The 57243-nt window shown below is 63.9% G+C and carries 51 protein-coding genes and 2 tRNA genes (1 of these 53 cut by a window edge); 18 read left to right on the top strand and 35 right to left on the bottom strand.

All coding sequences use genetic code 11. The features are described 5' to 3' along the window. Positions 1-805, top strand: the end of a protein-coding gene (locus ACVIIV_RS23700; RefSeq protein ID WP_456746298.1) for an AAA family ATPase. Its footprint begins 1979 nt before the window's first position; only the last 805 of its 2784 coding nucleotides appear in the window; its start codon lies beyond the left edge, outside the window; its stop codon occupies positions 803-805. Positions 806-1061: 256 nt separating this feature from the next. Here ACVIIV_RS23700 and ACVIIV_RS23695 read toward each other — a convergent pair whose 3' ends face one another. From ACVIIV_RS23695 to ACVIIV_RS23670, 6 genes are all read right to left on the bottom strand, one after another. Beyond that, positions 1062-1964 carry an ABC transporter substrate-binding protein gene (locus ACVIIV_RS23695; RefSeq protein WP_456746297.1) on the bottom strand — a complete coding sequence of 301 codons (903 nt, stop codon included), beginning with the start codon at positions 1962-1964 and terminating at the stop codon, positions 1062-1064. 309 nt (positions 1965-2273) lie between these two features. Further along, positions 2274-3317, bottom strand: a complete 1044-nt coding sequence (locus tag ACVIIV_RS23690) for an ABC transporter ATP-binding protein (protein ID WP_456746296.1) — start codon at positions 3315-3317, stop codon at positions 2274-2276. Continuing rightward, a complete protein-coding gene (locus tag ACVIIV_RS23685; protein WP_456746295.1) occupies positions 3310-4290 on the bottom strand; it encodes an ABC transporter ATP-binding protein in 981 nt (326 codons plus the stop codon). Before ACVIIV_RS23685 ends, ACVIIV_RS23690 begins: the two co-directional genes overlap by 8 nt. Further along, positions 4287-5108: an ABC transporter permease gene (locus tag ACVIIV_RS23680; RefSeq protein ID WP_456746294.1), complete on the bottom strand. Its 822-nt coding sequence runs from the start codon at positions 5106-5108 to the stop codon at positions 4287-4289. Before ACVIIV_RS23680 ends, ACVIIV_RS23685 begins: the two co-directional genes overlap by 4 nt. Further along, a complete protein-coding gene (locus ACVIIV_RS23675; RefSeq protein ID WP_456746293.1) occupies positions 5105-6028 on the bottom strand; it encodes an ABC transporter permease in 924 nt (307 codons plus the stop codon). The genes ACVIIV_RS23680 and ACVIIV_RS23675 overlap by 4 nt, the downstream gene beginning before the upstream one ends. Before the next feature lie 54 nt (positions 6029-6082). After that, positions 6083-7672 carry an ABC transporter substrate-binding protein gene (locus ACVIIV_RS23670; RefSeq protein ID WP_456746292.1) on the bottom strand — a complete coding sequence of 530 codons (1590 nt, stop codon included), beginning with the start codon at positions 7670-7672 and terminating at the stop codon, positions 6083-6085. A 260-nt stretch (positions 7673-7932) separates the two neighbouring features. Here ACVIIV_RS23670 and ACVIIV_RS23665 point away from each other — a divergent pair, with 260 nt between their 5' ends. Further along, positions 7933-8817 carry a hypothetical protein gene (locus tag ACVIIV_RS23665; protein WP_456746291.1) on the top strand — a complete coding sequence of 295 codons (885 nt, stop codon included), beginning with the start codon at positions 7933-7935 and terminating at the stop codon, positions 8815-8817. A gap of 133 nt (positions 8818-8950) precedes the next feature. On the opposite strand, the gene mtnK is transcribed toward ACVIIV_RS23665, so the two are convergent. The 23 genes from mtnK to ACVIIV_RS23550 all read right to left on the bottom strand — a co-directional run bounded on the left by mtnK (position 8951) and on the right by ACVIIV_RS23550 (position 32548). Further along, positions 8951-10240, bottom strand: a complete 1290-nt coding sequence (mtnK, locus tag ACVIIV_RS23660) for an S-methyl-5-thioribose kinase (protein WP_456746290.1) — start codon at positions 10238-10240, stop codon at positions 8951-8953. A 33-nt stretch (positions 10241-10273) separates the two neighbouring features. Next, a complete protein-coding gene (locus ACVIIV_RS23655) occupies positions 10274-10621 on the bottom strand; it encodes a hypothetical protein (protein WP_456746289.1) in 348 nt (115 codons plus the stop codon). A gap of 154 nt (positions 10622-10775) precedes the next feature. Next, positions 10776-11051 carry a DUF1467 family protein gene (locus tag ACVIIV_RS23650; RefSeq protein WP_456746288.1) on the bottom strand — a complete coding sequence of 92 codons (276 nt, stop codon included), beginning with the start codon at positions 11049-11051 and terminating at the stop codon, positions 10776-10778. A gap of 9 nt (positions 11052-11060) precedes the next feature. Then, positions 11061-11465 carry a methylmalonyl-CoA epimerase gene (mce, locus tag ACVIIV_RS23645; protein WP_211402129.1) on the bottom strand — a complete coding sequence of 135 codons (405 nt, stop codon included), beginning with the start codon at positions 11463-11465 and terminating at the stop codon, positions 11061-11063. Positions 11466-11477: 12 nt separating this feature from the next. After that, on the bottom strand, positions 11478-13148 hold the full coding sequence (locus ACVIIV_RS23640; protein WP_456746287.1) for a ribonuclease J: 1671 nt from the start codon (positions 13146-13148) through the stop codon (positions 11478-11480). Beyond that, positions 13148-13954 carry a biotin--[acetyl-CoA-carboxylase] ligase gene (locus tag ACVIIV_RS23635; RefSeq protein ID WP_456746286.1) on the bottom strand — a complete coding sequence of 269 codons (807 nt, stop codon included), beginning with the start codon at positions 13952-13954 and terminating at the stop codon, positions 13148-13150. The genes ACVIIV_RS23640 and ACVIIV_RS23635 overlap by 1 nt, the downstream gene beginning before the upstream one ends. Before the next feature lies 1 nt (position 13955). Further along, positions 13956-15392 carry an NADH-quinone oxidoreductase subunit NuoN gene (gene nuoN, locus ACVIIV_RS23630; protein WP_456746285.1) on the bottom strand — a complete coding sequence of 479 codons (1437 nt, stop codon included), beginning with the start codon at positions 15390-15392 and terminating at the stop codon, positions 13956-13958. Between the two features lie 22 nt (positions 15393-15414). After that, positions 15415-16920 (bottom strand): NADH-quinone oxidoreductase subunit M, encoded by a 1506-nt coding sequence (locus ACVIIV_RS23625; RefSeq protein WP_456746284.1) that lies wholly within the window; start codon positions 16918-16920, stop codon positions 15415-15417. Further along, on the bottom strand, positions 16921-19017 hold the full coding sequence (gene nuoL, locus ACVIIV_RS23620; RefSeq protein ID WP_456746283.1) for an NADH-quinone oxidoreductase subunit L: 2097 nt from the start codon (positions 19015-19017) through the stop codon (positions 16921-16923). A gap of 8 nt (positions 19018-19025) precedes the next feature. Then, a complete protein-coding gene (gene nuoK, locus ACVIIV_RS23615) occupies positions 19026-19334 on the bottom strand; it encodes an NADH-quinone oxidoreductase subunit NuoK (protein ID WP_008547737.1) in 309 nt (102 codons plus the stop codon). Beyond that, positions 19331-19969 carry an NADH-quinone oxidoreductase subunit J gene (locus ACVIIV_RS23610; protein WP_456746282.1) on the bottom strand — a complete coding sequence of 213 codons (639 nt, stop codon included), beginning with the start codon at positions 19967-19969 and terminating at the stop codon, positions 19331-19333. Before ACVIIV_RS23610 ends, nuoK begins: the two co-directional genes overlap by 4 nt. A gap of 9 nt (positions 19970-19978) precedes the next feature. Then, positions 19979-20473 carry an NADH-quinone oxidoreductase subunit NuoI gene (gene nuoI / locus ACVIIV_RS23605; protein ID WP_157283556.1) on the bottom strand — a complete coding sequence of 165 codons (495 nt, stop codon included), beginning with the start codon at positions 20471-20473 and terminating at the stop codon, positions 19979-19981. An 8-nt stretch (positions 20474-20481) separates the two neighbouring features. Next, a complete protein-coding gene (nuoH, locus tag ACVIIV_RS23600) occupies positions 20482-21549 on the bottom strand; it encodes an NADH-quinone oxidoreductase subunit NuoH (RefSeq protein WP_172783531.1) in 1068 nt (355 codons plus the stop codon). 10 nt (positions 21550-21559) lie between these two features. Beyond that, a complete protein-coding gene (gene nuoG / locus ACVIIV_RS23595; RefSeq protein ID WP_456746281.1) occupies positions 21560-23635 on the bottom strand; it encodes an NADH-quinone oxidoreductase subunit NuoG in 2076 nt (691 codons plus the stop codon). Between the two features lie 5 nt (positions 23636-23640). After that, positions 23641-24966 carry an NADH-quinone oxidoreductase subunit NuoF gene (nuoF, locus tag ACVIIV_RS23590; RefSeq protein WP_456746280.1) on the bottom strand — a complete coding sequence of 442 codons (1326 nt, stop codon included), beginning with the start codon at positions 24964-24966 and terminating at the stop codon, positions 23641-23643. 15 nt (positions 24967-24981) lie between these two features. Further along, positions 24982-25188: a hypothetical protein gene (locus tag ACVIIV_RS23585; protein ID WP_456746279.1), complete on the bottom strand. Its 207-nt coding sequence runs from the start codon at positions 25186-25188 to the stop codon at positions 24982-24984. Further along, the gene (gene nuoE, locus ACVIIV_RS23580) at positions 25188-25799 is read right to left on the bottom strand and encodes an NADH-quinone oxidoreductase subunit NuoE (protein WP_061877839.1); all 612 of its coding nucleotides are present in this window, start codon (positions 25797-25799) and stop codon (positions 25188-25190) included. The genes ACVIIV_RS23585 and nuoE overlap by 1 nt, the downstream gene beginning before the upstream one ends. Before the next feature lie 12 nt (positions 25800-25811). Beyond that, a complete protein-coding gene (locus ACVIIV_RS23575; RefSeq protein WP_456746278.1) occupies positions 25812-26789 on the bottom strand; it encodes an FkbM family methyltransferase in 978 nt (325 codons plus the stop codon). Next, positions 26789-27985 carry an NADH-quinone oxidoreductase subunit D gene (locus tag ACVIIV_RS23570; protein WP_456746277.1) on the bottom strand — a complete coding sequence of 399 codons (1197 nt, stop codon included), beginning with the start codon at positions 27983-27985 and terminating at the stop codon, positions 26789-26791. The genes ACVIIV_RS23575 and ACVIIV_RS23570 overlap by 1 nt, the downstream gene beginning before the upstream one ends. A 2-nt stretch (positions 27986-27987) precedes the next feature. Further along, positions 27988-28599, bottom strand: coding sequence for an NADH-quinone oxidoreductase subunit C (locus ACVIIV_RS23565; RefSeq protein WP_456746276.1), 612 nt, complete (start codon positions 28597-28599; stop codon positions 27988-27990). Between the two features lie 11 nt (positions 28600-28610). After that, positions 28611-29198: a NuoB/complex I 20 kDa subunit family protein gene (locus ACVIIV_RS23560; protein WP_407119092.1), complete on the bottom strand. Its 588-nt coding sequence runs from the start codon at positions 29196-29198 to the stop codon at positions 28611-28613. After that, positions 29189-29554, bottom strand: a complete 366-nt coding sequence (locus ACVIIV_RS23555) for an NADH-quinone oxidoreductase subunit A (RefSeq protein WP_008136158.1) — start codon at positions 29552-29554, stop codon at positions 29189-29191. Before ACVIIV_RS23555 ends, ACVIIV_RS23560 begins: the two co-directional genes overlap by 10 nt. 744 nt (positions 29555-30298) lie before the next feature. Further along, the gene (locus tag ACVIIV_RS23550) at positions 30299-32548 is read right to left on the bottom strand and encodes a TonB-dependent siderophore receptor (RefSeq protein WP_456748803.1); all 2250 of its coding nucleotides are present in this window, start codon (positions 32546-32548) and stop codon (positions 30299-30301) included. Between the two features lie 376 nt (positions 32549-32924). On the opposite strand from ACVIIV_RS23550, the gene ACVIIV_RS23545 reads away from it, so the two are divergent. The 4 genes from ACVIIV_RS23545 to pepT all read left to right on the top strand — a co-directional run bounded on the left by ACVIIV_RS23545 (position 32925) and on the right by pepT (position 35264). Further along, positions 32925-33128: a hypothetical protein gene (locus ACVIIV_RS23545; protein WP_027575321.1), complete on the top strand. Its 204-nt coding sequence runs from the start codon at positions 32925-32927 to the stop codon at positions 33126-33128. A 159-nt stretch (positions 33129-33287) separates the two neighbouring features. Beyond that, positions 33288-33364: transfer RNA gene (locus ACVIIV_RS23540), tRNA-Asp, on the top strand. A gap of 203 nt (positions 33365-33567) precedes the next feature. Beyond that, complete coding sequence (locus ACVIIV_RS23535; protein WP_456746275.1) at positions 33568-33897, top strand: HU family DNA-binding protein; 330 nt, start codon at positions 33568-33570, stop codon at positions 33895-33897. A 119-nt stretch (positions 33898-34016) separates the two neighbouring features. Continuing rightward, a complete protein-coding gene (gene pepT / locus ACVIIV_RS23530) occupies positions 34017-35264 on the top strand; it encodes a peptidase T (protein WP_456746274.1) in 1248 nt (415 codons plus the stop codon). A 50-nt stretch (positions 35265-35314) separates the two neighbouring features. Here the strand turns inward: pepT and ACVIIV_RS23525 are convergent, their stop codons facing one another. Next, entirely contained in the window at positions 35315-36202 is an 888-nt protein-coding gene (locus tag ACVIIV_RS23525) for a hypothetical protein (RefSeq protein WP_456746273.1), read from the bottom strand. A gap of 357 nt (positions 36203-36559) precedes the next feature. On the opposite strand from ACVIIV_RS23525, the gene ACVIIV_RS23520 reads away from it, so the two are divergent. The 6 genes from ACVIIV_RS23520 to ACVIIV_RS23495 all read left to right on the top strand — a co-directional run bounded on the left by ACVIIV_RS23520 (position 36560) and on the right by ACVIIV_RS23495 (position 43765). Further along, entirely contained in the window at positions 36560-36799 is a 240-nt protein-coding gene (locus tag ACVIIV_RS23520) for a hypothetical protein (protein WP_456746272.1), read from the top strand. A gap of 120 nt (positions 36800-36919) precedes the next feature. Next, complete coding sequence (locus ACVIIV_RS23515) at positions 36920-37282, top strand: hypothetical protein (RefSeq protein ID WP_456746271.1); 363 nt, start codon at positions 36920-36922, stop codon at positions 37280-37282. A 55-nt stretch (positions 37283-37337) separates the two neighbouring features. Then, positions 37338-38612 (top strand): divalent metal ion exporter subunit IhpA, encoded by a 1275-nt coding sequence (gene ihpA / locus ACVIIV_RS23510; RefSeq protein WP_456746270.1) that lies wholly within the window; start codon positions 37338-37340, stop codon positions 38610-38612. Next, on the top strand, positions 38609-39586 hold the full coding sequence (gene ihpB, locus ACVIIV_RS23505; protein WP_456746269.1) for a divalent metal ion exporter adaptor subunit IhpB: 978 nt from the start codon (positions 38609-38611) through the stop codon (positions 39584-39586). Before ihpA ends, ihpB begins: the two co-directional genes overlap by 4 nt. Then, entirely contained in the window at positions 39579-42797 is a 3219-nt protein-coding gene (locus tag ACVIIV_RS23500) for an efflux RND transporter permease subunit (protein WP_456746268.1), read from the top strand. The genes ihpB and ACVIIV_RS23500 overlap by 8 nt, the downstream gene beginning before the upstream one ends. 2 nt (positions 42798-42799) lie before the next feature. Then, complete coding sequence (locus tag ACVIIV_RS23495; RefSeq protein ID WP_456746267.1) at positions 42800-43765, top strand: cation diffusion facilitator family transporter; 966 nt, start codon at positions 42800-42802, stop codon at positions 43763-43765. 54 nt (positions 43766-43819) lie between these two features. On the opposite strand, the gene ACVIIV_RS23490 is transcribed toward ACVIIV_RS23495, so the two are convergent. Further along, on the bottom strand, positions 43820-44089 hold the full coding sequence (locus ACVIIV_RS23490) for a hypothetical protein (protein ID WP_456746266.1): 270 nt from the start codon (positions 44087-44089) through the stop codon (positions 43820-43822). Between the two features lie 30 nt (positions 44090-44119). Beyond that, positions 44120-44980 (bottom strand): class I SAM-dependent methyltransferase, encoded by an 861-nt coding sequence (locus tag ACVIIV_RS23485; RefSeq protein WP_456746265.1) that lies wholly within the window; start codon positions 44978-44980, stop codon positions 44120-44122. Between the two features lie 491 nt (positions 44981-45471). On the opposite strand from ACVIIV_RS23485, the gene ACVIIV_RS23480 reads away from it, so the two are divergent. From ACVIIV_RS23480 to ACVIIV_RS23455, 6 genes are all read left to right on the top strand, one after another. Further along, positions 45472-46986: an outer membrane protein gene (locus tag ACVIIV_RS23480; RefSeq protein ID WP_456746264.1), complete on the top strand. Its 1515-nt coding sequence runs from the start codon at positions 45472-45474 to the stop codon at positions 46984-46986. A gap of 195 nt (positions 46987-47181) precedes the next feature. Beyond that, positions 47182-48441 carry an IS4 family transposase gene (locus tag ACVIIV_RS23475; protein WP_456746263.1) on the top strand — a complete coding sequence of 420 codons (1260 nt, stop codon included), beginning with the start codon at positions 47182-47184 and terminating at the stop codon, positions 48439-48441. 342 nt (positions 48442-48783) lie between these two features. Beyond that, the gene (locus ACVIIV_RS23470; protein ID WP_456746262.1) at positions 48784-49398 is read left to right on the top strand and encodes a hypothetical protein; all 615 of its coding nucleotides are present in this window, start codon (positions 48784-48786) and stop codon (positions 49396-49398) included. 180 nt (positions 49399-49578) lie between these two features. Continuing rightward, the gene (locus ACVIIV_RS23465) at positions 49579-51435 is read left to right on the top strand and encodes a caspase family protein (RefSeq protein WP_456746261.1); all 1857 of its coding nucleotides are present in this window, start codon (positions 49579-49581) and stop codon (positions 51433-51435) included. 142 nt (positions 51436-51577) lie between these two features. After that, the gene (locus ACVIIV_RS23460; protein WP_456746260.1) at positions 51578-51940 is read left to right on the top strand and encodes a hypothetical protein; all 363 of its coding nucleotides are present in this window, start codon (positions 51578-51580) and stop codon (positions 51938-51940) included. 234 nt (positions 51941-52174) lie between these two features. Beyond that, a tRNA-Val gene (locus tag ACVIIV_RS23455) sits at positions 52175-52251 on the top strand. A gap of 113 nt (positions 52252-52364) precedes the next feature. Here ACVIIV_RS23455 and ACVIIV_RS23450 read toward each other — a convergent pair. From ACVIIV_RS23450 to clpX, 3 genes are all read right to left on the bottom strand, one after another. Next, on the bottom strand, positions 52365-52769 hold the full coding sequence (locus tag ACVIIV_RS23450) for a GFA family protein (RefSeq protein ID WP_456746259.1): 405 nt from the start codon (positions 52767-52769) through the stop codon (positions 52365-52367). 59 nt (positions 52770-52828) lie between these two features. Next, positions 52829-55252 carry an endopeptidase La gene (lon, locus tag ACVIIV_RS23445; RefSeq protein WP_456746258.1) on the bottom strand — a complete coding sequence of 808 codons (2424 nt, stop codon included), beginning with the start codon at positions 55250-55252 and terminating at the stop codon, positions 52829-52831. Between the two features lie 320 nt (positions 55253-55572). After that, positions 55573-56844 carry an ATP-dependent Clp protease ATP-binding subunit ClpX gene (gene clpX / locus ACVIIV_RS23440; protein ID WP_008547851.1) on the bottom strand — a complete coding sequence of 424 codons (1272 nt, stop codon included), beginning with the start codon at positions 56842-56844 and terminating at the stop codon, positions 55573-55575. Positions 56845-57243: the final 399 nt, after the last annotated feature.

Here is a 57243-nt window from a genome sequence, read left to right as displayed (position 1 = left end):
TCCGCGCGTGGCGGCCCTGGCGGCGCTCTCATGGACGTTGTTTGCGCTAGGCTATCCGGAGCAGGCACGCGCACAAAGCCACGAGGCGCTCGGTGCTGCCCGCGAGCTCGCTCACCTCAATACACTTGCATATGCCCTGTTATTCGCGTGTTTCTTCGAACAATATGGCGGAGCGTGGCGCGAGGCAAAGGACCGAGCGGAGGCATTGGTCGAACTTTCGACGGAGCAGGGCTTCCCCCATTTTCTCGCCCCAGCGATAGTGATCCGGGGCTGGGCTCTGACTCAGTCAGGAGAGGTCCAGACCGGGCTCACGCAGATTCGGCAGGGCATTCCCGCCTGGCGTGCTACCGGGGCCGCGCTCTACGAGCCGTATTTCCTTGGCCTGCAAGCCGAGGTGCTCGGCCGTTCTGGCGCTGCGGAGGAAGGCTTGGATCTGGTCGAAAAGGCGCTGGAGCGCGCGGAAGAAAGCGGCGAGCGGTGGTTCGAGGCCGAACTTCATCGGATCATGGGTGAGCTGATGCTGCGGCTACCGACGGCCGATGCGAGCGCCGCGGAAGCGCGGTTCAGGCATGCGGCTGCAATCGCGCGCCAGCAAGGTGCCAAGCTGTGGGAGTTGCGCGCAGCGACAAGCCTTGCACGATTGTGGAGAGAACAGGATCGGTATGCCGAGGCACGAGACTTGCTCGGACCACTTTATAGCCAGTTCACCGAGGGTTTTGCGACACCGGACCTAGAGGCTGCCAGGACAATACTTCGAGAGATCACCGCCCGCTCCGAGCCGACGACGGATTCCAAATACCAGTAGCGATGCAAGCGCTTGGCCGATTTGACGTCGACCTGAATCTCGTCCGTTTGGATTGGCGCGCCGCCGTTGAAATCGTCACTCACTGTTGCGCGTCCGTAAGGAAGGCGGTCGAATGTCCGCTTCGGGGTCAAAATGCGAAGAGACTCCGGTTGAGCAAATCTCGTCCGCTCTGCCGCGAGGAGCGGACCTCCGCCAGAGCTGGCGCAACTTCGCTGATGGGCCACAAGCGGCGGTGATGACCGGGATCGGAATGGACCTACTCGATTACTTCGCTGGCGCGAAGAACCAGAGAGGGGGGAATTTGAATGCCCAAAGACCGTGCCGTGGTTGAATTGATAACCAGTTCAAATTCCGTAGGCCGCTCTATAGGCAGATCACTCGGGTGAGCGCCTTTCAAGATGAGCGCGGCGAATCTACCAGCTTTTCGTAAAGCTCCGGTTAGGCTCGGACCGTAGCTCATCAGCCCGCCAACCGCACAAAACTCGCGAAATTCATAGGTCGCCGGAAGCGAATAACGCTTTGCCAATGCGACGATTTGCACACGCTGGCCGAAAAAGCCCGCGTCATTGCCAACGAGTACTGCGCCGACTTTCGCCCTGACAAGCTGAGCAAATGCCGGTTCGAGGTCGTTCGGGTTGCGCGCCTTGGCGACTTCCAGAGACTGCCCCGTGGAACGTGCAATTTCTTCGATTTCCAGCAACAAGTCGTTATTATCCGGGTTTACCAAGAGGCCTATGGTTGCGTGTGGAGGGAGGAGTTCTCGGATTAGTTCAAGCCGCTTGAGTGTGAGGGTTGCGGTCAGCATGGATACGCCGGTGGCATTGCCCCCGGGATGAGCGAGGCTATTCGCGAGCCCGATCTTCACGGGGTCGGACGCAATGACGAAAACTATGGGAATGGTTGAGGTAGCGCGTCTTGCGGCCACGGCAACCACATTGCCTGCCGCCACGAGCAAGGCCGGGTTTAGACCCACGAGTTCTTTTGCAAGCTCGGCAAGCTTGTCGTGATTTCCTCGTGCATACCGGGCTTTCTTCGTGACGTTCTTGCGGAACACATAACCCCACTCCGCAAGGCCTTTCTCAAACGCTGCGTCAAATTCCGAGACGGGCGAGCCCTCCGAGACGGGCGAGCCCACGGACAACGAGCCGATAACAGGCATTGACGTCTGCTGAGCGCGCGCTGTGAGCGGCCACGTTGCCGCTGCGCCGAGAAGCGCTGTGAACGGACGCCGTTGCATTGAGCCCCTCAGGAAACCTTTCATCGTCGTACGGAGCCTAGCACTTTAAAGCGGGGCGACCAGAAACAGCGGGCTCAAAACACTGCGACCCAATGTCCGAATTGGGTCACGTGCGGTAATGATCTGATTGAACACAAGATTTCCGCGTGCCCCTCAGGAGCTGACATATTCGCCTTTTATGAGTACACGCCCTAGCTAGCGGAATAGACGCGCCTTCCCCCCTTCGGCGCATTAGCCCCCGGTCGAGACTAACGCCGTCCGCTCCGCAATCTCCTCACTCCGCCAGCACCTCACAGCATGTCCGTCGGCCCGCGTTTCCAGCGCTGGCCCCGGCTCGCTCCGGCACACCGCCTCCGCATATCGACACCGCGGGCTGAATGCGCAGCCGTTCGGCGGGTTGAGCGGATTGGGCAGGTCGCCGCCTGTCGTCGCCAGCGGCGCCTGGCGCAAGGGATCGGGGATGGCGGCAATCAGGGCTTGCGTATAGGGGTGCGCCGGCCGCTCAAAAATCTCGCGCCAGTGGCCGTCCTCGACGATGCGGCCGAGATACATCACGGCGACGCGGTCGCTCATGTGCTCGACGACGCCGAGGTCGTGGCTGATCATGATGTAGGAGAGGCCGAGCGTGTCCTTCAACTCCAAGAGCAGATTGATGATCTGGGCGCGGATCGAGACGTCGAGCGCCGAGACCGGCTCGTCGCAGATGACGATCCTGGGGTTGAGGATCAGGGCGCGGGCGATGCCGATGCGCTGGCGCTGGCCGCCTGAGAACTCATGCGGGTAGCGGTCGGCCTGCTCGGGGCGCAAGCCCACATGCCGCAGCATGGTCGCAACGCGGTCCTCGATCTCGCTTTTTGCGGTCACGCGGTGCACGCGCAGGGGATCTTCGAGCGTGCGGCGAACGGTCTGGCGCGGATTGAGCGAGGCATAGGGATCCTGGAACACCATCTGCACGATGCGGGCCAGCGCCTTTCGATCGCCGGATTGCCTGTTGGTCACGACCTGCCCGTCCAGCACGACGCGCCCGCGCGTCGGCGTCAGCAGACCGAGGATCGACAATGCGACCGTCGACTTGCCGGACCCGGACTCGCCGACGAGACCGAGGCATTCGCCGCGCTTCAATTTGAGATCGACACCGTCAACCGCACGCAGCAACCGCCGGCCGCGGCCCAGCAGGCCGCCTCCCAGCGGGAAATGAACCGCGAGATCCTCGATGGCAAGAATGAGATCGTCGTCCCGCCTGGCTTCAGCTGGCATGTCTTGCGGTTCAAGCATGGTGGTGACACCTCACCAAGCCGCCCGCCTCCAGCAAATCCGTCTCGGGCGCGGTGGAGCGGCAAATATCGCTCGCCTGCGCGCAACGCGGATTGAACCGGCAGCCATCCGGGAAATTCGTGATCGCCGGGACGACGCCCGCGATCTCCTTGAGCCTGCTACGGCCGAGCGCAGCGCGGCTGCCCAGCCGCGGCAGGGAGTCGACGAGGCCCTGCGTATAGGGATGAGAGGGCGCGCGGAAGATATCGGCCGAGCTGCGCTCCTCGACGATGCGGCCGGCATACATGACGGCGACGCGGCGGCAGACATTGGCGACGAGGCCGAGATCGTGGCTGATCATCAAAATGGCCGTCCCCCGCTCGGCGCACAGGTTTCGCATCAACTCGATGATCTCAGCCTGCACCGTCACGTCGAGCGCGGTGGTCGGCTCGTCGGCAATCAGCAGATCCGGACCGCAGGCGAGCGCAATGGCGATCATCACGCGCTGGCGCATGCCGCCGGACAGCTGGTGCGGGTAATCTTTCACGCGCCGCTCTGGCGCGGGAACGCGCACGCTCGCGAGGGCCTCCACGGCCAGCTGGTTGGCTTCCCGCCAGCTCTTGCCCTTGTGCAGCACGAACATCTCGGCGATCTGCCGTCCCACCGGCGAGACCGGGTTCAGCGCCGTCATCGGCTCCTGGAAGATCATGGCGATGCGGTTGCCGCGCAGCTCCCGTTGCCTGGCCGCAGACAGGTGCTGGATCTCCCGTCCCTCAAACCGGATGACGCCGCCGCCGACCGACAACGGCGGCCGCAACAGGCCGATCAAAGCGAGCGCGGTAATGCTCTTGCCGCAACCGGACTCCCCGACAAGGCCGAACGTCTCGCCACGATCGATGCGGAACGAAATGCCTTCGGCTGCCGGAACACGCCTCGATCCGTCATCGAGATCGATGCGCAGATCCTCGACCTCGAGCAGCGGCGCGCCGGTCATGTGCGCCGGCTCCGCGATTGTGGATCGAGAATGTCGCGCAGCCCGTCACCGAGTAAGTTCAGGCCCAGCACGGTCAGAAAGATGGCAAGGCCCGGAAACACCGAGAGCCACGGCGCCGTCGTGATCTGCTCACGAGCCTCCGACAACATGCTGCCCCAGCTCGGAAAAGGCGGGCGGACGCCGAGGCCGAGGAACGACAACGCGGCTTCGGAGAGGACCGCGCTGCCCATGCCCAGCGTGCCGATGACGACGATCGGTCCCAGCATGTTCGGCAACAGCTGCGTGATCATGATGCGCAGATCGCCATAGCCGAGCACGGTTGCGGCCTGTACATAGCCTTGGCTCCTCAGCGACAGCGCCGATGCGCGCGCGAGCCGGCACGTGAAGGACCAGTTGGTCAGCCCGAGCGCGATCAGCAGGCTCGTCAGGCCTGGCCCAAGCACTGCCATGATGGCGAGCGCGAAGATCAGCGAGGGGATCGCGAGCATCAGATTGGTCAGGGCGTTGACGACATCGTCCCACCAGCCGCCAAAATAGCCGGCGCTCAGGCCCAGCGCCACGCCAATGACGCTGTTGATGAGCTGCGAGACGATGCCGACCGTCAGCGACACGCGCGCGCCGTACAGGACACGGGAATAGATGTCGCGGCCCTGCCCGTCGGTGCCGAACCACCAGGTCCAGCTCGGTGGCTCCTCCGCGTTCATCAGATTGGCGTCCATGACGGGATCGGTGTGCGCCAGCCAGGGCGCGAGCAGGCCGACGATGATCGCCAGCGCGAACAACGACCCGCCAATGACGAGATTGGCGCGGAGCTTCATGCGTATCTGATCCTGGGATCGATCACGCCGTAGAGCACGTCGATCAAGAGATTGATCGCGAGAAAGAACAGCACCACGACGAGAATGGAGCCCTGAACGGCGGGAATGTCGCGCTGCAAGACGCTGTCGACCAGCAGCGAGCCGATGCCCGGCCAGGAGAACAGTTTCTCGACCACGACCGCCTGCCCCATCAACGCGCCGAATTGCAGGCCCATGGTCGTGAGAATGAGGACGAGCGCATTGCGCATCACGTGCCATTTCACGACCCTGGTCTCGCTCATGCCCTTCGAACGTGCGGTGCGGACGAAGTCGGCCGTCATGATCTCGAGCACCGCGGCGCGCGTCGTCCGGGCCAGCAGCGCCATCGGCGAGACGCCGAGCGTCACGGCCGGCAGGACCAGATATTTGAGGCCGCCATCGCCATAGCCGAAACTCGGCAACCAGCCGAGTTTGAGCGCGAACAAGTACATCAACAGCAGTCCCAGCCAGAACTTGGCCATTGAGAGACCCGACACCGCCAGGACCATCGAGACGGTGTCGACGAGGCTGCCCGGCCGCAAGGCGGCGACGAAGCCGAGCGGCACGCCGAGCAGAACCGCAAACGCCATGGATGCGAAGATCAGTTGCAGGGTCGGCCATGCCCGCTTGGCGATCATGGTCGTCACCGGCTCGCGCGTCCGGAACGAGGCTCCCAGATCACCGGTCGCAAGCCTCGCAACATAGGCGCCGAAACGCACATAGACGGGCTGGTCGAGGCCGAGCTGCTTCTTCATGCGCAGCTCGACCTGCGGATCGCTGTCGTCGCTCATGGTCGAGACGATGCTGCCGGGAACGACACTGAACAGCACGAAGACCAGCAGCACGACGGCGAGCACGGTCGGAACGGTCTGCAGGAGGCGACGGATCAGGAACGAGAGCATCTCAACTTTTCCCCGCTCCCTCCCTCGCCTTTGGCGCCGGAGGGAGCGCGCGTGTCACTTCGCGGGCGAGGTCTCGTCGACCCAGAGATCCTCGACGTTCTGGTGGGTCAGCTCCGTTGCGTTCAATTGCACGCCCTTGAGCCAGGGCTGCACCGCCATGACCGCCTTGTTGTAGTTGAAGAACCAGACCGGCGCCTCCTCGAAGAGCAGCGCGTTGGCCTTCTGCAGCAGCTGGCCGCGCTTTGCGGGGTCGTCGGCCTGCCCGGCTTCGTCGACCAGCTTGTCGAAATCGGCGTTCTTGAAGTTCATGTAGTTGCAGGCCGGCTGCGGCGTCGACGAGTGGAAGCATTTGAGCGCGGACTGCGGATCCGGTCCGCTCGCCTGGGAATAGATGAAGGCCTGGTAGTCGCCGCTGCGAACCACCTCCGCCAGCACCGCGGTTTCGACCTGCTTGACCCTAGCCTTGATGCCGACCTTGTCCAGCATCGGTATGATGGCCGTGACGATCGGCAGGCCCCAGCTTTCATTCTGGCTGGTGGTCCATTCGAACTCGAAGCCGTTAGGATAGCCTGCTTCGGTCAGCAGCTGCTTGGCCTTGGCGGGATCGTAGGCGTAGGGCTTCATGGTCTTGTCGTAGAGCGGCGAGGTCAGCGGCAGCCAGCTGGTGGCGCGATAGGCCTTGCCCTTGACCAGCTTGTTGATGATCAGGTCGGTATCGATGGCGTAGTTGATCGCCTGCCGGACACGCTTGTCGGCGAATGGCTTGAACGAGGTGTTCATCCCCATGTAGCGCGTGAAGACCTCGGCGACCTCGACGATGGTGCCCTTGAGGGCGGCGTCGGACTGATAGGCGACGTACTGCGCGGGGCCGAGCACGGAGGTGTCGATCTCCTTGTTGCGGAAGGCGACATCGCGTGCCGCGGCCTCGGCCATGATCGACACGATGATCTTGTCGGCATAGGGTTTGCCGGGCTTATAGAACCGGTCCCACCGCTCCAGGACGATGCGCGATCCCGGCACGTGCTCGACGAATTTGAACGGCCCGAGACCGATCGGCTTCTGGATGAAGCTGTCCTTGACAGCCTCGTCGGCGGGATAGATCGAGGTCAGCGCGGTGAAGAAGTAGAACCCCGGGTCGACCTTCTCGGTCAGCTTCATCTCGATGGTGAAATCGTCGATCTTCTTCAGGCCGGAGATCTCCTTGGCCTGGCCCTTCTCCACTGCGGCCGCGCCCTCGATCACACGGACATAACGCGCGCCGGGATAGGCTTTGCTGCCGTCCATGATGCGGTTGTAGGACCAGATGACGTCGTCGGCGGTCATCTTGCGGCCGTTGTGGAAATAAGCGTCGTCGCGCAGCTTGAAGGTGTGAACCAGTCCGCCGCCTGAGACGACATCCTCTTTGGCTAGTTCAAGGACCGGCTTGCCTGCAGCAGAGTCCCATATATAGAGCGACCGGTGCAGCGCCTTGGCATAGATCTCGTCCTGGGCCCGCTGCGTGGTGTGAATGTCCAGGCTGGTGAAGCTCGAGCCATAGGGCGCGGTCATGCGGATGGTTCCGCCCTTGCGTGGTGTCTGAGCCTCCGCGGTAGCCGCAAGTGCCAATCCCAAGCCAGCAACGATCGCAATCATCCTGAACATCATGTGTACCCCGACAACGCAGGTATTCCGATCAGAGATTTGATCATTCGCAACCCATCGAGCGCAAGCTTCGTTTTTGATGAAGACCCAAGTCAGCTCCGGAAGACCGCCCTTTGACGAGATCAGGGGGCCGGTTGCATCTCCCCGGTGATACAAGCCGAATTGACGCGGTGCGTCATCGAGCACCGGGAACAGTGAACAATTTTCGTGATCAACGCGACCAAGCTCAGGATCGTTATCTGAGCCCAAGGATCGCGCAAAAAATGAATCGTCGAACGCTAGGTGCCTTGCTCATCGGCAGTCTGCTCGCCGCGACGGCTGCGATGGCGATCCCTGTCACGCCGGACCCTGCCCGCGACAGCTCGCCCGACAGCATCCACTTCACTTGGCACCAGACCTGGCGGTCAGATCATTATATCGATGAAACCTGGTCGGCGGTCAGGGACCGCTGCGCCCCGGACTATCTCGGCGAGCGCCTGCTCTGCGACGCCGTCGCGGTCCTGGCTGCGGCCGCCAGCCGGACGTTCGAGGCGAAAATGTCCGAAGAGGCCAGTCTGCCGCTGCCAGCACGCTGGGACCTGATGACCGCCAAGAACTCGCCTGTCATCAGGTCGGCTCACGTCGAGACGCCACTCGACCTCGCGGCCGTGCTCGGCTTCTATCGCGCCGCACTCGGAAAGCGAGGCTGGACCGAGAATGCCGGTGCGGAGGTGGAGCCGGACCGCGCCGCAATCACCTTCACGACGGCTGATGGACCGGTGTTGCTCCGGCTGACCCGTCAGCACAACACGACCATCGCCGACCTTTCGCTGCGCAAGCCGGCGGTCGCTACGGCCGCCATTCTGCCGAAGCCGGGGCAAGTGAGGCTGATGCTCGGCAACAAGGCGGATGAGGCCGCAGATATCACCGTCAACGGGCGAACCGTCAAGCTGGCGGCGCATGCCGGAGAGGAACTGGCCCACTCCGACAGCGACGCAGGCAAATTGCCCGACAGCCAAAAGATCGATCTGTCGCCTGGCAAGTACAAGGTCACGCTCAGGCTCGAGGGTGGCGCGGCGCAGAACCGCGAGTTTGAGGTCGCGGCCAACGAGACCTGGGGTCTGTTGGTCAGCCGGGAGGGCGCGCCGCTTCCCATACGGCTCTATTGACGCCCAGCGTCTCTCACCTCGTCGATTGCGAGAGCAGCAAAGCAATCCAGAATCTTTCCCAGCGGCAGTCTGGATTTGCTTCGCTGCGCTCGCAATGACGGAGTGCGAAGGCGCATTCCTCACCATGAGGCTCTCAGCCGGATAGCTCCGGCTGCCAATCGCGCAGTTTCCGCGCGGCCCCGGTGACGTCGACAATGGCTGGAAATGCCGCCGTCTCCACCATCATGATCCGCGCCAGCCGCACGGCGCGAGCTTCGCTGATGGCACGTGTCCGCGGGTCCTCGATCAGCTCGAAATCGATGTTGTGCGCAAGGCCGAAAATGCGGCGGATGATTTTCGCAGCTGCGAAGCCGACGGTGTCCGCGAACAGGCGCTGCATATAGCTTTGTCGCTCGGCCTCCAGCCGCGCGGCACCCTGCTCGCCGGCGAAGAGCGAGAGGGGATAGGCATCGCCGGTGCCTCCCATCCGCCAGAGGTCGAGGAATTTGCCGGCGAACTTGGTCCAGACTTGCTCGACGGTCTCCAGCACCCACACCTCGAAGCCCCTTCGCTCGCCCGGCGCGCGCTCGTGCCCGGCGGAGGCGAAATAGGCCATCAGCAGGTTCGCCAGCACGGCGCCGACATCGAACCCCATCGGGCCGTAGAACGCGAATTCGGGATCGATCACCCGCGTCTCGTTCTCCGTCACCATGATCGAGCCGGTGTGGAGATCGCCATGGATCAGCGCTTCCGGGCTTGCCATGAATTTCAGCTTCAGCCGGGAGATGGCGACGTGCAGGTCCATGTCGTCGCGCAAGCTCGCGGCCAGGCCGTCGAGATACGGCGCGGTCCAGCGGTTCTGTTCGGCGATGCGGTAGGGATCGGTGAAGATCAAATCCTCTGTGATCTTGCACAGTGCGTGGTTGCCGGCGAAAGCGGCGATCCCCTCCTTCTTCTCGGCCGCTGACAGCGCGAGGTCGGAGGTGAAGAACAGCGTCTGCGCCATGAAGGTGGTGATATCGTCCACGAAGCGCGGATAGCGCGTTGCCGCCACCAGCCCCTTGCGCATGATGATGTGGGGTTCGAGCAGCTCCATCACCGTGAGCGCCAAGGCTTCATTGTGATGCAGCACGGCCGGTACGAGGCCCGGAGCGAGCTGGGCCTGCCGCGACAGAGCGAGATATTCGTAATGGGCCCGCGACAACGGCAGCGGCCAGCTTTCGCCGACGAGACGGACATAGGGCAGCGCCTGCTTCACGGCGATGCCGCCGCTGTCGCCCTTGACGATGAAGACGAGATTGAGATTACCGTCGCCGACCTCGGTGATCCGCCAGGAGGCGGGCTCGCCGCCAAGCCGCCCCTTCAGGTCCGGAAGGCCCGCGAGATAATCCCGCAAGGCCGCCTCATGCAGAATCCGATAGTCCCCTGCCCGGTCCCCGGTCATGACGATCCCATCCCATCTGTATGGGCCGGATCGTTACTCCCGCTCCAGGAAGCTCGAGCCGATCTCGGCCTTTCTTTTGATGGGATCGTAATCGCAATAAACGAGGTCCGCCACCAGCGTGTAGCTGGCGCTGACGGTGTATTTGTCTGTTTTGACCGAGTTCAGGCCGATCACCGAGGTGCTCTTGCCGCCGTTCCATTTGAACGGTGTCGAGCTCTTGGCCTGCTCGCAGGCCAGCACCGCCTCGTTGAAGACATAGCCCTCGACGAACGCCTTCAGGGTGCGCACCTGCACGGCCATCTTCCATTCGACATAGCCGATGGCACCAAGACCGGCGACGATCAGCACCAGAAGCGCAATGACGAGACGCTGAAAAGTCATTCGTTTTCCCCCAACTTTGTTTCAATAGGCAAACTATCTCCGGCGTCATTGCGAGCGCAGCGAAGCAATCCAGAGTCTTTCCGCGGAGGGATACTGGATTGCTTCGCTCCGCTCGCAATGACGAGCTTGGTTGATATCCTTCGTTCCTTACCCCCTAGAACGGCATTCCCATCATCTTCGACAGGCGCTCGATCGAGAGATAGCCGGCATGATAGGCTGCGACGCCGAGGCCGTAGATCACCGCCGAGATGATCGTGGTCCAGATCAGCTTGCGCCCCATCCGCGTCAGGATCGGCGCGCCGGGGTCGGTGCCGGGTGCGCCGACGCCGTCCTCGTGCTGGCTGCGCACGCAGAACGGCAGCGTCAGGAACAGCGCGACCCACCAGATGACGAAGTAGATCGCAATCGCGGTCGAGATCTGGATGGCCATGGGACGGCCTTACGCCTGCTCGATCTCGACCAGCGCGCCGGAAAAGTCCTTCGGATGCAGGAACAGCACCGGCTTGCCGTGGGCACCGATCTTCGGCACGCCGTCGCCGAGCACCCGCGCGCCCTCCTTCACCAGCGTGTCGCGCGAGACGATGATGTCGACGACCTCGTAGCAGACATGGTGGATGCCGCCGTCGGCATTGCGTTCGAGGAACTTCGCGATCGGGGAGGATTCACCGAGCGGCTCGATGAACTCAATCTTGGTGTTGGGCAGGGTCGCGAACACGGTGGTGACGCCGTGCTCGGGCAGCGGCACGGCTTCGGAAATTTGCGCGCCGAATGCCGCACCGTAGATCTTCGCGGCTTTGACCGCGTCCTTGGTCGCGATCGCGACGTGGTTGAGGCGACCCAGCATGGTTCTCTCCCGTTAAACTGTCAGTACGTGTACCAGACAGGGGGGCTTTTTGCCCCAATGTTCGTTGATCACAGCCCGGACAGCGCGTCGCACCGACTCGGCCAGAGCGTCCGGATCGCGGCGACGCGCCCTCGGCAGGCCTTCGATGGTCGACATCACGGCATCGAAGACGATGTCATCGAAGAGTTCGCCGGCCCTGTTCTTCTCGGGGATGCCGACCAGATCGACCTCGGGATCGTCGGCCAGCTCACCCTGCCCGGTCATGGCGATGGCGACGAAGGCGCAACCGGAAAAGCCCATGCGGCGCCGCTCCACGACGGCGCGGGACTTGGAGTCCTCCAGGATCGTGCCGTCCTTGTAGAGCCGGCCCGACGGCACCTCGCCGACGATGCCGGGATCGCCGGGGCCGAGCTTGACGAGATCGCCGTTGCGGCAGACCAGCACGCGCGGCACGCCGGCGGCGCGGGCGAGCTTTGCATGCTCGTGCAGATGCAGGGCCTCGCCGTGAACCGGGATCAGGAGCTGCGGCTTCACCCAGGAGATCAAATCGCGCAGCTCGTCGCGGCGGGGATGGCCGGAGACGTGGACCAGAGCATCGCGGTCGGTGATGATTTCGACGCCCTGGAGCACCAGATTGTTGATGATCGAGCTGACAGCCTTCTCATTGCCGGGAATGGTGCGCGACGAGAAGATGACGCTGTCGCCGCGATTGAGCGTGATCTCGGGATGATCGTCATTGGCGATGCGCGCCAGCGCCGCGCGCGGCTCGCCCTGGCTGCCGGTGCACAGCGCCAGTACCTTATCCTGCGGCAGGTGGCCATAGACCTCGGGCGAGCGGAAATTCTGCACGCCGTCGAGATAGCCGGTCTCGCGCGCGACCTGCACCACGCGCTCCATGGCGCGCCCGACCACGACGACCTCGCGGTCCGCGGCCCTGGCGGCGTCGGCGACGGCTTTGACGCGGGCGACGTTGGAAGCGAAGGTCGTGACCGCGACGCGGCCCTTGGCGGCCTTCACGAGGTCGATGATGGTTTTGGCCACCTCGGCCTCCGAGGGCGAGCGGCCGTCGCGCACGGCGTTGGTGGAATCGCCGATCAAGGCGAGCACGCCCTGCTCGCCCAATTCGCGCAGCCGCTTCTCGTCGGTCGGAGCCCCGAGCGTCGGCGTCGGGTCGATCTTCCAGTCGCCGGTGTGCAGCACGATGCCGGCTTCGGTGTGGATCGCCAGCGCGTGCGCCTCCGGAATCGAATGCGCGACGGGGATGAACTCGACGTTGAACGGGCCGATATCGACGCGGCCGCCTGATGACACCACCGTGACCGGAATCTCGGGCGCATTGCGCTCGGCGGCGCATTTGGCCTCGAACAGCGCGGCGCTGAACTTGGTGGCGTAGATCGGGCATTTCAGCTTCGGCCAGAGATCGATGATGGCGCCGAAATGGTCCTCATGGGCGTGGGTCAAAACCAGGCCCATGAGGTTCTTGCGTTCCTTCTCCAGGAAGGAGATGTCGGGCATGATCAGGTCGATGCCGGGCAGATGCTCCTCGTCGCCGAAGGAGACACCGAGATCGACCGCGAGCCAGGCACGCTGGTGGCGGTTTCCGAGGCCGTAGATCGACAGGTTCATGCCGATCTCGCCGACGCCGCCGAGCGGCGCAAACACCAGTTCGTCGGGCCTTGCCATCACGCAGCTCCCACGGAGGCGACAGGGCCGAAGAACACCTCGCCTGCGGCGACCGGCACAAGGCGGCCCTCGGCGGTGCGGACGATCAGGCAGCCAGTGTCGTCGATGGTGTCAAAAATGCCTTCCAGCGTCATCGTTCCCGTGTGGATCGCCACCTTCTCGCCTAGACCCGCGGCGCGCTCCAGCCAAAGCTTGCGGATCTCGGCAAAGCCGCGGCCATTGTCCCAGATGCCGCGGAACTCGACCCAGGCATCCGAAAGGGCCGAGAACAGCTCCTCCGCGCTGATCTGGACGCCGAGGGCGGCCAGCGACACCGCGGGCGTCGGAGTGCCCTCGGGCGCGGCAACGACGTTGGTGCCGATGCCGGCGACGACGGCGAGGCCGTTGCTCACGGCCTCGGCCTCAAGGCCAATGCCGACCAGCTTCTTGCCGGCGGCGAGCACGTCGTTCGGCCATTTGAGGGCGTAGCGGGGGCGCCCTTCGCCGAGGCGGAGCGCGGCCTCGAGGCTCACCTTCTCCAGCGCCGCCTCCTCCGCCAGCCCGGCGGCAAAGCCGAGCGTGGCGGCGACGGCGGGGGCGACATCCATCACTTCGAGGATGCTGGCAGCGAGATTGCCTCTTGGCGCGATCCAGGCGCGCTGGCGGCGGCCGCGGCCGGCGGTCTGCTCTGACGTGACGAACCACATCGGGCCGCGTTCGCCGGCCCGGGCGTGCTCGATCGCCTCGGTATTGGTCGAGCCGGTCCGTTCGAACGCGGCGAGCTTGTAGCCCGCCGACGATGCGCGAGGACCGAGCGCGAAGGCCATCCTAGAACAGCGACTTTGCCGCGGCGGAGGCGACGCTCACCACGGGGCCTGCGAACAGCGCAAACAGGATGTTGAACACACCCGCGACCGCCAGCACCGTCCGCACCTCGATGCGCACCGGATCGACCTGGCCGGCCGGCTCGTCGAAGTACATCGTCTTGACGATGGCCAGATAGTAGTAGGCGCCCACGACGCTAGTCAGCACGCCGATGACGGCGAGCGTGAACAGGTTGGCCTTGATGGCGGCGACGAAGACGTACCACTTCGCGAAGAAGCCGGCGAGCGGCGGAATGCCGGCGAGCGAGAACAGCAGCATCGCGAACATGAAGGCGAGCAGCGGATTGGTGCGCGACAGGCCGGCGAAATCGCTGATCTGCTCCACGGCCTGGCCGTTGCGCTTCATGGCAAGGATGATCGAGAACGAGCCGAGCGTCATCGCGACATAGATCACGATGTACATCAAGACGCCCTGTGCACCCTCGACCGTGCCGGAGGCCAGGCCGACCAGCGCGAAGCCCATGTGGCCGATGGAGGAATAGGCCATCAGGCGCTTGATGTTGCTCTGGCCGATCGCCGCGAATGCGCCGAGCGCCATCGAGGCGATAGCCACGAACACCAGGATCTGCTGCCACTGCGAGACGATGCCGGGGAATGCCGTCAGCGTGACGCGGGTGAAGACGGCGAGCGCGGCCACCTTCGGCGCCGAGGCGAAGAAGGCGGTGACCGGGGTCGGCGCGCCCTCATACACGTCCGGCGTCCACATATGGAACGGCACCACCGAGATCTTGAAGCAGAGGCCGGCAAGCAGGAAGACCAGGCCGAACACGAGGCCGATATTCGCGACCGTTACGGCCGAGGCGATGCCGGTAAAGCTGACCGTGCCGGTGAAGCCGTAGATCAGCGAGGCGCCATACAGCAGCATGCCCGAGGACAGCGCGCCGAGCACGAAATACTTCAAGCCGGCTTCGGTCGACTTGGCGTTGTCGCGATTCGAGGCCGCCACGACGTAGAGCGCGAGCGACATCAATTCGAGGCCGAGATAGAGCGAGATCAGGTCGCCGGCCGAGATCAGCACCATCATGCCGAGCGTCGAGAGCAGCACCAGGATGGCATACTCGAAGATGCGGCGCGACGGATCGGACAGGAACTCGGTCGACAGGACCAGCGTCACGGCCGAGCCGATCAAGGCCAGGATCTTCATGAAGCGGGCGAAGTCGTCGACGATGAAGCTGCCGCCGAAGGTCACCTGCTTGCCCGCGGGCTGCATGTAGACGAGCGCGCCGACCACGATGAGCAGCACCACCGCCAGGGAGGTGACCGTCCTGGTCGTCTCCTGCCCGCGATAGGCTCCCAGCATCAGAAGCGCCATGGCGCCGACCGCGAGCACGAGCTCGGGCAGCACCGGCGCCAGTTGATAACCTGCAGTCGAAAAGCTCATGGCGATATCCTGACCTGCCCGATCACTGGAGCAGTGCGGCGGCCTTCACGGCCGTCACGGCGGTATTGTAATTGTTGACGAGTTGCTGGACCGAGGCGGCCGACATGTCGAGCACCGGCTTCGGCCAGACGCCGAACAGGATCGTCAGCGCGATCATCGGAAACAGCGTCAGACACTCCCGGAAGGTGAGATCCTTCATGCTCATCAGCGACGGCTTGACCAGCGCCCCGAACACGACCTTGCGGTAGAGCCACAGCGCGTAAGCCGCCGACAGGATCACGCCGAAGCTGGCGAAGAACGCGGTCGGGATCGAGACCTTGAAGGTGCCGAGCAGCGTCATGAACTCGCCGACGAAGCCGCTCGTGCCGGGCAGACCGACATTGGCCATGGTGAAGACCATGAAGGTCATCGCGTAGAGCGGCATCCGGTTGACGAGGCCGCCATAGGCAGCGATCTCGCGGGTGTGCAGGCGGTCGTAGACGATGCCGACGCAGAGGAACAGCGCGCCGGAGACGATGCCGTGCGAGATCATCTGGAACACGCCGCCGGCGACGCCCTGCATTGTGCCGGCGAAGATACCCATGGTGACGAAGCCCATATGCGCCACTGACGAGTATGCGATCAGCTTCTTCATGTCCTCCTGCATCAGGGCCACCAGCGAGGTGTAGATGATGGCGATGGCAGACAGCGTGAAGATCAGCGGCGCGAAGTCGTGCGAGGCCAGCGGGAACATCGGCAGCGAGAAGCGCAGGAAGCCGTAGCCGCCCATCTTCAGCAGGATCGCAGCGAGGACCACGGAGCCCGCGGTCGGCGCCTCGACATGCGCGTCGGGGAGCCAAGTGTGCACCGGCCACATCGGCATCTTCACCGCAAAGGAGGCGAAGAAGGCGAGCCAGGCCCAGGTCTGAAGCGACCGCGGCACGGCGGTGTGCATCAGGGTCGGGATGTCGGTGGTGTTGCCGTTCCAGTACAGCGCCATGATGGCGAGCAACATCAAGACCGAGCCGAGCAGCGTGTAGAGGAAGAACTTGAAGGACGCGTAGACCCGGCGCGGGCCGCCCCAGACACCGATGATCAGGAACATCGGGATCAGGCCGCCCTCGAAGAACAGGTAGAACAGCACGAGGTCGAGCGCGGAGAAGGTGCCGACCATCAGCGTTTCCAGGATCAGGAAGGCCATCATGTATTCGCGGACCCGGCTCGTGACCTTCCAGCTCGCGATGATGCAAAACGGCATCAGGGCGGTGGTCAGGATCACGAAGGGCAGCGAAATGCCGTCGACGCCCATATGATAGGTGATGCCGGTGGCGAGCCAGTTCGCCTTTTCGACGAATTGGAAGTCGGGGTTTGCGGGATCGAAGCGCATGACCAGGATCACCGACACCGCGAAGGTGATCAGCGTGGTCCAGAGCGCGATCCAGCGCGAATTGCGCCTCGCCGCCTCGTCATCGCCGCGGCTGAGATAGACGATCAGCGCGCCGACCACCGGCAGGAACGTGGTGACCGAAAGAATGGGCCAGGTTGTCATTTACTGGCCTCCAAAGCCGAACATGAACCAGGTGATCAGGCCGGCCGCGCCGATCAGCATGGCGAATGCATAATGATAGAGATAGCCGGTCTGGATCTTCACGACGTTGCGGGTGACGTCCAGCACGCGAGCGGAGACGCCGTCGGGGCCGAAGCCATCGATGATGAAGCCGTCGCCCTTCTTCCAGAGCTGGTAGCCGATCCACTTCGCCGGACGAACGAAGATGACGTCGTAGAGTTCGTCGAAGTACCATTTGTTGAGCAGGAATTGGTATAGCCCCGGCTGCTCTTTGGCGAGTTGGACCGGGATGTAGGGCCGCTGGATATAGAACAGGTACGAGACCAGGAAGCCCACCACCATCATCACCGTCGGCAGGAAGGCGATGGTCGCGGGGATGTGGTGCATCTCCTCGATGATGTGCGGGTTCATCTTCACGGACTCGCGGAAGAACTCCTCGATGCCGTGACCGGCGAACAGCTCCTTGAACGGGAAACCGGCCAGGATCGAGCCGACCGCGAGGACGCCGATCGGGATCAGCATCCAGATCGGAGCCTCATGCGCAGCCTCGTAGTGATGCTCGTCATGCGGCTCGCCGTGGAAGGTCTTGAAGATCAGGCGCCAGGAGTAGAACGAGGTCAGGCCGGCTGCGACGACCGTCATCAGGAAGCCGTACATCGCGAACGGATTGTGCGCGGCGTAGGCGGACTCGATGATCGCGTCCTTGGAGAAATAGCCGGCGGTGAGCGGGAAGCCGGTCAGCGCCAGCGTGCCGACCACCATCACCGCATAGGTGTAGGGTATCTTCTTCCAGAGGCCGCCCATGTTGCGGATGTCCTGCTCGTGGTGCATCGCGTAGATCACCGAGCCGGAGCCCAGGAACAGCAGCGCCTTGAAGAAGGCGTGCGTGAACAAATGGAACATGCCGACCGAATAGGCCCCTGCTCCCATCGCGACGAACATGTAGCCGAGCTGTGAACAGGTCGAGTACGCGACGATGCGCTTGATGTCGTTCTGGACGAGGCCGATCGTAGCCGCGAAGAACGCAGTGGTCGCGCCGAAGAACATCACGACGGCCTGCGCATTCGGGGCGAGCTCGAACAGCGGCGACAGCCGCGCCACCATGAACACGCCGGCGGTGACCATGGTCGCGGCGTGGATCAGCGCCGACACCGGGGTCGGGCCTTCCATCGCGTCCGGCAACCAGGTGTGCAGCAGGAACTGCGCCGACTTGCCCATCGCACCCATGAACAAGAGGAGACAGGTCAGGGTCAGCGCGTCGGCGTGCCAGCCGAGGAAGTTGATGGTCTTGCCGGTGAGGCCAGGTGCGGCATGGAAGATGGTCTCGAAATCGGTCGAGCCGACCAGCATGAAAATCGCGAAGATGCCGAGCGCGAAGCCGAAATCGCCGACGCGGTTGACCACGAAGGCCTTGATCGCGGCGGCGTTCGCCGAGGGCCGCTGGTACCAGAAGCCGATCAGCAGATAACTGGCGAGACCCACGCCTTCCCAGCCGAAGAACAGCTGCACCAGGTTGTCAGCCGTCACCAGCATCAGCATGGCGAAGGTGAACAGCGAGAGATAGCCGAAAAAACGCGGCCGGTTCGGATCCTCGTCCATGTAGCCGATGGAATAGAGGTGCACGAGCGAGGACACGGTCGTGACCACCACCAGCATCACGGCGGTGAGCGTGTCGACGCGCAAGGTCCACCAGACCTGGAGGTCGCCCGAGAAGATCCAGGGCAGCAGCTGGATGCGGGCGTCATGGTGCATGAAGCCGACATCGACCAGGGTCATCCAGGACAGTGCGGCCGAGACGAACAAAAGCGCCGTGGTGATCAGCTCGGCGCCGCGCGAGCCAGCCGCCGGCGGCTCAGCCGGGCCGTGGCCGTCGTGACCGTCGCCGGGCTCGTGGTGGGTCTCGTGGATGACCGATGCATCCTCATTGATCGCATCGGACGCATGAGCATGCGCGTGACCGTGATCGCCGTGATGCTCGAGCTCGTCGCCCGAAGGATTTCGGGCATGAGCGCCCACAAGCGCGATCAGGCCGGCCAGAATGGCGCCCAGCAGAGGCAGGAAAACGATTGCCTGAACCATTGGAGAGCTCAGCCCTTCATCAGATTGACGTCCTCAACCGCGATCGAGCCGCGGTTGCGGAAATAGACCACCAGGATGGCGAGACCGATCGCGGCTTCCGCAGCCGCAACCGTCAGCACCAGCAGCGCGAAGACCTGGCCGACGATGTCGCCGAGGAAGGTCGAGAACGCCACGAGGTTGATGTTGACCGAGAGCAGGATCAGCTCGATCGACATCAGGATGACGATGATGTTCTTGCGGTTCAGGAAGATGCCGAGGATGCCAAGCGTGAACAGGATCGCGCCGACCGCCAGATAGTGCCCGAGGCCGATCGTCATTTCACCCACTCCGCAGCATCGGCGTCCGAGAGCCCCTGCCCCGACGCCACCTTACGCATCGCCATCGCCATGTCGGGCGTGCGTGCGTTCTGAACGTTGATGTCCTGCCGCTTGACCTTCGCCTTATGCCGCAGCGTCAGCACGATCGCACCGATCATCGCAACCAGCAGCACCATGCCGGCGAGCTGGAAGTAGTGGATGTACTTCGTATAGAGCACGAGCCCGAGCGCCTCGGTGTTGGAGACGTTGGCCGGGATCGCCGCCGTGATCGTCTTGGAGACGCCGGGGTTGATGACCCAGAAGCCGACGGTGAGCAGCAGCTCGAACAGGAAGATGCCGCCGATCACGAGGCCCACCGGCAGGTACTCGATGAAGCCCTCGCGCAGCTCGAGGAAGTCGACGTCGAGCATCATGATCACGAACAGGAACAGCACCGCGACCGCGCCGACATAGACGACGATCAACATCATGCCGAGGAACTCGGCACCCATCAGCACGAACAGGCCGGAAGCGTTGACGAAGGCCAGGATCAGGTACAGCACGGAGTGCACGGGATTGCGCGAGACAATCACCATCACGGCCGAAGCGACACAGACGCCGGCGAAGAGATAAAAGAACAGCGCGGGAAGGATCATGCCCTCACCTCACCGGTACGGCGCGTCGAGCTCGATCGCTTTCGCGATCTCGCGTTCCCAGCGATCGCCGTTGGCGAGCAGCTTGGCCTTGTCATAATAGAGCTCCTCGCGGGTCTCGGTCGCGAACTCGAAGTTCGGGCCTTCGACGATGGCATCGACCGGACAGGCCTCCTGGCAGAGGCCGCAATAGATGCACTTCACCATGTCAATGTCGTAGCGCACGGTGCGGCGAGTGCCGTCGTTGCGGCGCGGGCCGGCCTCGATGGTGATGGCCTGCGCCGGGCAGACCGCCTCGCACAGCTTGCAGGCGATGCAGCGCTCTTCGCCGTTCGGATAACGGCGCAGCGCGTGCTCGCCGCGGAAGCGCGGTGAGATCGGCCCCTTCTCGAACGGATAGTTCAGCGTCGGCTTCGGCTGGAAGAAATAGCGCATGGCGAGGAAGAACGCCGAGACGAATTCCGACAACAGAAGCGAGCGTGCAGTGGCGTTGACGTTGATACCCATGACGGCCCTCACTTCGGCGCGATGCCGGCGAAATGCAGCACGCCGGCCACCACGATCACCATCGCCAGCGACAGCGGCAGGAACACCTTCCAGCCGAGGCGCATCAGTTGATCGTAGCGGTAGCGCGGCACGATCGCCTTTGCCATCGCGAACAGGAAGAACATGAAGAAGAGTTTCAGCGAGAACCAGATGATCCCCGGCACCCAGTTGAAGGGCGGCAGGTCTACCGGCGGCAGCCAGCCCCCGAGGAACAGGATGGTCGCCAGCGCACACATCGTGACGATCGCGACATACTCGCCGAGCATGAACAGCAGATATGGAGTCGAGCCGTACTCCACCATGAAGCCGGCGACGAGCTCGGATTCCGCCTCGACGAGGTCGAAGGGCGGACGGTTGGTTTCCGCCAGTGCCGAGACGTAGAACACCACGAACATCGGGAACAGCGGCCAGACGTACCAGTTCAGGATCGTGAGCTGCGGCAGCCCGATCAGGCTGGCAAGGCCGCGCGCATGCTGGGCCTCGACCACGGCCGACAGGTTCAGCGTGCCGGCACAAAGCAACACGGTGATGATGACGAAGCCGATCGAGACTTCGTAGGACACCATCTGCGCCGCTGAGCGCAGCGCGGCCAGGAACGGGTATTTCGAGTTCGACGACCATCCCGCCATGATGATGCCGTAGATCGACAGCGACGAGATCGCGAAGATGAAGAGGACGCCGACATTGATGTCGGAGATCACCCAGCCGAGATTGGTCGGGATCACCGCCCAGGCGGCGAGCGCGAGCACGCAGGACACCAGCGGCGCCAGCAGGAACACGCCCTTGTTGGCGCCCGCCGGGATGATCGGCTCCTTCAGCACGAACTTGAGCAGGTCCGCGAAGGACTGCAGCAGGCCCCACGGGCCGACCACGTTCGGGCCGCGGCGGATCTGCACCGCCGCCCAGATCTTGCGATCGGCAAGCAGGATATAGGCGATCGCGACCAGGAGGACCACGAGCACCAAGACGCTCTGCGCGACCATGATGATCAGCGGCCAGAGGAAGCCGGTCCAGAATGCGCTTTCGAAGAATTCCATCAGATCACGCTCACTCCGCTGCGGTCAGCATGTGCCCGGAGGCGAGGCGCGAACATTCCGCCATCACGGCGGACGCACGCGCGATTGGGTTGGTCAGGTAGAAGTCCTCGACCAGGGGCTTGAACGGCGCCTTTTCCGGCGAGCCGCCCTTCCCTGCAAGCTTCTTGATCTGGTCGGCGGAGCCGGCCTCGATCTGGCCGAGACGGATCAGATGCGGCACGGCCTTGAACATCGCCTGGCGCAGCGCCGCGAGCGAATCGTAGCCGAGCTTCTTGCCGAGCGCCTCCGACAGCGCGCGAATGATCGCCCAGTCCTCGCGGGCTTCGCCCGGCGGGAACGCAGCGCGGCCGGTCATCTGCACGCGGCCTTCGGTGTTGACGTAGATCGCGGACTTCTCGGTGTAGGCGGCGGCCGGCAGGATCACGTCGGCGCGATGGGCGCCGCGGTCGCCATGGGTGCCGACATAGACGACGAAGGTGCCGTCCGGTACCTTGATCTCGTCGGCCCCGAGCAGGAACAGCAAGTCCAGCGTGCCGAACGTCGTCATCTGCGCGGCGTTCAGGCCTCCGCTCGTTGCCGAGAAGCCGATATCGAGCGCACCGACGCGCGAAGCGGTCTCGTGCAGCACGCCAAAGCCGTTCCAGCCGTCCTTGACCGCGCCGACATTGAGCGCGAGCTTGGCGGCGGCGGCCAGAATGGCGGCGCCGTCGTGACGGGCGGCCGCACCGGCGCCGACCAGAATGATCGGGTGCTTGGCGTTCTTCAACACATCCATGAAGGAGTGCTTGCCGGCCGCGAGCTCACTGAGCGTCTCGGTGCCTGCGCCGAGGTGATCGTAATCATAAGTCAGGTCGGCTTTGGCGCCGATCACGCCGACCTTGAAGCCGCCGGCACGCCAGCGCTTGCGGATGCGGGCGTTGAACACGGCCGCCTCTTTCCGCGGATTGGCGCCGATGATGAGCAGCGCATCGGCCTGCTCGACACCTGCGAGCGTCGGATTGAAGATGTAGGAGCCGCGGCCGAGTGCGGGATCGAAGGCATCGCCGCCCTGAACCGCCAGATTGGTCGAGCCGTATTTGGCCAAGAGATCCTTCAGCGCGAACATCTCCTCGACGCCGGCGAGGTCACCCGCGATCGCGCCGATGCGCTTGCCGTCGGTGCGCGCCGCCTTGGCGGCGATGGCGGCGAAGGCCTCCGGCCAGCTCGCCGCGCGCAGCTTGCCGGCTTCGCGGATATAGGGCCGGTCGAGGCGCTGGGTGCGCAGGCCGTCGACGATGTGGCGGGTCTTGTCGGAGATCCATTCCTCGTTCACGGCCTCGTTGATGCGCGGCAGGATACGCATCACCTCACGGCCGCGGGTATCCACGCGGATCGCAGATCCCAGGCCGTCCATGACGTCGATCGACTGGGTCTTGCCAAGCTCCCAGGGACGCGCCGCGAAGGCATAGGGCTTCGAGGTCAGTGCGCCGACCGGGCAGATGTCGACGAGATTGCCTTGCAATTCCGACGTCAGCGCGTGCTCGAGATAGGTCGTGATCTCCATGTCCTCGCCGCGGCCGGTTGCGCCCATCTCGGGCGCGCCGGCGACTTCCGCCGAGAAGCGGACGCAGCGCGTGCACTGGATGCAGCGGTTCATCGAGGTCTTGACCAGCGCGCCGAGGTACTTGTCCTCGACAGCGCGCTTGTTCTCGGCGAAGCGGCTAGTGTCGACACCATAGCCCATCGCCTGGTCCTGCAGGTCGCACTCGCCGCCCTGGTCGCAGATCGGGCAATCCAGCGGATGGTTGATGAGAAGGAATTCCATTACGCCTTCGCGCGCCTTTTTCACCATCGGCGATCGGGTCGAGATCTCCGGCGGCTCGCCCTTGGGGCCCGGACGGCAATCGCGTACGCCCCAGGCGCAGCTCGCGACCGGCTTCGGGCCGCCCTTCACCTCGACGAGGCACATCCGGCAATTGCCAGCGATCGACAGCCGCTCGTGGTAGCAGAAGCGCGGAATCTCGGCGCCGGCCGCCTCGCACGCCTGGAGCAGCGTGTACTCGGCGGGGACATCGATCTCTTTGCCGTCGATGATGAGCTTGGTCATGTCTCTTACTCCGCCGCGACCATGTTCACGGGATCGCGGACGCCGATATCGTCAATGTCGGCCCTATGCGAATATTGGTCGATGCGCGCTTCGATCTCGTGACGGAAGTGCGTGATCAGGCCCTGGATCGGCCAGGCCGCCGCGTCGCCGAGCGCGCAGATGGTGTGGCCTTCGACCTGCTTGGTCACTTCGAGCAGCATGTCGATCTCGCGCTTGTGGGCGCGGCCTTCGGCCATGCGGGTGAGCACGCGCCACATCCAGCCCGTGCCCTCGCGGCACGGCGTGCACTGGCCGCAGCTCTCATGCTTGTAGAAATAGGAGATGCGGGCGATGGCGCGGATCAGGTCGGTCGACTTGTCCATCACGATCACGGCCGCGGTGCCGAGACCCGAGCGCAGCTTGCTCAAAGAGTCGAAATCCATGGGCGTGTCGATGATCTGCTCGGCCGGCACCATGCGCACCGACGAGCCGCCGGGGATTACGGCCTTGAGATTGTCCCAGCCGCCGCGGATGCCGCCGCAATGCTTGTCGATCAGCTCGCGGAACGGGATGCCCATGGCCTCTTCGACATTGCAGGGCCGCTCGACATGGCCGGAGATGCAGAAGAGTTTGGTGCCGACATTGTTCGGACGGCCGATGCCGGCGAACCAGGCTGCGCCGCGGCGCAGGATGTCGGGCGCAACGGCGATCGACTCGACGTTATTCACGGTGGTCGGGCAGCCGAACAGACCGACATTGGCCGGGAACGGCGGCTTCAGGCGCGGCTGGCCCTTCTTGCCTTCGAGGCTTTCGAGCAGAGCGGTTTCCTCGCCGCAGATATAGGCGCCGGCGCCGTGGGCGACGTAGAGGTCGAACGGCCAGCCGTTGACGTTGTCCTTGCCGATCAGCTTGGCCTCATAGGCCTGGTCGATCGCGGCCTGGAGGCGCTCGCGCTCGCGGATGAACTCGCCGCGGACATAGATGTAGCAGGCATGCGCGTTCATCGCGAAGCTCGCGATCAGGCAGCCCTCGACCAACAGATGCGGATCATGCCGCATGATCTCGCGATCCTTGCAGGTGCCGGGCTCGGACTCGTCGGCGTTGACGACAAGATAGCTCGGCCGGCCGTCGGTCGATTCCTTCGGCATGAAGGACCATTTCAGACCGGTCGGGAAGCCGGCGCCGCCGCGGCCGCGCAGGCCCGACGCCTTCATCTCGTTGATGATCCAGTCGCGGCCCTTATCGATGATATTCTTGGTGCCATCCCAGGCGCCGCGGCGCCGCGCACCCTCCAGCCCCCAATCGTGGAGGCCGTAGAGGTTCTTGAAGATGCGGTCCTTGTCCTCGAGCATATCAGTGCTTTCCGATCAACGATTGGACTGCTTGTAGGCAAGTCCGGCGGCGCAGATGCCAAACGTCAGCGCCCACAGCGAAGCCGATTCCAGCGATGCGTTCAGGCCGAAGCGCTGCAGCAGGAAGATGAAGGCGGCCGCCACCACGGCGTGCATCGCGATGAAGCCCCACTTCTTCATGGCACCGCTCCCCTGCGCTATCGACGAAGCGAGATCACGCATCAGGTGGTCTCCTTCAGCGTGGTCGGTCCGGTGATCGGCGCCGAGAATTGGCGGCCGTTCTGCGGACCGGGCTTGGGCGGATTGCCCGAAGCAAAGCCGTCGAGCACCTTGCCGAAGCTTTCCTTGGTCAGGTCCTCATAGGTGTCCTTGCCGATCAGCACCATTGGCGCGTTCACGCAAGCGCCCAGGCACTCCACCTCTTCCCAGCTGAAATTGCCGTCCTTGGAGAGATGGAAGGGCTCGTGATGGATGCGGTGCTCGCAGACGTGGATCAGATCCTCGGCGCCGCGCAGGCGGCACGGCGTCGTGCCGCAGACCTGGACGTGGGCCTTCTTGCCGACCGGGGCGAGCTGGAACATAGTGTAGAAGGTCGCAACCTCCAGCACGCGGATATAGGGCATGTCGAGCATGTCGGCGATGACGCGGATCGCGGCTTCCGAGACCCAGCCCTCGTTCTGCTCCTGCGCGCGCCACAGGATGGCGATGACCGCAGAAGCCTGGCGTCCGGCCGGATATTTCGCGATCTGCTGCCTGGCGAATGCGAGGTTCTCCTCCGTGAACGCGAAGCTCGCGGGCTGGACTTCCTTCGGTGCTAATCGGCGAACGGACATCTGTTCAATCTCTCACTGGATGCGGCGCGCGGACTTCGCACTCAGGTTCTTGGCATTCAGGGCTTCGATCCTGTCCTGCCAGAATGCGCTTGCGGTGCCGAAAACGTTGTAACCGACGTGGGTCGAGACCTTGATGCGATCGAGGATCGACAGCTCGGTCACGGTCTCCATCCGGTTGCTGCGCGGATCGAACACGATCAGCTTCAGCGGGGTCTGCTCGAGGATGTAGCGCGACACCGCATGCGAGCGGTCGCTGCCGTGCTCCTCGCACATGATGACGCTGTCGGCCTGCAGCAGCCGGACGCCGCCCTTGATCGCCTCGATCTCGACGCCTTCGACGTCGAGCTTGATCAGGTACTTGCCGGTGCCGGCGACCTTGCCGTCATCGATCAGATCGTCGAGCGCAATGACCGGCACTTCTTCACCGCCCACAGTCGGATCGCCGGCGATGCTGAAGGCCTCGTGCTTGGTGCCCGACAGTTGCGCGGTGCCGCGGGCGGCGCCGATGGCGCATTTCATGGTCTCGAAGCGGTTGCCGTTGACCCGCGCATTGTTGGCGAGCTTCGGATAGTTCTGCCCCGACGGCTCGATCGCGATCGCCTTGTGCGCACCGAACGGCTTGCTCGACACCAGCACCGACCAATAGCCGTAATTGGCGCCACAATCGAGCAGCGTGTAGTCGACGTCGATGGAGTCGGCGAACAAGAGCTCGAGCTCGTCTTCATAGTTGTACGAGCGGTTGAGCAGCTTGCTCCAGTAGCCGTCGCCGTAGGGGAATTCGAACACGGCGTCGGGGTTGAGCTTGATCGCGATGTTGCGCCTGGGCAGCGTCTTCGCCAGCAAATTGGCGCAGGCGATGTAGCCCATGTGCGAGAAGTGCGAGGAGATCTTCGATCCCGTCACCAGCGCCAAGGCAGCCGTCCGCTCCCACAGGTTGGCCCCTTCAAGGGCCCCCGAGGCGCGGTCAAACTGGATTGGCGCCTGCGCCATCACCGATCGACCTCTCCGAACACGATGTCGAGCGAGCCGAGGATCGCCGAGACGTCGGCGAGCAGATGGCCGCGGCAGATGTGATCCATCGCCTGCAGATGGGCAAAGCCCGGCGCGCGGATCTTGCACTTGTAGGGCTTGTTGGTGCCGTCGGAGACGAGATAGACGCCGAACTCGCCCTTGGGCGCCTCGACTGCGGCATAGACTTCGCCGGCCGGCACGTGGACGCCTTCGGTGTAGAGCTTGAAGTGATGGATCAGCGCTTCCATCGAGCGCTTCATCTCGCCGCGGCGCGGCGGGGCGACCTTGTTGTCGGCGACGACAACGGGGCCCTTGCCGTCAGGCGCATTCAGCTTCTGGATGCACTGCTTCATGATGCGCACGGACTGGCGCATCTCTTCCATGCGGATCAGGTAGCGGTCGTAGCAGTCGCCGTTCTTGCCGATCGGAATGTCGAAATCCATCTCGGCGTAGCACTCATAGGGCTGCGACTTGCGCAGGTCCCAGGCCGCGCCCGAGCCGCGCACCATCACGCCCGAGAAACCCCACTCCCAGGCTTCCTTCAGCGGCACCACGCCGATGTCGACATTGCGCTGCTTGAAGATGCGGTTGGCGGTGAGCAGCCGGTCGAGGTCGTCCACCACCTTCAGGAACGGATCGCACCAGGCCTCGATGTCGTCGACCAGCTTCTGCGGCAGATCCTGATGTACGCCGCCGACGCGGAAGAAGGCCGCATGCATGCGGCTGCCCGAGGCGCGCTCGTAGAACACCATCAGCTTCTCGCGCTCTTCGAAGCCCCACAGCGGCGGGGTCAGCGCACCGACGTCCATCGCCTGCGTGGTGACATTGAGCAGGTGCGAGAGGATGCGGCCGATCTCGCAATAGAGCACGCGGATCAGCTGGCCGCGGCGCGGCACCTCGATGCCGAGCAGCCTTTCGGCAGCGAGGCAGAAGGCGTGCTCCTGGTTCATCGGCGCGACGTAGTCGAGCCGGTCGAAATAAGGGATCGCCTGGAGATAGGTCTTCTGCTCGATCAGCTTCTCGGTGCCGCGGTGCAAGAGACCGATATGCGGATCGACGCGTTCGACGATTTCACCGTCCAATTCGAGCACGAGACGCAACACACCGTGAGCCGCAGGATGCTGCGGCCCGAAATTGATGGTGAAGTTGCGGAGATTTTCAGGTTGCTCGTTCATGATCAGACCTTCGGCCCCGCCTTCTCGTCACCGGGAAGCGGATAGTCCGCCCCTTCCCACGGCGAGAGGAAATCGAACTTGCGGAATTCCTGGTTGAGCCGGACAGGCTCGTACACCACCCGCTTCTCCTGGTCGTCGTAGCGGACCTCGACGAAGCCGGTGAGCGGGAAATCCTTGCGCAGCGGATGCCCCTCGAAGCCGTAGTCGGTGAGGATGCGGCGCATGTCGGGATGGCCGACGAAGAACACGCCGTAGAGATCGTAGGCTTCGCGCTCGAACCAGTCGGCACCGGGGAAGACGTCGATCAGCGACGGCACCTGCGTGGTCTCGTCGGCCTGCGCCTTGAGCCGGATCCGCGCGTTCAAGGTCGGGGACAGGAAGTGGTAGATCACGTCGAAGCGCTTCTCGCGATCCGGGTAGTCCACCGCCGTGACGTCGGTGATGTTGACGAAACGGCAGTTCGGGTCATCGCGGAGGTACTTAACCACCTCGACGATCTTGCTGGCCTCGACATCAACCGTGAGCTGATTGAAGGCCACCGAGTGACCGGTCGCGGCGCCCGGAAGCGCGCTAACGATCGTCTGCCCCAGGGCGTCGAGCTTGGCGTCGTCCATGACGTAAAACCTTAGCGTTCGATGGTGCCGGTGCGCCGGATCTTCTTCTGCAGCAGCAGCACGCCGTAGAGCAGCGCTTCCGCCGTGGGCGGGCAGCCCGGCACGTAGATGTCGATCGGCACGATGCGGTCGCAGCCGCGCACGACCGAGTACGAATAGTGGTAGTAGCCACCGCCATTGGCGCAGGAGCCCATCGAGATGACGTAGCGCGGCTCCGGCATCTGGTCGTAGACCTTGCGCAGCGCCGGCGCCATCTTGTTGGTCAGGGTTCCCGCAACGATCATCACGTCGGACTGGCGCGGCGAGGCCCGTGGGGCGAAGCCGAAGCGCTCGACGTCGTAGCGCGGCATCGACACCTGCATCATCTCGACCGCGCAGCAGGCGAGACCGAAGGTCATCCACATCAAGGAGCCGGTGCGCGCCCAGGTGATGAGGTCGTCGGTCGCGGCCACGAAGAAGCCCTTGTCGGACAGCTCGGAATTGACCTCGAGGAAGAACGGATCATTGGCCCCGACCGGCTTGCCGGTCGACGGATCGAGGATGCCCTTCGGGGCCGGTGCGATGACCGGACCGGTGGACGATGCAGGGTTCAATCCCATTCCAGTGCTCCCTTCTTCCATTCATAGGCGAACCCGACCGTCAGCACGGCGAGGAACACCACCATGGACCAGAAGCCGGTCGCGCCAAGCTTGCCGAACGCCACCGCCCAGGGAAACAGGAACGCCACCTCGAGGTCGAAGATGATGAAGAGGATGGCGACCAGATAGAAGCGGACGTCGAACTTCATGCGGGCGTCGTCGAACGCGTTGAAACCGCACTCATAGGCCGACAGCTTTTCCGGGTCCGGCTGCTGGAACGCCACGATGAACGGCGCGATCAGCAACACGAGACCGATGAGGCCCGCTACGCCTATAAAGACGACGAGTGGAAGATAGTTCTGAAGAATGCCGCTCATTGACGAGCCCTTTTTCCCGCAGCCTCGGGACAGCCACGGATTCGTCCGATTTGGAATTATTCTGAGCCTTAGCGCAGTGCACCAATGGGCGCAAGACACGCTCTTTTCAGGCCCTTTGCCGCTCCCAGAACGGTGAAAATCCCGGAATCACCCCGCGGCTGGTATGGAGCAGATCGCCTGACCCAGCAAGGGCAGTCACAGTCTCGCAGGCCGGCAGTTCTGAGATTGCGGCGCAGGGCCCAAGGCAGCTATCGGCCGCGCCTTGACCGAGCAAAATGTACGGCTTTTCTGGTGCGGCTGAGCGTCCAACCCAGGCAACGACCGGCGCAGGCCCCTGCCGCCGCCCCCATGACATATTTTGCCACGGTCCTTTTGCCAAGGGGTCCCAGAGCAGTGCTGCCAAGGAGGCATTGAGGGCGCCACCGCGATCAGGACAGGTGCAACAAAGCACACCTATCCACAGCTGCGAACGATCACAGAGCCATGCGCCACGAAGGGGCCGGGGCTCGCCTGGCGAATGCGTCGGCGGTCAGCTCAAAACCGTCCGCGAGCGCGGCGGCGGCGACTTGCTGGTTGGTCGCTCGCGCCGCGCTCGGATGAGCTTCGGGCTGGGGGGCATGGCCCGTGAGCTCATCGTGACGGCAGATCAGCGGTCGTCCTGGCAGAGCCGAAGGACCGTCACGAACAGTTGGTCCTAGAGCAAGCTCCCTGAGCCTGCCGCGACAGCCCTGCCCTCGCCCGTTCTCACCACTTGTAGGAGACGCTGGCGGTGACACGCCGGCGGTCGCCGTAGAAGCAGGACGTCGGGAACGAACAGCTCGCGACGTAGATCTTGTCGGTTACGTTGATCACGTTGATGGCCGTGCGCCAGTTCTGCCATTCGTAATGAAGGGCGAGATCGCCAAGCACCACCGCGGGAACCTCGAGCGTGTTGGCGGGGTCGGCCCAGGAGGAGCCGACGTAACGTACGCCGCCGCCGAAACCAAACCCTTCGAGCGGACCATCCTTAAAGGTGTAGTCCGCCCAGCCCGAGACCAGAAGCTGAGGCGTGTTGGTCGGCGTCTTACCCACCAGCGACGGATCGAGATCCCTGCTGTTGAAGATGTGATAGGCGGTGAAGGCGCCGATCAGCTTGAGTTCCTTCGTGGCATTGGCAACCGCTTCGAGCTCAATGCCGCGAGAGGTCACCTCGCCAGTCTGGTTCAGCAAGATCGGCGTGCCTGCGGTCGTGGCCACGTTCTGACGCTTCAGGTCGAACACCGAGGCCGTGAAGTAGCCGTCGAACCCCTTTGGCGCGACCTTCACGCCGATCTCGGCCTGTTGTCCGGTTTCCGGCAGGAACAGCTGGTTGCTGGCATTGAGACCGATCACCGGATTGTAGCTGGTCGCATAGGAGACGTAGGGCGCGATGCCGTTGTCGAAATTGTAGATCAGCCCGGCCCGCCCGCTGAACTTGCTGTCGTCGCGGCTGGCGACCGTGGCCCCGGTGTCACGGGCTTCTTGCGTCGTCTCGACCCAGTCATTGCGGCCGCTCAGCACCAGCGTGAAGTTGCCGAGCTTCATCTGATCCTGAAGATAAGCGCCCGCCTGCTTCTGTGTGATCAGGAAGTTGCGGAACGGGGCGCCCGTGAGCGGAATGTTGAGACCGTAGACGGGATTGAAAACATTGATTGAAGGGACGGTGCCGAAATTGAAGTTCTGGTAGTCGTCGATCTGATAGCCCTTGAGATCCACTCCGAACAGCATCGTGTGCCGCACCGGCCCCGTGTTGAAGCGATACTCCAGCTGGTTGTCGAGATTGGCCTGGTTCGCGGTGTCCTTCGCATACCAGTTATAGCGGCCCATCGTGGCTGTATTGATGTTGTCCCAACCGTTGCCGATGTAACCGCGATAGGTCAGGTCGATATGCGCAAACCGCGCGTTCTGCCGGAACGTCACATCGTCAGTGAGATTGCGCTCGAACTGATAGCCTAGCATCTCCTGCTCGCGCGTGAACTTGTCGACGCTGGGGTCGCCGACGAAGAAGCTGGTCGGAATCTTGCCGAACGGCGCGTTGGTCACCGTGCCCTGGTACGGCAGGAAGTTGATGCCGCGGGTGTCCGTCTTCGACGCCGATGCAAGAACCGTGAAGGTCGTATCGGCATCAGGCTTCCAGGTGAATGACGGTGCGATGAAGTAGTTGTTATCAGGCGTGAAGTCGACCTGCGTGCCACCGTTCCTGACCTCGCCGACGACGCGGTAGAACAGCTTGCCGTCCTGGGGCTGCGTCGCGACCGGCCCGCCGAAATCGAAGCCGACATAGGCATTGCCGAAATTGTTGACGCCGGTCTCGATGTAACGGATCGGTTCGGCCGGCGGCATCTTGCTGATGACGTTGACGATGCCGCTCGGGCTCGATCCGCCATAGAGCACCGCGGACGGACCGCGCAGCACCTCGACGCGCTCCATGTTGGACGGCGGCAGACGCCAGCTCGCATAGGACGTGTAGAACAGCTGCATGCCGTCGAGGAACAGTCCGATGTCATCGGACTTGAAGCCGCGGATCAGCCACCAATCGTTGCGCGTGTCCGCTCCGAAGGTCCCTGCCCGCACGCCGGCGGTGTAGCGCAGGACCTCGTCGAGCTTGTTCGGCTTCTGGTCGCGGATCTGCTCGGCGCCGATCACCGACACTGACTGCGGCGTCTCCATGATCGGCGTGTTGGTCTTGGTGCCCGACGAACTGCGGCCGGCGACGTAGCCATTCACCGGGCCACGCGGCGTCTCGACGAAGCCGACTTCGCGCCGTGGCTGCGGCCTGTTCCTGGCGGGGGTCTCTACCGAGGTCCGCGTCGCGCGGCGCTGAGGGGGCGCCGCGGCGCGACGGCGTGCTTCCGGCGCGGTGACGGTCACCGATGGTAGGTTCTGCGTGCCACTCTGCGCGGACGATTGTGCGAGCGATGCCTGCGGCATCAATACCCAAGCGGATGCGGTCGCCAATACGGCCGACCGCAGCATTCCAAGACTGTTCAACGCGCCACCCCAAAGCTGCATGTTTCGAAGCGTCATGCCGCCGGTCCCCGCGGCGACGTGCGCTGCGATGACGCTTATGTGAGCGCGCGCGAATTCCCTAATTGAAAGCTTCTTAGAAAGACTCTTAGAAGCACTCCAGCACTTTGGCCGTTCTAGATGAGCTTGGCTTCCGCCGCCTCCGGGGCGTCCCCACGCCGGATCGACATGCCAAGCTTGGGAAGGGCCGCCTCCACCCCATCCCGGACGAGCCCCGCCAAGCGGGAGATGAAACCATTTTGCGGAACCCGCGAAACCATCCGGAAACAGATGGCCCTTAAGACAAGCGCCCATAGACGGCGGCAAAGCCCGTCGGGAGGCTCAGATGAACCACTCTATTCACTCTGCTGATCGTGCGACCCACCTGAAGATCGTGGTGGTGGCGCTGGTGGCTGGCATCGTCGTGGCCGGCTTCGGGATCGCGGCCCGCACCCATGCCGATTACAGCCAGACCGCCCAGTCCACCCATGTGATCAAGGCCGGCAAGCCCGTGGTGGTGACGAGCGCGGGGACGTCGGAGATTCGCTGATACGGCTCTTCCGAGCTCACCAATGGCCGCCTCCGGGCGGCCTTTTTCGTTTTCCAGAGCAATGCTTAGCCGGGACGCCCTGGGGAAGCGCAACGTCCTTGACTTCACCATGTCCCCCCTTTAAGTCCCCCCTCGTTCCGCGCGCGTTCAGCGAACCACGCGGGAGTAGCTCAGTTGGTTAGAGCGCCGGCCTGTCACGCCGGAGGTCGCGGGTTCGAGCCCCGTCTCTCGCGCCATTTTGGCAATCCTCTCATAGTCTTAGCCCGAGCTTCTCGACGCCTTTGGCGGCTCTGCGAGCTATGCGGGGCGTCCGGCGGGAACTCTCGGCATAGTCAGCCCGCGCCCGAATCGTCTACGCCTGAAAGGACTTAGAGGGATCCCCACGCATTCTCGGCTTTTCCAGGGACTCCCTGTCATTGGACAATTGAGGAGGCCAGTCATGGCTAAGAAGGATCCGGCGAAGAAGGATTCGGCGAAGAAGGCAGCCGCTCCCGCCACCATCACGCTCAAGCACCTCGCCGCAGACATCGCGGAGCGCCGGGACCTATCGAAAAAACACGCCGAGGCCGTCCTGACCGACATGGTCGACCTGATCACCAAGCACCTCAAGAAGGGCGACCGTGTCCGTATCGTGGGCCTCGGCATCCTCCAGGTCCGCAAGCGCGCCGCCCGCACCGGCCGCAATCCTGCCACCGGCGAAGCGATTCACATCAAGGCCAGCAGGAAGGTCGCGTTCCGCCCGGTGAAGGAACTGAAAGAGGCGATCTAGCACTTACGATTCATTAGGCCTGATCGGAGCTCGTTCTGGCCGCATCACAGCCCGCTTTTCTGATATACCGCCAGCTTCCCCAAGACCTGCTCCCTAAAGACTCGGCGGTTTGACCAGAAATGTCCCTCACCTTCTCGCATACCGTGACCGAGCGCTTCCTGCGCTATGTCACCATCGACACCCAGTCCGATCCGGCATCCCCGAGCTCGCCCTCGACCAAGAAGCAGAAGGATCTCGGCCGCGTGCTCGCCGCCGAGCTGAAGGCCATGGGCGTTGAGGACGCGCATCTCGACGACCACGGCTACGTCTACGGAACGATCCCGGCCAACACCGAGAAGAAGGTGCCGGTGATCTGCTTCTGCTCGCACATGGACACCTCGCCCGATGTCACCGGCAAGGACGTCAAGCCGCAAATGGTGAAGAACTATCGCGGCGGCGATATCGTGCTGCCGGGCGACACCAGCCAGGTGATCCGCTTCAATGAGCACCCCGCGCTGAAGAACCAGATCGGCAATGACATCATCACCACCGACGGCACCACGCTGTTGGGGGCCGACAACAAGGCCGGCGTCGCCGAGATCATGGATGCCGCGCATTTCTTCCTCAACAACCCCGATGTGAAGCACGGCACCATCAAGATCCTGTTCACGCCGGACGAGGAGATCGGCCGCGGCGTCGACAATGTCGACCTGAAGAAGCTGGGCGCCGATTTCGCCTACACCATGGACGGCGAGAGCGCCGGCTGCGTCGAGGACGAGACCTTCTCGGCCGACGGCGCCACCATCACCATCAATGGCGTCAGCGCCCATCCCGGCTACGCCAAAGGCAAGATGGAGCACGCGATCAAGATCGCCGCCGCCATCGTCGAGCGGCTGCCTAGGGAAGGCTGCTCGCCGGAGACGACCTCGGGCAAGCAGGGCTTTCTGCATCCGATCGGGATCGAGGGCGCGCTGGAACAGGCGACGCTCTCCTTCATCGTCCGTGACTTCACCGAGGAAGGGCTGAAGGAGAAGGAAGTCCTGCTCGAGACGATCGTGAAGGAGGTGATGAAGGACTATCCGCGCTCGACTTACACTTTCGAGGTGAAGGAGCAGTATCGCAACATGAAGCAGGTGATCGACCGTCATCCGCACGTGCTGGAGTACGCCATCGAGGCGATCCGCCGTGCCGGCCTGCGCCCGATGCGCACCGCGATCCGCGGCGGCACCGACGGCTCGCGCCTGTCCTTCATGGGCCTGCCCTGCCCCAACATCTTTGCCGGCGAGCACGCCTTCCACTCGCGCCTCGAATGGGTCAGCCGGCAGGACATGGAAAAGGCAGTCCAGACCATCGTGCATCTGGCGATGATCTGGGAAGAGAAGGCCTGAAGCTTCTCGCTAGGGATGGCCGGGCTTGCGCCCGGCCATGTGATGAAAGCCTACGGCACCGGAATCGCACGCGGACTGCGATGGAAGCGATTTGAGCTCGCCATCCAGTTCGGCAACGGTTCTCCATCACGATGCCGGCCGCCGGCGACGGCTGCAGCCCAGGCCACCGCGGCGCCGATCAGGGTCGCGGCAGCGACCGAGAACGCCACGATGATCGAGTTGCGCCGCGCGCGGTTGATGGCCGTCTTCGAGTCTGCGATCAGCGCATTGACCCGCCGCTCAGAGTCGGGGGCCGCCAGTCCCGTGACGGCGGCGACCTGTTGCACGAGGTAGGCCCGGTCATCGGTGCTGACGCCGCTGTGGCTGGACGACGTCATCAGGATGCGTCCTGCTTCGGCGCGTGCTTCCCTCAGATCAGTGTTCGGCGGGCGGCGCGGCGCGCGGAACAGCTTGTCGAGCTCATAGCTCAACAGAGGCTCGGCCGCAGACATGTTGCTTGCCGAGCTGCGCATCGGCGAACGGTCAATCGCAGCAGCGCCGAGAAGCGCGAGCAGAGCAGCGCCGAGCAGCACTGCGAGAGCCCAGGCCATCAGGCCATGCAGGCCGTCGCGCCGCTCGCCATCGTCCTCGATCTTGGCCGGCGCCGGCGCCGGCCGCGTTGTCCGGCCGGCGATGTAACCGCCGAAGCCGAAGCTGATGATGGCCTGGATGATCAGATACAGCCCGGAGAGCAGCGCCAGCGCCGCCGAGGCATCACGCCAGGTCGGCGAGGCCGAACTGACACCAAGGCCGATGGCAACACCAAAGCTCAGCAGGATGAACGACATCGCGCCGGCGGCGAAGGCGCCGGCCAGCACCGGGCTCCAATGGATGATCCGGCGGTCGTCGGCAGCTGCGACCCCGCCCTCCATCACGTCTTCCCGTACGAGCGTTTCCATTGCCGTTCTCTCAGCGCAGGCCGAAGAACGACAGGATCGCCATGATCACGACGATCAAGCCGATAAGATAGATCAGTCCGTCCATAGTCCCATCCTCCTCAACAGTTTGGTCGCTAATGAGAAGCAATGAGGAACGTTCCTAATTTCGCATCAGGTGCGGAACGAACCGGCGAGTCAGGAATTATCCGTTCAAGTCCCAAGGATAGAGAATGTGAGCACATGAGGCCTCAGCCGGTCCGTCCGGCTGGGGCCTTTCCGCGTTGCGGCCAGCTTGCGATCCCTGTCCTATGTTAACGACGCCAAGGCCGGGATCATCAATGATGCGATCGGGCGGAACCTCCAGATCGGGAGAGGCGCGTGGATCGCAGAACGGCATGCCTGCATCAAGCGAATGCATTCCGGGAGAAGGCCCTCGCCGATCCCGAGCACCACGACCAATGGATCGATGAAGCCATCAAATGGCTGGAACGGGCGATGGAAGCGAGCTGTCACGCCGTCATCACCATGGAGGCTGACGATGGCAGCGACGTTCCGGAGCCGGCCCCCACGATCGAAGCCATGGCCCCACCACATCGGCGCGTCGTTGTCCGCCAGTGAAAGGCGCTGGCGACGTACGCACCGCTGCGGCAATTGTTCCAGGGACGTAACAATGTTGCGGGTCGACACTGTTCCCGCGCCCATGCTAGGCCGAGCACAGACCGTAACCAGAGTGACGTCGTGCTCGCAAACCGCCAGCCCTCAGGATCTTGCCGCTCGCGCAACTGGCGCGCGCTGCTGTCCGTGCTGATCGCGGCTGTCTATCTGCTCGCGAGCACGCTGCACGGCTCGCACGACATCGACGTCAGCACGCCCGGCGGCGGCCCGGAGATCGCTGCGGTCCTTGACGGCGCCGTGGGCCACAGCGACCACAAGGTCATTGGCAGCCATCACTGCCATGGCTGCTTCTCGCTGACGGTGACGCAGCCGGCGCCATTGACCGCATCGGTCACGCTCGTGTCCGCAACGAGTCCGCGACCTGCACCCCGGCTCGCTGGAATTGTCCCGGATACCGACTCCCCGCCTCCCAAACATTTTGCCTGAACGGATTGGTCGGGCGTCCCGCGCCTATTAGGTTCATCCTTCACAGGTCGGTTTCATGTTTTGCAGGAGAATGGCCGCGCGCCTGGCGTGCGCGGCGGCGTGTCTGGTTGCCGGAATGGCGCTTGCGCCGTCTCACGCCCAGACCTTGACGATGCGGAGCGCGTTGTCGCGCGCGCTGGCCGCAAGCCCGCGTCTGACGGCGGCGGAGCGCGACGTCGGCATCGCCACGGGCCAGCGCATCCAGGCCGGCGCCCTCCTCAATCCGGAACTGTCCTACGAACAGGACGATTCATTCGGCTCCGGCAAATATCGCGGGACGCGATCGGCCGAGACAACGCTTCAGATCAGCCAGGCCTTCGAGCTGTTCGGCAAGCGCGACGCGCGGATCGCCGCTGGAGCGGCCGGCATCGAGGTCGCCGCGATCCAGCGCAAGGCTGTCAGGTTGGAGGTGCTGTCGGAGACCGCGATCGCCTTCCTCAGCGTGCTCGGCGCGCAGCGGCGCATTCAGATCCTCGACGAGCAGATTGCCGCCATCGACCGTTTGACGCCGCTTCTGCGCCGCCGCGTCGAGGCCGGCGCCTCCTCGCCGGCCGAGACCGGCCGCGCCGAGGTCGCCTCCGCCCTCGTGAGAGCAGATCGTGAGCGCTTCAAGGCGACGCTGGCCAGCGCCCGGCGCGAGCTTGCGGTGTTGATGGGCGATCCCGCCGCAAAATTCGGCGACGTCTCCGGCCGGCTCGACACCACAGGACGCCCGCCCGCGTTCCAGGCGGTGGTCGCCGCCATCGACGCCAATCCGCAACTGGTGCGCTGGACCGCGGTTTACGCGCAGCGCAATGCCGAGCTGCTGCTGGCGCGGCTCAAGCCCTATCCGGACGTGCGGATCGCCGCCGGCTGGCGTCACTACAACGAGACCAATGACGATGCCGTGCGCCTCACTCTCTCGGTGCCGATCCCCGTGTTCGACCAGAACCAAGGTAATATCCTCTCGGCGCAGGAAAGCCTCGCCAAGACCCGTGCCGAGCGCGAGGCCAACCGCAACGCGCTGGTCGTGATCGCCGGCCGCGCCTACGACTCGCTCCAGGGCTCGCTGCGGGAGCTCGCGGTGCTGCGCGAGACCGCCATTCCCAAGGCCGTCGAGGCATCCGAGGCGATCTCGCAAGGCTATGGCCAGGGTCGCTTCACCCTGCTCGAGGTGCTCGACGCCCAGGCCAGCGTCACGCAGGCGCGGCTGCGCGAGCAGGAGGCGCTGCAGAATTTCCATGCCGGCGTCGCGACCATCGAAGGCCTCGTCGGCAATCCCTTCACGCTGGCGCGGGAGAGCGCACGATGAGGACCTCCTCCACCATTCTCATCGCCATCGTTGCCGCCGCGCTCGGCGCCTACTTCTATGCCCTGCTCGGCCCGGCCAAGCTCGCACACACCGAGCATGCCGAACATTCCGAACAGAAGAAGCCGAACGACCATGTCGAGCAGGACGAGCACGGCGCCGACCGCATCCGCATCTCCGACGTCAAGCTGGCGGCCGCGGGGGTCACGCTCGCCGAGGCCGCGGGCGCGACGCTGACCGACACGCTCGCCTTCAACGGCATCCTGCGCGCCAACCAGGAAGCCGTGGTGCAGGTGACACCGCGCTTCCCGGGCCTCGCCAAATCGATCCTGAAGCGCATCGGCGACAAGGTCGCCAAGGACGACCTGCTCGCCGCGATCGAGAGCAACCAGAGCCTCACAGTTTACGAGCTGAAAGCGCCGATCGCCGGCACCATCATCGAGCGGCAGATCTCGCTCGGCGAATATGCCTCCGAGCAGAAGCCGGCCTTCGTCGTCGCCGATCTCTCCACCATCTGGGTTGACCTGTCGATCTACCGGCAAGACTTAAGGCGCGTCCGCATCAACGACGAGGTGCTGATCGATCCCGACGACGGCCGCGGCGAGATCAAAGGCACGATCTCCTACATGGCGCCGATCGGCTCGAGCGAGACCCAGACCGCGCTGGCGCGCGTGGTGCTGCCAAACCCGGACGGACGCCTGCGCCCCGGCCTGTTCGTCACGGCGCGGCTGATCCTCGCGGCGCGCAACGTCGCGGTCGCCGTGCGCCGTAGCGCGATCCAGACGCTGGAGAACAAGACCATCGTGTTCGTGCGCGAGGACGGCGACAAGATCGAGGCGCGCCCTGTCGAAACAGGGGATTCCGATCCGAAGTTCGTCGAGATCAAGGCCGGTCTTGCGGCCGGCGAGCACTACGTCGCGGAGAACAGCTTCGTCGTGAAGGCGGAGATGGGCAAGGGCGAGGCCGAGCATGATTGAGCGTCTCATCGCCGTATCGCTGCATCAGCGCTGGCTCGTTCTCATACTCGCGCTCGGCGCCCTCGCCTTCGGCGCCTGGAATTTCCAGCGCCTTCCGATCGACGCCGTGCCTGACATCACCAACGTCCAGGTCCAGATCAACACCCGCGCGCCCGGCTATTCGCCGCTCGAGACCGAGCAGCGCATCACCTTCCCGGTCGAGACCGCGATGGGCGGCCTGCCCAAGCTCGACTACACCCGCTCGCTATCGCGCTACGGCCTCAGCCAGGTGACGGTGGTCTTCAAGGACGGCACCGATATCTATTTTGCCCGCCAGCTCGTCGGCGAACGCATCCAGCAGGTGAAGGACCAGCTTCCGGCGGGCGTCGAGGTGGCGATGGGGCCGGTCTCGACCGGTCTCGGCGAAATCTTCATGTACACCGTCGAGGCCAAGGCGGGCGCCAAGACGCAAGGCGGTCACGACTATTCGCTGACCGATCTGCGCACCGTGCAGGACTGGATCATCCGGCCGCAGCTTCGCAACGTGCCTGGGGTGATCGAGGTCAACACTATCGGCGGCTTCGAGCGGCAATTCCACGTGTTGCCGGATCCCGGCAAGCTGATGGCCTACCGGCTCGGCTTTCGCGACGTCATGACCGCGCTCGCCGCCAACAACGCCAATGTCGGCGCCGGCTATATCGAGCGCAATGGCGAGCAATACCTTGTTCGCTCTCCCGGTCAGGTCGGCAATATCAGCGAGATTCAGGACATCGTCATCGGCTCGCGCGGCGGCAATCCCGTCAGGATCAGGGATGTCGCGACCGTGACGGAAGGCCGCGATTTGCGCAACGGCGCGGCGACGTGGAACGGCGAGGAGACCGTTCTCGGCACCGCCATGCTGCTGATCGGCGAGAACAGCCGCAGCGTGGCCCGCCGCGTCGCAGCCCGTCTCGAGGACATCGCCAAGTCGCTGCCCGAGGGCGTCGTGACGCGGACCGTCTACGACCGCACCGATCTGGTCGAAGCCACGATCCGCACCGTCCAGAACAACCTCCTGGAAGGCGCCGCGCTGGTGGTGGCCGTGCTGTTCCTGATCCTCGGCAACATCCGCGCTGCGCTGGTGACGGCCTGCGTCATTCCTCTGTCCATGGCGATGACGATCACCGGCATGGTCGAGACCAAGGTCAGCGCGAACCTGATGAGCTTAGGTGCGATCGACTTCGGCATCATCGTCGACGGCGCGGTGATCATCGTCGAGAACTGCCTGCGCATGCTGGCCGATGCCCAGCGCAAGAAAGGCGGCCTGCTGACGACCTCGGAACGGCTGCGCGCGATCCTGCGCGGGTCGAGCGAGGTCATCAAGCCGAGCCTGTTCGGAACGCTGATCATCGCGGTGGTCTATCTGCCCGTCCTGACGCTGACCGGCGTCGAAGGCAAGATGTTCACGCCGATGGCGCTGACCGTGCTGATGGCGCTGGGCGCCGCCGTGCTGTTCTCCATCACCTTCGTGCCGGCGGCCGTTGCCATCTTCGTCACCGGCAAGGTGTCCGAGCACGAAAACCTGTTCATGCGGATGGCGAAGCGCGCCTATCTGCCCCTGCTCCGCTTTGCCATCGACAACCGGGGCGCGGTCGCCATCATGGCCGTCGTGATCGTGGTTGCGAGCGGCATCGCCGCCGCGCGCATGGGCGGCGAATTCATTCCGAGCCTGGACGAAGGCGACGTCGCGCTGGCCTCGATCCGGATTCCCGGCACCAGCCTCACCCAATCTCTGGACCTTCAGAAGGCGCTGGAAAAGCGCATCAAGCAAATTCCTGAAGTGAGGGAGTTCTTCACCCGCATCGGCACCGCGGAGATCGCCACCGACCCGATGTCGCCCGCGCAGACCGACGGCTACATCATGCTGAAGCCACGATCGGAATGGCCCGACCCTGACAAGACCAAGTCCGAAGTGATCGAGGCCATCGAGCATGCCGCTGACGAGATTCCCGGCAGCGCCTATGAAATCTCCCAGCCGATCCAGTTCCGTGTCAACGAGCTGATCTCGGGCGTGCGCACCGACGTCGGCGTCAAGATCTTCGGCGACGATCTCGACATCCTGCAAGGCGCCGCCAAACAGGTGGAGGCCGCAATCCGCGGCATTCGCGGCGCCAGCGACGTCAAGATCGAGCAGGTCGCGGGCCTGCCGATCCTTACCGTTCGTCTCGACCGCCAGGCGCTGGCCCGCTACGGCCTCAGCGTGGGCGAGGTGCAGGGCATCGTCGAGATCGCGGTCGGCGGCAAGTCGGCCGGCAAGCTGTTCGAGGGCGACCGCCGCTTCGACATCGTGGTGCGCTTGCCGGAGCATCTGCGCGGCAATCTCGAGGCGATCCGCGCAATCCCGATTCCGCTGCCGCCGGGTGAGGAGGCCGGCTCCGGCCCGGCCATTCGAACCGCGCTGTCCGCCTCCCCGCTCACCCTGATACGCTATGTGCCGCTGTCGTCGGTCGCGACCGTCGATGCGACGCCCGGGCCCAACCAGATCAGCCGCGAGAACGGCAAGCGGCGCATCGTCGTTACCGCCAATGTCCGCGCGCGCGATCTCGGCTCCTTCGTCACCGAGGCCGAGGCGGCGGTGGCCGAGAGGGTCAAGCTGCCGCCGGGTTACTGGATTGGCTGGGGCGGACAGTTCGAGCAGCTGGTCTCCGCGACCAAGCGGCTGATGATCGTGGTGCCGGTGGCGCTGCTGTTGGTGTTCCTGCTGCTGTTCATGGGCATGGGATCGGCGGCTGATGCGGCGCTGGTATTCTCCGGCGTGCCGCTGGCCCTGACCGGCGGCGTCGCCGCGCTGCTGCTACGCGACATCCCCCTATCCATCAGCGCCGGCGTCGGCTTCATCGCGCTGTCGGGCGTCGCCGTGCTCAACGGGCTCGTCATCATCGCCTTCATCGAGCGGCTGCGCAGCGAGGGGCACTCCGTCGTGGATGCCGTGCGCGAGGGCGCGCTGACGCGGCTGCGCCCGGTGCTGATGACGGCGCTCGTCGCCTCCCTCGGCTTCGTGCCGATGGCGCTCGCCACCGGCGCCGGTGCCGAGGTGCAGCGGCCGCTCGCGACCGTGGTGATCGGCGGCATCATCTCCTCGACCGTGCTGACGCTCTTGGTGCTGCCGGCGCTCTACGTGCTGTTCCGCCGTGACGTCGCGGGCGAAACGCCTACAATGGCGCCTGATTTGGCAGCGTCCGCGGAGCGCTAGAGGTGGCCGGTCACGACCATCACGGACATCATCACCACGATCATGGCCATTCGCATGAGCACGGCCATGCTCATGGCCACGGGCATGTCCATGCGCCCGCCAGCTTCGGCAAGGCGTTTGCGATCGGCATTTCGCTCAACACGGCGCTGGTCGTGGCCGAAGCCATCTACGGCTATATCGGCAACTCCACTGCCCTGCTGGCCGACGCCGGCCATAACCTTTCCGACGTGCTCGGCCTCGTCGTGGCCTGGGGTGCATCGATCGCGGCGCGGCGCGCGCCGAGCGGCCGCTTCACCTATGGCCTGCGCGCCTCTACGATTCTGGCAGCACTTGCGAACGCGGTGTTCCTGCTGGTCGCCACCGGCGCGATCGGCTGGGAGGCGATCCTGCGCCTGCAACAGCCCGAGCCGATCGCCGGCGTGACGGTGATGGTGGTCGCCGGCGTCGGTATCCTCATCAACGGCTTTACGGCCATGTTGTTCGCGCGGGGACGCAAGGACGACATCAACATCGAAGGCGCCTATCTGCACATGGCCGCCGACGCCGCGGTCTCGCTCGGCGTCGTGGTCTCGGCGGCGCTGATCGTCTGGACCGGCTGGCTCTGGCTCGATCCCCTCACCAGTCTCGTCATCTGCGCCACCATCCTCTGGAGCACGACCAGCCTCTTGCGCGGCTCGATCGACATGTCGATGGCGGCCGCCCCCAAAGGCACCGACCTCGCCGCGATCAGGGCGTTCCTGCTGGCGCGGCCGGGTGTCGCCGCCATCCACGACCTCCACGTCTGGCCGATCTCGACCACCGAGACGGCGCTGACCTGCCACTTGGTCATGCCCGCCGGCACCGACGACGCATTCCTGATGCAGACGGCGCAACTACTCAAGACATCCTTCCGCATCGGCCACACCACGCTTCAGGTCGAGACGCATCCCGACAATGGCTGCGCGCTGGCGCCGGATGATGTGGTGTAGGGCACAGGACCATCCGCGCTCGTCATTGCGAGCGCAGCGAAGCGGAGCGCTGGCCTAGCTCTGCTCCTTGGTGAACCACTGCACGCCGGCAGCAGAAATCTCGAGTATCAAAGCGCGTGACAGTTGCCTCCACGGCAGCGCGCTATCATCGAACTCCACCAACTCATATCTGCGGCCGCAAGTGACCCAGCTGGTGCACGGTGCGGCGTTCGGTTTTTCGTTCCAGGGAATCAAGGCCCTTCGCTGCAGTTCCGCGATTGCCTCCTGCCTCGTCCGAAACTCGCCCTGCCATTCAGCGTGCGACTCGTCTTCAATGACAAACATTGCGAGATTCCTGGAGCAAGTTGGCCACCGCTAAGCCCCTTTCGCGGTCACGATCCAGATCGCGCCCTGCAGCGCCACGCTCTGCCCCTTCAGGAACGGCGCGAGCGTTTCGCGGATCGAAGCCTTGGCAGCCTCGTAGGTCTCCGGCGGATGGCCCTGGAGCGCGCGGCTGGCGGGGCCGATCTGAAGCGCGCCGTCGACGGCCGCATCGAGACCGCTGCCGATCGCGATATCCATCGCGAGGTTATGCGGCTCCATTGCCACATCCACGAAGCCTGCACCTTTGAGGATACGCATCACGCGCTCTTCCGAGGCGAAGGCGAACGGGCCCGGCTCCTCCGGCCCGACCGGCGGCATTTTCGGCACGTGCTTATAGACCGCCATCAGCGGCGCCATCATCCAGGGATTCTCCTTCGGCTCGCGCCAGCAGACGAAGGCGAGCCGCCCTGTCGGCTTCAGCGCGCGATGCAGGTTGATGAAGGACGCGACCGGATCGGCGAAGAACATGACGCCGAAACGCGAAACCAGGAGATCAAAGCTCGCCGGCTCGAACGGATACACCGTCGCATCCGCCAGCACGAAATCGAGCGGCAGGCCCTTCGGCGCCAGCACACGCGCCTGCGACAGCATCGGCTCGGACACGTCGAGCCCGAGCGCGAACCCGTTGGGCGCCACCGCTTTCGCGAAGGCGAAGGTCGTTGCACCGGAGCCGCAGCCGACATCGAGAACGCGTTCGCCCGGCTTCGGCTTGGCGCGGTCAATCAGCACGTCGGCAATGGGGCCGAGCAGATTCTCCTGCGCCGCATGGCGATCGGCCCAGCGCTGCCCGCTCGGGCCGTTCCAATAAGCGATCTGGTCGGCGTTCTCTGCGTGTCCGGCGGGTTGTTCCATTCGGGGCTCCATCGTCTGCCCCTGCTCGTATCATAGAAGCCAGTTCAGTCGAAAAGCCGAGATCGACCGCCAGGGACGGGAGAGAGCGTTTTGGAGGTCGCGACGGATTGCCGCGTCGCGCCCGGCGCCCGGTCCAAACCGCCCCCAATCGAAGGCTGATCATCGACATCGTGTTGACGCGCCGCGTCACCTCGCCAGCATGTTTCGCACCGTCACAACCCTCTGGTAATAAAGACATTCTTCTGAACGTCCATCCGGTCTCGTTGAAGACCAAAGCTCGCAAGCTGTGCTTGCGCGGGTTGAGACCGAAAGAGCAATGTCGCGAAAAGCCCGGCTCGCGGTTTGGTAGGCACATGCGAGCAGCACAGTTTCCGCGATTGTAGCCTTCCTGCAACAGCATTCTGAATCGAACTTCGTATGTTTGTCCCGAGGAGTCGACCTTGGCTGGCGAGCGGTCGCTTAGCCGCGGTTTGGTGGAATGGGATATTGGAATGAAGCAAGTTGCGCCCGCCCTTGTCGCATTGGTGACATTTTCCGCATCGGCAGTGGCTGCCGACCTTCCACGCAAATACTCCAAGCCACCGGCTGTCGCTGCCGCGGTCGTCAATTGGACCGGTTGCTACGTCGCGGGCGGTGGCGGGTACGGCATGTGGAATCAGGAAAATTCCACCTATGTCGACGGTCCGCCCCGGTTTCAGAATGCCGATACAATCACGACCGGCGGCCGCGGCTACTTCGGAACGGTGCAGGCGGGATGCGACTACCAGTTTGCGGCAGCCGGCGAGCGCTTCGTGATCGGAGCGTTCGGCGATTATGATTTCGCCAGTCTATCCGGGCGGCTCAATCCCTCCGGCTTCTCGATGGTTGGCGACGAGAAGATGAGCTCGGCCTGGGCAGTCGGCGGCCGTCTCGGCTGGCTGGCGACGCCGAGCCTGCTGACCTATGTCTCGGCAGGTTACACTGAGGCGACCTTCGACCGTACCGACTTCAATTTGAACTTCCCGCCGTTCGGAGTTGCAGCCGGGCTGTATCAAGACAAGCGAACCTACAACGGCTGGTTCATCGGCTCCGGCGCCGAGTACGCGCTAGGCTTCCTGCCGGGCCTGTTCTGGAAGACCGAATACCGGTTCTCCGAGTTCGATGTCGGCACCAATGCGATCAGGGACACGGCAACCGGATTGCCGATCGGCTTCTCGGAAGATTCCAAGAAGTTCGTCCACACCGTTCGCAGCGAGCTGGTCTACCGCTTCAACTCGGGCGGTCCGGCCGCTGATGTGGCGGCTCAAACTTATCTGAAGGCCCCACCGGCCCCCGCGCCCGTCACGAACTGGAGCGGCTGCTACATCGGCGGCGGTGGCGGGTATGGGCTGTGGAATCAGGACAACACGAGCTATCTCGACGGTCCTCCCAGAACCCGGTTCAGCGATACAGCGACGACGGGGGGCCGCGGCTTCTTCGGGACCGTGCAGGGCGGCTGCGACTACCAGTTCGCGGCGGCAGGCGCGGCTTTCCTGGTCGGCGCATTTGGCGACTACGATTTCAGCAGCCTGGAGGGCCAGCTCAGCCCGCTTCGCTTCGGAATCGTCGGCGAGGAGAAGATGAGCTCGGCCTGGGCGGGCGGCGGCCGGCTCGGCTGGCTGGCGACCCCAAGCGTCCTGACCTATTTCTCGGTCGGCTATACCGAAGCCAGCTTCGACCGTACCGATTTCACCCTCAACGCTGCGCCGTTCGGGAGACCAAGCGGCGTGTTTATGGACAAGCGTACCTACAAGGGCTGGTTCATCGGCGCCGGCGAAGAACACGCGCTGAAGATCGTGCCTGGCCTGTTCTGGAAGACTGAATATCGGTTCTCTGAATTCGACACCGGAACAAACGCCATCCGCGACACGGCAACGGGTCTGTCGGTTGGAGCGTCGATCGATTCCGAGAAATGGGTTCATGCCGTTCGCAGCCAGCTGGTCTATCGCTTCAACTGGGGCGGAGGCCCCGTCGTGGCGAAGTACTGATCACGCCACTGCTGATGGTCGCTAAGGCAAAGCCCCGGTGCGTCCCTAGCATATTCACACATCTCGGGGCCGGCGGCGTCTTGCCAGATCGTCTGAAGTCTGAATCCATCGGAGCGTTGTGCCGATGGAGCGAGTGATGGAAGGCGGATTGGGACGGTTTGGAGACCGGCGCCTGGAAAAAGGGGTGCCCGTTTGTTGGCCCGCCTTATCAGCGTCGGTCAGTCTGGGATCAGTGTTCGGCGGGTTGGCGGGGATCGAGCTGGCGAGATCCGCATCACGCGTTTCCTTCGCAATCGGCGGGTGACCCCGGAGGAGATGGTGACCACGGCCCGGTTGCGGACCGCAGGGCTGGTCAGAGGTCGCCATGTTCTGGCGATCCAGGACACCACGACCCTGCGAGACGATGGCAAGCTCGACAGTTTGAACCTTCACGCGATGGTCGCCGTAGATGCCGATGACGGGGCATTGCTCGGGCTTGTCGATGCGACGTTCCTCAAACATGTCGGCGGCAAAAAGCGCCGGCGGGCCGTGCGGGCATTTGCGGATAAGGAGAGCCGTCGCTGGCTCGACGCCACCCTCACGGCGGCAGAGTTGGCAGCTCATGGGGCGGAATGTGTGACGGTAGTTGCCGACCGCGAGGGTGACATTTACGAGGAGTTTGCCTGCCGACCTGTCGAGACTGAACTGCTGATCAGGGCCAATTACGATCGAGCTCTGAAGGATGGTGGCACGCTCTACAACTGCCTCGATGACGTGCCAGAACTTGGCCGGGAAGTTATCGACGTATCGGCCAAGCCGGGCCAGATGGCACGTAAAGCCGTATTGGCATTGCGAACGCGGCAGATCAGCCTGCTGCGGCCAAGACGCAAATGCCCAGGTGAAGAGGCCAAACTGCCGAAGGAGGTCACGCTCACGCTGGTGGAGGCGCGTGAGGTCGATCCTCCGGCAAACGTCCCGCCGGTGCATTGGCGACTACTGACGACACACCAAGTGACAACACTGGCGTCTGCGCAGCAGATCACGCACCTGTATCGCCAGCGCTGGACTATCGAGCAACTGTTCCGTCTCATGAAGACCAAGGGCTTCAACATCGAAGCCGTATGTGTGGTCGACGGCGGCCCATTCGAGAACTTGACCGCGGCAACGCTGATCGCAGCGATCCAGGTCCTGCAAATGGTACGAGAGCGCGACGGTGCAGCAAACCGACCGCTCGACGATATGCTTGATCCTAAGGATCGTCCGGCTTTGGAGGCCGTTTGCCGAACCCTTGAAGGCAAAACCGATCGGCAAAAGAATCCGCACCCCTCGGGTTCGCTTGCCTACGCAACGTGGGTATGCGCGCGCCTCGGCGGCTGGACAGGATACTACAGCAAACCAGGCCCCATCACGATCCTCCAGGGCCTATTGGCCCTCAAGGCCATGCTCAGCGGCTGGAGAATCGCTCGCGATGTGTGAATCAACTAGGGTGCGTCCGGGGCTTTTCCGTTCTCGCCGGTATGGGGTGCCCGCCTCTTCTTGCCGCACCTTAGGCTGCGCCGGCCTCCATCGAGCGCCGCGCCTCCTTACACCGTCCTTTCGATCCGCAAGCTAGCGCCAGAACAGCGCCAGCAGCAGGATGACCGGGAGCGGAATTCCTAGCAGCCACAATAGGGCGCCTCGACCAAGTGTCATGGTGTCCGGCCTCTTCTAGCTTTGCCATAGACCAAGCCGCGAAGGCCCTCGGGAGTTCCGGCTCCAGGAACGGAAGATTTGAGGGTGCGTTGGAACAGGAAATGGAAGTTCGTGGAGGATCTCGCCATGGTCACACGTGCAATACCTAACCCCTTTTTTGGCTGGACATGGTCGGCCGTACTGGCTGGCATGTTCGCATCGTTGGTCGTCCAGATCTTGCTGACCATGCTCGGTCTCGGCATCGGTCTGCTCGCAATCGACATTCCCACAGCCTCAACGGCACCCGCTGGCGCCAGCTGGGCGGCGTTCGTGTGGTGGGCGGTGTCGGGAATCATTGCCGCCTTTGTTGGCGGTGCCGTTGCGGCAGCCAACTCGCCGGATCAGTCCGGACTCGGCCGCGTCGGCCACGCACTGGCTGCCTGGGCGGTCACGACTGTCGTCGTTGTGGCTGCGGCAGCGATGATGCCGGTGTCCGCGACCAGCATCGCCAGCAACCTGGTCGGCCCGTCATATACAGCGAGCGCCCGCATCGCCTATTGGACGAACAATACGGGACGGGACACGGTCGGTGCGACGGCGCGGCCGGCGACGCCGGCCCAGCTCGACGAGGCCCGCAAACACTTCTCGTACGTGATGTTTGCAAGCTTCTGTTCGCTTCTCCTCGGCGCAGGAGCCGCCTATGCCGCCGGCATGGCAACGACAGCCCAGACGGTGAGGGAAACGGCAAGGCCGATGACGTGACGGCACAACGCAGGGCTTGAGGACTGATCGCTGGCGGGGCGTGGGAGTGAAGGCTAACCACCCTCGCCGCCTGTCAACCCCACGGGAGAAGCGCGGCAGATTGTGACATCAGTCACGGACCGTCGGCTTGCCTTCCGCAAGGCTCCGGATACTCTGATCACATTGTGATTTGGGGCTGCGATGGGCGGGCTTCGGTTTTTTGGTTTGATCATTTTTACTGTCTGGCTTGGCTGCGGACCGGCACATGCCGAAAGGCGCGTGGCTCTGGTCATCGGCAATTCCGCCTACAAGAGCGTGCCGAGGCTGACCAATCCGGTGAACGACGCTTCGCTGGTCGGCGGCATGTTCAGGAAGGCCGGGTTCGACACCGTAGATGTCAAGCTCGACCTGAGCGTCGTCGACATGCGCAAGGCGCTGCGCGAGTTCGGCAGCAAGGCCCGCGATGCCGACGTCGCCGTCATCTATTATGCGGGCCACGGCATCGAGCTGGACGGCAACAATTATCTGATACCCACCGACGCCGCGCTGGAGACCGACACCGACGTCTTCGACGAGGCCTTCCCGCTCGATCGGGTGTTGTTCGCCATCGAGCCGGCCAAGCAGCTTCGCCTCGTCATTCTCGATGCCTGTCGCGACAATCCGTTCGCCAAGACGATGAAGCGGACGGTGGCCGCGCGCGCCATCGGTCGCGGCCTCGCCAAGGTCGAGCCGACCAGCCCGAACACCATGATCGCCTTCGCGGCCAAGGCCGGCTCGACCGCCTCGGACGGCGACTCCAGGAACAGCCCGTTTGCCGCGGCCCTGGTCGAGCGGCTGCCGACACCCGGCCTCGACTTGCGCAAGGCGTTCGGCTTCGTCCGTGACGATGTCCTCAAGAACACCGGCTACAAGCAGGAGCCCTATGTCTACGGCTCGCTCGGCGGCGACGACGTGCCGCTGATTGCGGCGAAGCCTGTCGTCGCCGGGCCCCAGGCAAATCCCGACAGCGAGATCCGGCGCGACTACGAATTGGCGCTTCAGCTCGGGACCCGTGACGGATGGACAGCGTTCCTCAACCGCTTTCCGGGCGGCTTCTATACCGATCTCGCCAAAGGCCAGTTGAACAAGATCGCCGCCGAAGAAACCCGTGCGATCACGGCAGACAAGGCCCGGCAGGCGGAAGAGGAGAAGGCCCGCCTCGCCGCCGAGCGCGCCAACAAGGCCGAACAGGAGAAGGCCGCAGCCGCGGCCAAGGCAGCCGAGGACAAGCGTCTCGCCGCCGAGAAAGCCAAGCAGGTCGAGGAAGCCAAGGCGGCCGCAGCCGAGCAGCGGCGCAAGGACGCGGAAGCGGCAGCAGCAAAGGCCCTGGCCGAGAAGCAGGTCGCCGAGAAAGCGCTGGCCGAGAAGCTGGCGAACGACAAGGCCGCCGCCGAGACGGCCGCCAAGCTGGGCGCGGAGAAACAGGCCGTAGCCAACGCGGAGCAGAAGGTCGCAGCGATAGCGCCCTCTTCGACCCCGCCGACAATGTCGCCGCAGGAAACGACGAAGCTGGTGCAGTCGGAGCTGCGCCGCGTCGGCTGTCTCTCCGCCTCCGCGGATGGGGACTGGAATGCCTCGTCGCAACGCTCGCTGACGCTGTTCAACAAATATGCCGGCACGAAGTTCGACGCCAAGCTCGCGAGCTTCGATGCGCTGGACGCGATCAAGGCCAAGCCGGGGCGCGTCTGCCCGCTGATCTGCGATCGCGGCTTCAAGGCGGACGGCGATGCCTGCGTGAAGATCACCTGTCGCGCCGGCTACCGCGTCAATGACGACAACGAATGCGAGAAGGTGCAGGACAAGAAGCCGATCGCCAAGCGTGACGACGCGCCCGCACGGGACACGGAACGCAAGAAAACCGAAGCTGCACCGTCCAAACCGCAATCGAGCGGACAAATCGTGTGCGGACAGGCCGGCTGCCGTCCGGTCCGGCCCGGGTGTCGCCTCGAAGGCATGTCGCCAGCGCTCATGGCGAAGGGCAATTTGGGCGGATACACAAACGTCGAAGTCTGCAACTGAGCTGCGCTCTGCGCCCCCGACCCGACGCAAGGTCTCATCTGTGCGCATTGCGGCCGCATTGGTTTCACCGAACGGCCACATCGGAATCAGATGCCAACCAGATTTCCTCGATAGGTTCGCCGTTCCTCAAACTGGAAAAGGCATGGCCATGCGCAGCTTCACGGCATCCGTCATCGTTGCAGCTCTCTGTCTCGGAACACCTGCTCTGGTGCAGGCACAGGGCGCATCGTCGCAAACCGGCGAGGAACAGCCGTCCACTCAGTCCAGCACGGTGATCCGGAGCATACAGGTTGTGGACGTCAAGGAATTGCAGCCGTCGGTGCGTGCGAAAGTCGATGAACTCGTGGCGCACACAAGTGATGAAGACATCCAGTCGCTTCGGAAGTCCATCGACGCCACACCGCAGGCAGCCTCCGTGCTCAAGGCCAAGGGGTTGAGTTCGTCGCAAGTCGTCGCGATCAACATCGCCGACGGCGTGCTGACAATGTTCACCAAGACAGCCTGACACCAGACGGATTTCGAGGCTGCACGGCGACCGGGAGCATGATCGCCGCCTCCTCGGCCGGATGACGAGATCCGCGCTACGAAACAGAATTGCCCTGCAGCGGGCTGCTGCAGGGCTGCTCCTGTTCAGCATGAAAACCCGACCGGGCCGCGAATTGGAGCCAGTTCGCGGCGCGCTCGGCTCTTGCTTCGATACCCGCCGGGGCGCTAAAGAGGCGCACTTGAAGGCGCATTTGGGCGGTTAGCTCAGCTGGTTAGAGCATCTCGTTTACACCGAGAGGGTCCGCGGTTCGAATCCGTGACCGCCCACCAGCCTTCGCTCGCTTCGCGAGCTACGGCTCGGCAGGTCATGAGCGCGAAGCGAGCGAAGGCTGCCGCGCCGAAGCCGTTTGGCGAAGGCGGGCTTTCGCGGCGAACTTCAGCCCTCAATCCTGCGGCCTCCCCGGCAGCAGCGGCACCGCATCGAGCCACACCGCCGCCGACTGGCACCAGATCTGCCTCACAGGCCGCAGCTTGTCGCGCTGGCGGATGCTACCCCAGCGGATGCCCCAATCATCGGCCTGGTCGCCCTCGCCGCTGGTGAACAGCGGGGAACCGCAATCCGCGCAGAAATGCTGGAAGCGTATCCGGCCATTGTCGCCCCGCTTGCCGTAGACCTTGGGCGTGCCGGCGGTCAGCTTGACATCGGCGCCGGTGCAGATCGCCGTCACCCGGAACGGCGAGCCGGTCAGCGTCTGGCAATCGGTGCAGTGACAGACCGAGACAGCCTCCGGATCGATCTCGGCCTCGAAGGTGATCTTGCCGCAATGGCATTGCCCGTCGACCTGCATGGCCAGCTCCAAACAAAAACGGCGCCCGAAGGCGCCGTTCTATCATCTTTCGCTTGAGATCAGTGAGCGGTCAGGCCGCCGGCGGCCTCGTCGCCGTCCGGCTTCACCGTCACTTTGGTGTCCTCTTCCCAGACGATCGGCACGGGCTTCTTCACCAGCGCCTTGGCGACGACGTCGTCGAGGCGGGAGACCGGGATGATCTCCATGCCGCCCTTGATCGCATCGGAAATCTCCGTGAGATCCTTGGCGTTGTCCTCGGGAATCAGCACCGTCTTGATGCCGCCGCGGGCCGCAGCCAGCAGCTTCTCCTTCAGGCCGCCGATCGGCAGCACGCGGCCGCGCAGCGTGATCTCGCCGGTCATCGCGACATCGTGGCGGACCGGGATGCCGGTCATGACCGAGATGATCGCGGTGGCCATGGCGACGCCCGCGGACGGGCCATCCTTCGGCGTCGCGCCTTCCGGCACGTGCACGTGGATGTCGCGCCGGTCGAACAGCGGCGGCTCGACGCCGTAGTTGATCGCCCGCGAACGGACATAGGACGCCGCCGCCGAGATCGACTCCTTCATGACGTCACGCAGATTGCCCGTGACCGTCATCTTGCCCTTGCCGGGCATCATGACGCCTTCGATGGTCAGCAGCTCGCCGCCGACATCAGTCCAGGCAAGGCCGGTGACGATGCCGACCTGCGGCTCGCTCTCGATCTCGCCGAAGCGGTACTTCGGCACGCCGAGCAGCTCTTCCAGAGTCTTCTCGGTGACCTTGACCGACTTCTTCTTGGAGATCATCAGCTCCTTCACCGCCTTGCGGGCCAGTGTGGAGAGCTCACGCTCCAGGTTGCGCACGCCCGCTTCGCGGGTGTAGCGGCGGATCAGAAGCAGCAGCGCCTCGTCGTCGATCGAGAACTCCTTGGAGTCGAGGCCGTGCTTGGACACCGCGTTCGGGATCAGATGCTTGCGCGCGATCTCGACCTTCTCGTTCTCGGTGTAGCCCGCGATCCGGATGATCTCCATGCGGTCCATCAGCGGCCCGGGAATATTGAGCGTATTCGCGGTCGTGATGAACATCACGTTGGACAGATCGTAGTCGACCTCGAGATAATGGTCGTTGAAGGTCCCGTTCTGCTCGGGATCGAGAACCTCCAGCAGCGCCGAGGACGGATCGCCGCGGAAATCGGCGCCCATCTTGTCGATCTCGTCCAAGAGGAACAGCGGATTGGACGACTTGGCCTTGCGCATCGACTGGATGATCTTGCCGGGCATCGAGCCGATATAGGTGCGGCGGTGACCGCGGATCTCGGCCTCGTCGCGCACGCCGCCGAGCGAGACGCGCACGAATTCGCGCCCCGTCGCCTTCGCGATCGACTTGCCGAGCGAGGTCTTGCCGACGCCGGGAGGCCCGACGAGGCACAGGATCGGTCCGGTCAGCTTGTTGGCGCGCGACTGCACCGCGAGATACTCGACGATGCGTTCCTTGACCTTCTCGAGCCCGTAGTGATCGGAGTCCAGGATGGCTTGCGCCTGCTCCAGATCCTTCTTCACCTTGGACTTCTTGTTCCACGGGATCGACAGCAGCCAATCCAGATAGTTGCGCACGACGGTCGCTTCCGCGGACATCGGCGACATCTGGCGCAGCTTCTTCAATTCATGCTGCGCCTTCTCGCGCGCTTCCTTGGAGAGCTTGGTCTTGGAGATCTTCTCTTCGAGATCGGCGAGCTCGTCGCGACCGTCGTCGTCGCCGAGTTCCTTCTGGATCGCCTTCATCTGCTCGTTGAGATAATACTCGCGCTGGGTCTTCTCCATTTGTCGTTTGACACGAGAACGAATCCGCTTCTCGACCTGCAGCACCGAGATCTCGCTCTCCATCAGGCCCAGCACCTTCTCCAGGCGCGTGGTGACGGACAGCGTCTCCAGGATGCCTTGCCGATCCGCGATCTTCACGGCGAGATGCGAGGCAACCGTGTCGGCGAGCTTGGCGAAATCGGTGATCGCCTGCACGACGCCGACGACCTCGGCCGAGATCTTCTTGTTGAGCTTCACATAGCTCTCGAAGTCGGACACGACCGAGCGCGCCAGCGCCTCCGCCTCGACCGACTTCGCATCGGTATCGGCGAGCGCAACGGCAGTTGCCTCGTAATAGTCGGCGCGGTCGGTGTATTTCGACACGCGCGCACGCTCGAGCCCCTCGACCAGCACCTTCACGGTGCCGTCGGGAAGCTTCAAGAGCTGGAGCACGCTGGCAAGCGTCCCGGTCTCGTAAATGGCATCGGGCGCCGGATCATCGTCGGACGCGTTCTTCTGCGTCGCGAGCATGATCAGCGCGTCGTTCTTCATCACCTCTTCGAGGGCGCGGATCGACTTCTCGCGGCCGACGAAAAGCGGAACGATCATGTGCGGGAAGACGACGATGTCGCGCAGCGGCAGCACGGGATAGGCGTGCGTTTCGCCATGGACGATGGTTGGCCGGGGTTTGGGATTAGTCATGGCCTTTTCCTTTTGCTTTGCCCCCCTGCACGCAGCCCGCTGATCGCGCAACCGCCACAAGGTGCCGAGGTGATCCGCAAGACCGGTCGGTCCTCTGCAAGTTGGACCGGCTCGACGGATCGGAACTGAGGCGAATCTTGAAGAGAATTTTCGCTCGCCGCCGACATTAGGTGGCTATCGACCCGGGGGGTGTCAAGTCATCGAAAAACGCGCGCCATCAGGCGCTTACGCACGCAGTAAGCGACGCAACACCGGCTGCGGAAATACGACTTCCGCAGCCCACCTCGAGCAGACAATTGGAGCGTTCCAGCGCCGCCAGATCAGGCGCTGGCGTTCTCGACGGCGCGATCGGACCGATCGGCATAGATGTAGAGCGGACGCGCCGTTCCTTCCACCACTTCGCGGGAAATCACGACCTCTTCCACACCTTCCAGGCCCGGCAGGTCGAACATGGTCTCGAGCAGGATCGCCTCGAGGATCGAACGCAGACCCCGCGCGCCGGTCTTGCGCTCGATCGCCTTGCGGGCGACCGCGCCAAGCGCCTCATCGGCGAAGGTCAGCTCGATGTTCTCCATCTCGAACAGCCGCTGGTACTGTTTCACCAGCGCGTTTTTCGGCTCCGTGAGGATCTTCTTCAGCGAGGTCTCATCGAGATCCTCAAGCGTCGCCACGACCGGCAGACGGCCGACGAACTCGGGGATGAGGCCGTACTTCAGGAGGTCCTCAGGCTCGACGTGACGGAAGATCTCGCCGGTACGGCGATCCTCCGGCGCGAGCACCTGGGCGCCGAAGCCGATCGAGGTCGACCGTCCGCGTGCCGAGATGATCTTCTCGAGGCCGGCGAAAGCGCCGCCGCAGATGAACAGGATGTTGGTGGTATCCACCTGCAGGAACTCCTGCTGCGGATGCTTGCGGCCGCCTTGCGGCGGGACCGAAGCCACCGTGCCTTCCATGATCTTCAGCAGCGCCTGCTGCACGCCCTCACCCGATACGTCGCGCGTGATCGAGGGGTTGTCGGACTTGCGGCTGATCTTGTCGATTTCGTCGATGTAGACGATGCCGCGCTGGGCGCGCTCGACATTGTAGTCCGCGGCCTGGAGCAGCTTCAGGATGATGTTCTCGACGTCCTCGCCGACATAGCCGGCTTCAGTCAGCGTCGTCGCATCCGCCATCGTGAACGGCACGTCCAGGATGCGGGCGAGCGTCTGCGCGAGCAGCGTCTTGCCCGAGCCGGTCGGACCGATCAGCAGGATGTTCGACTTCGCGAGTTCGACGTCGTTGTGCTTGGTCTGATGGTTGAGGCGCTTGTAGTGGTTGTGCACCGCGACCGACAGGACCTTCTTCGCATGGCTCTGGCCGATCACGTAATCGTCCAGCACCTTGCAGATTTCCTTCGGCGTCGGAATACCGTCGCGCGACTTGACCAGCGAGGACTTGTTCTCCTCGCGGATGATGTCCATGCAGAGCTCAACGCACTCGTCGCAGATGAAGACCGTGGGACCCGCGATCAGTTTGCGGACTTCGTGCTGGCTCTTGCCGCAGAACGAGCAATATAGCGTGTTCTTGGAGTCGCTCGTGCCGACCTTACTCATTCATGTCTCCGTCCGCGGTTCGATCCCGTTCCGCTCGATCGCTCCATTCCGACACGATGGTCGGTATGAAGCTTAAGTAGAGCAAATTCCGTACCAAAAAAGACCCTACGCATTACATCCCGTGCGAATCGCGGTCACTCGATTCTCCCGCGATCATAGCCGATCAATCGTAGCCAACCATGCTGTCACCCGACTATCAAGAATTCGCTAATCGGGGGTCGCCGGCCACCCGTGACAATACCGTGATTTCCGGACTTGGCACGGGCGAAAGTGATCGAAATCACCCCGGCGTTGCGCGATTGCCACGAAAAACAAGCACGAAAGCGGAACTTTCTGCTTGTCGCAGCGCGCAAAACCGCGTTTTGCGACGCGTGGCGCGCGCACCTAACGTGAACGCCA

The sequence above is a fragment of the Bradyrhizobium sp. USDA 4354 genome (assembly GCF_054060315.1).
This window is presented reverse-complemented; position numbering and strand designations above follow the sequence as displayed.

Excerpts from the sequence above, each read along its gene's own strand:
- nuoF (WP_456746280.1), bottom strand. The coding sequence starts at position 24,966 with ATGCTCGAGGACAAGGACCGCATCTTCAAGAACCTCTACGGCCTCCAC.
- ACVIIV_RS23535 (WP_456746275.1), top strand. The coding sequence starts at position 33,568 with ATGGCTAAGAAGGATCCGGCGAAGAAGGATTCGGCGAAGAAGGCAGCC.
- ACVIIV_RS23470 (WP_456746262.1), top strand. The coding sequence starts at position 48,784 with ATGGTCACACGTGCAATACCTAACCCCTTTTTTGGCTGGACATGGTCG.
- ACVIIV_RS23545 (WP_027575321.1), top strand. The coding sequence starts at position 32,925 with ATGAACCACTCTATTCACTCTGCTGATCGTGCGACCCACCTGAAGATC.
- nuoN (WP_456746285.1), bottom strand. The coding sequence starts at position 15,392 with ATGAGCTTTTCGACTGCAGGTTATCAACTGGCGCCGGTGCTGCCCGAG.
- ACVIIV_RS23450 (WP_456746259.1), bottom strand. The coding sequence starts at position 52,769 with ATGCAGGTCGACGGGCAATGCCATTGCGGCAAGATCACCTTCGAGGCC.
- ACVIIV_RS23690 (WP_456746296.1), bottom strand. The coding sequence starts at position 3,317 with ATGCTTGAACCGCAAGACATGCCAGCTGAAGCCAGGCGGGACGACGAT.
- ACVIIV_RS23585 (WP_456746279.1), bottom strand. The coding sequence starts at position 25,188 with ATGCGTGATCTCGCTTCGTCGATAGCGCAGGGGAGCGGTGCCATGAAG.
- ihpB (WP_456746269.1), top strand. The coding sequence starts at position 38,609 with ATGAGGACCTCCTCCACCATTCTCATCGCCATCGTTGCCGCCGCGCTC.
- ACVIIV_RS23665 (WP_456746291.1), top strand. The coding sequence starts at position 7,933 with ATGAATCGTCGAACGCTAGGTGCCTTGCTCATCGGCAGTCTGCTCGCC.
- ACVIIV_RS23635 (WP_456746286.1), bottom strand. The coding sequence starts at position 13,954 with ATGGCCTTCGCGCTCGGTCCTCGCGCATCGTCGGCGGGCTACAAGCTC.
- lon (WP_456746258.1), bottom strand. The coding sequence starts at position 55,252 with ATGACTAATCCCAAACCCCGGCCAACCATCGTCCATGGCGAAACGCAC.
- ihpA (WP_456746270.1), top strand. The coding sequence starts at position 37,338 with ATGTTTTGCAGGAGAATGGCCGCGCGCCTGGCGTGCGCGGCGGCGTGT.
- ACVIIV_RS23485 (WP_456746265.1), bottom strand. The coding sequence starts at position 44,980 with ATGGAACAACCCGCCGGACACGCAGAGAACGCCGACCAGATCGCTTAT.
- nuoH (WP_172783531.1), bottom strand. The coding sequence starts at position 21,549 with ATGGAATTCTTCGAAAGCGCATTCTGGACCGGCTTCCTCTGGCCGCTG.
- ACVIIV_RS23575 (WP_456746278.1), bottom strand. The coding sequence starts at position 26,789 with ATGGCGCAGGCGCCAATCCAGTTTGACCGCGCCTCGGGGGCCCTTGAA.
- ACVIIV_RS23460 (WP_456746260.1), top strand. The coding sequence starts at position 51,578 with ATGGCCATGCGCAGCTTCACGGCATCCGTCATCGTTGCAGCTCTCTGT.
- ACVIIV_RS23480 (WP_456746264.1), top strand. The coding sequence starts at position 45,472 with ATGAAGCAAGTTGCGCCCGCCCTTGTCGCATTGGTGACATTTTCCGCA.
- ACVIIV_RS23490 (WP_456746266.1), bottom strand. The coding sequence starts at position 44,089 with ATGTTTGTCATTGAAGACGAGTCGCACGCTGAATGGCAGGGCGAGTTT.
- ACVIIV_RS23570 (WP_456746277.1), bottom strand. The coding sequence starts at position 27,985 with ATGAACGAGCAACCTGAAAATCTCCGCAACTTCACCATCAATTTCGGG.
- pepT (WP_456746274.1), top strand. The coding sequence starts at position 34,017 with ATGTCCCTCACCTTCTCGCATACCGTGACCGAGCGCTTCCTGCGCTAT.
- ACVIIV_RS23695 (WP_456746297.1), bottom strand. The coding sequence starts at position 1,964 with ATGCCTGTTATCGGCTCGTTGTCCGTGGGCTCGCCCGTCTCGGAGGGC.
- ACVIIV_RS23555 (WP_008136158.1), bottom strand. The coding sequence starts at position 29,554 with ATGAGCGGCATTCTTCAGAACTATCTTCCACTCGTCGTCTTTATAGGC.
- ACVIIV_RS23560 (WP_407119092.1), bottom strand. The coding sequence starts at position 29,198 with ATGGGATTGAACCCTGCATCGTCCACCGGTCCGGTCATCGCACCGGCC.
- ACVIIV_RS23650 (WP_456746288.1), bottom strand. The coding sequence starts at position 11,051 with ATGGCCATCCAGATCTCGACCGCGATTGCGATCTACTTCGTCATCTGG.
- nuoI (WP_157283556.1), bottom strand. The coding sequence starts at position 20,473 with ATGGGTATCAACGTCAACGCCACTGCACGCTCGCTTCTGTTGTCGGAA.
- ACVIIV_RS23525 (WP_456746273.1), bottom strand. The coding sequence starts at position 36,202 with ATGGAAACGCTCGTACGGGAAGACGTGATGGAGGGCGGGGTCGCAGCT.
- mce (WP_211402129.1), bottom strand. The coding sequence starts at position 11,465 with ATGCTGGGTCGCCTCAACCACGTCGCGATCGCGACCAAGGACGCGGTC.
- ACVIIV_RS23550 (WP_456748803.1), bottom strand. The coding sequence starts at position 32,548 with ATGCTGCGGTCGGCCGTATTGGCGACCGCATCCGCTTGGGTATTGATG.
- ACVIIV_RS23655 (WP_456746289.1), bottom strand. The coding sequence starts at position 10,621 with ATGACTTTTCAGCGTCTCGTCATTGCGCTTCTGGTGCTGATCGTCGCC.
- nuoK (WP_008547737.1), bottom strand. The coding sequence starts at position 19,334 with ATGACGATCGGCCTCGGGCACTATCTGGCGGTCGGCGCGATCCTGTTC.
- ACVIIV_RS23500 (WP_456746268.1), top strand. The coding sequence starts at position 39,579 with ATGATTGAGCGTCTCATCGCCGTATCGCTGCATCAGCGCTGGCTCGTT.
- ACVIIV_RS23640 (WP_456746287.1), bottom strand. The coding sequence starts at position 13,148 with ATGGCAAGGCCCGACGAACTGGTGTTTGCGCCGCTCGGCGGCGTCGGC.
- ACVIIV_RS23685 (WP_456746295.1), bottom strand. The coding sequence starts at position 4,290 with ATGACCGGCGCGCCGCTGCTCGAGGTCGAGGATCTGCGCATCGATCTC.
- mtnK (WP_456746290.1), bottom strand. The coding sequence starts at position 10,240 with ATGACCGGGGACCGGGCAGGGGACTATCGGATTCTGCATGAGGCGGCC.
- nuoE (WP_061877839.1), bottom strand. The coding sequence starts at position 25,799 with ATGTCCGTTCGCCGATTAGCACCGAAGGAAGTCCAGCCCGCGAGCTTC.
- nuoL (WP_456746283.1), bottom strand. The coding sequence starts at position 19,017 with ATGGTTCAGGCAATCGTTTTCCTGCCTCTGCTGGGCGCCATTCTGGCC.
- ACVIIV_RS23625 (WP_456746284.1), bottom strand. The coding sequence starts at position 16,920 with ATGACAACCTGGCCCATTCTTTCGGTCACCACGTTCCTGCCGGTGGTC.
- ACVIIV_RS23610 (WP_456746282.1), bottom strand. The coding sequence starts at position 19,969 with ATGATCCTTCCCGCGCTGTTCTTTTATCTCTTCGCCGGCGTCTGTGTC.
- ACVIIV_RS23675 (WP_456746293.1), bottom strand. The coding sequence starts at position 6,028 with ATGCTCTCGTTCCTGATCCGTCGCCTCCTGCAGACCGTTCCGACCGTG.
- clpX (WP_008547851.1), bottom strand. The coding sequence starts at position 56,844 with ATGAGTAAGGTCGGCACGAGCGACTCCAAGAACACGCTATATTGCTCG.
- ACVIIV_RS23680 (WP_456746294.1), bottom strand. The coding sequence starts at position 5,108 with ATGAAGCTCCGCGCCAATCTCGTCATTGGCGGGTCGTTGTTCGCGCTG.
- ACVIIV_RS23465 (WP_456746261.1), top strand. The coding sequence starts at position 49,579 with ATGGGCGGGCTTCGGTTTTTTGGTTTGATCATTTTTACTGTCTGGCTT.
- nuoG (WP_456746281.1), bottom strand. The coding sequence starts at position 23,635 with ATGACCAAGCTCATCATCGACGGCAAAGAGATCGATGTCCCCGCCGAG.
- ACVIIV_RS23565 (WP_456746276.1), bottom strand. The coding sequence starts at position 28,599 with ATGGACGACGCCAAGCTCGACGCCCTGGGGCAGACGATCGTTAGCGCG.
- ACVIIV_RS23670 (WP_456746292.1), bottom strand. The coding sequence starts at position 7,672 with ATGATGTTCAGGATGATTGCGATCGTTGCTGGCTTGGGATTGGCACTT.